Raw genomic sequence first — 57,671 nt, 5'->3', positions numbered from 1 at the left:
CCGGGGAAGTCCTTGGCGAGGGCGAGGATCAGGCCGAGGACGTACTCGGCGGTCGGCCGGTCGTAGACGCCGCGGGCGTTGGTGAGAACGACGCCCGGATCGTCCACCAGGGCGGGGAAGAGCAGGGAGTCCACGCCCGCGGAGGACGCGTGCACCCAGCGCGGTGCCTTCTCGGGGTTGTCGGGCCAGGCGTCGCGGATGGCCGGGGTGATGGTGACCCAGGCCAGCAGGGCGTCGGCGCCGGGGAGGAGGTAGGGCAGCTCCTCCTCGGTGGCGTAGACGGTGTCCGCGAGGCGTTCGATGAGACCGGTGGCGGGTGGCCGGTTGCCCCGGTAGAGGACGACGAGTCGGTCGGGCATGTCAGGCTCCGACAGGGACTGCGATGTACTTGTACTCCAGGAACTCGTCGATGCCGACGCGTCCGCCTTCGCGGCCCAGGCCGGACTGCTTGACGCCACCGAAGGGGGCGGCGGGGTTGGAGACGAGCCCGGTGTTGAGGCCGATCATGCCGCTCTCCAGACGCTCGCTGACGCGCAGGGCGCGGTCGAGGTTCTGGGTGAACAGGTAGGAGGCGAGACCGAATTCGGTGTCGTTGGCGGCGGTGACGGCCTCGTCCTCGTCGTCGAAGGTGAGGATGGCCGCGACCGGCCCGAAGACCTCGGTGTCGATGATGGCGGAGTCGGCGGAGACGTCGGTGAGCACGGTGGGCGGGTAGAAGCAGCCGGGCCCTTCGGGGAGTTCGCCGCCGGTGAGGATCGTGGCTCCGCGCTTGACCGCGTCGCGGACGACGTCGTGGGCCTTGCTGCGGCCGGCGATGTCGATGAGGGGGCCGACATCGATGCCGGGTTCGGTGCCGGGGCCGACCTTCAGGGCCCCCATGCGGGCGGCGAGGCGGGTGGCGAACTCCTCGGCGACGGAGGTGTGGACGTAGATGCGGTTGGCGGCGCAGCAGGACTCGCCCATGTTGCGCATCTTGGCGACCATGGTGCCTTCGACCGCAACGTCGAGGTCGGCGTCGTCGAAGACGATGAGGGGGGCGTTGCCTCCCAGCTCCATGGAGGTGCGGATGACGGTGTCGGCGCACTGGGCCAGCAGGATCCGGCCGACCTGGGTGGAGCCGGTGAAGGAGAGCTTGCGGATCTGCCCGCCGCGCAGCAGGGGTTCGACGACTCCGGCCGCGTCCGAGGTGACGACGATGTTCAGCACGCCCTCGGGCAAACCGGCTTCGGTGAGGATGCCGGCCAGGGCGAGGGAGGACAGGGGGGTCTGGGGGGCGGGCTTGAGGACCATGGTGCAGCCGGCGGCGATGGCCGGGCCGATCTTGCGGGTGCCCATGGCCAGGGGGAAGTTCCACGGGGTGATGAGCAGGCAGGGGCCCACGGGCTGGCGGGTGACCAGGAGGCGGTTCCTGCCGTCCGGGGCGGTGGTCATCCCGCCGTCGATGCGCACGGCTTCCTCGGAGAACCAGCGGAAGAACTCTGCTGCGTAGGCGACTTCGGCACGCGCCTCGGTCAGGGGCTTGCCCATCTCCAGCGTCATCAGCAGCGCCAGGTCCTCGGTGCGCGCGATGATGATGTCGTAGGCGCGGCGCAGGATCTCGCTGCGGACACGGGGCGAAGTGGCGGCCCAGGCCGCCTGCGCGGCGACCGCCGCCTCGACGGCACACCGGCCGTCGGCCGGGGAGGCGTCGGCGACCCGGCACAGCTCCTCACCGGTGGCCGGGTTGTCGACGGAAAGGGTCCGGCCGGACTCCGCGTCCTGCCAACCGCCGCCGATGAAAAGCTGCTTGGGAACGTCGTGGACGACAGTCATCTCGAGGTCTCCTTGTATGCGTAGAGGTGCGCTGCCGCACGGTCAGCGGATGCGGTCCAGCGTCTTGTAGTAGGCGCCCGCGAAGGGCAGGAACCAGGCGGTGCCGTTGTAGAGGGGGATGCGGGGCGGGGCCAGGTCGCGAACCGGGCTGACCTCGGGGTGGCCGTCCATCACCTCGGACATGACCTGCCCCATGTGCGTGGCCATCTGCACGCCGTGGCCCGCGTATCCCATGGAGTAGTACACGCCGTCCTCGGTCTGCCCGGCGTGCACGATGCGGTCCATCGCGAAGCCGACGGAGCCGCCCCACACGTACTCGACCTTCGTCCGGGCGAGTTGGGGGAAGATCTCGCACATCTCACGGAACAGGACCTGTCCGCTCTTCTTGTCCGAGGTGGGGTCGGACGGTGCGAAGCGGGCACGGCCGCCGAACAGCAGACGGTTGTCCGGGGTGAGCCGGAAATAGTGGCAGACCTGGTTGGAGTCGACGATGAGGCGGGCCTTGGGGATGATGTCCCGGGCGAGCTGCTCGCCGAGCGGCTCGGTCACGATGATGAAGCTGCCCAGACAGACCTGCTGGCGGCGCAGCCACGGGAAGTTCTTGTCGGTGTAGGCGTCGGTGGCCATCATGACCTGCCCGGCGCGGATCACACCGCGCTCGGTGCTGACCTCGAAACGGCCTTCGGCGGTACGCCGCACGCCGATGGCCGCGTTGCGCTCGTGGATCTCGACACCGGTGCGCTCGCACGCCTCGGCCATGCCGCGCACGAAGCGGCCCACGTGCAGTGCGGCGCTGAGCGGGTCCAGCAGGCCGCCGTGGTAGGCGTCGGATCCGATCTCGGAACGCAGCTCGGACTTGCCGATCAGTACGGTCTGGTGGCCGAAGTACTTGGCCAGGTCGCGCTGTTGGGCCTTCTTGCTCTCGAAGTGCGCTGGGCGGGAGGCCACGCCCAGGCGTCCGACGCGACGGAACTGACAGTCGATGGACTCCTCGTCCACGAGCCTCTCGACGGTGTCCACGGCCTCGCCGTAGGAATTGTAGATCTCGCGGGCCCGCTCGAGTCCGTATCGGCGGATGGCCTGGCTCACGCCGATCGTGAAGCCCAGGTTCGCCATGCCGCCGTTGCGCGCTGAGGCCCCGGAACCGATCTGGCCCTTCTCGACGAGGGTGACCCGGGCGCCCTTGCGGGCGGAGTGCAGGGCGGTGGACAGACCCGTCAGGCCGGCGCCGACGACCACCAGGTCGGTGTCCTCGGTCAGGGGCTTGCCGGACCGGTCGGGGAACGCCCCAGCGGTTTCTATCCAGTAGGGAATCGTCTTCATTTCGGTTCCTCTGCGGGGAGTTTCGAAGTGGGGCGCGGCCGGGCACCACCAGGGGCCCGGCCGACGGCGCTGTCAGCGGTAGGGGGCCCGTGCGGGCGCAAGGCTCAGGTGAGGGGTTCGACGGAGAGGACGTTCTGACCGTTGCGCTGGCTGCCGTCCGCGTCCTCGACGTACGGGCCCTCACCACGCCGGACGACGAGAAGGTCCTCGCCCTCGGGGCCGAGCGAACCGTTGGCGGTCATGTGCAGCAGCGGGTGCCGCTGAGCGGTGGCGGCGGTCATACGGCCTCGCCTCCCGGGGTGGCGATCCCTGCCGTGTTCTCGACGGACAGCAGGGAGTTCTGCCGCCCGGAACCGAGCCAGCGCACCAGGGCCACCAGGACGAGGGCGAGGACCGCGAAGGCGATGAGGATCGCGCTGATGGCGGTCACGCTGGGGTCGATGTCGAAGGTCAGGGAGTTGTAGACCTGCACCGGCAGGGTGACGGTGTCGACCGAGGACAGGAACTGGGAGATGTAGAACTCGTCGAAGCTGGTGATGAAGGAGAAGATCGCCGCCGCGATCATTCCCGGCGCGGCGAGGGGGAAGGTGATCCGCCGGGCGATCGTCAGACGGCCCGCGCCCATGCTGGCGGCGGCGTCCTCCAGCCGTTCGTCGATTCCACGCAGGGTCGCGATCAGGATGAGCACCGCGATCGGCGAGGCCAGCACGGTGTGGCCGAGAGCGATGGCGATCGGGCTGCCCAGCATCGCGGCGGGCTCGAACAGCAGGAACAGGCCCAGCGCGGTGACAATCTGCGGAATGACCAGCGGCCCGAGGACCAGGGCGTAGACCGCGGAGCGCAGCGGGAGTTCGCTTCTGGTCAGGGCGGTCGCCGCGGTCACACCGATGATCAGCGAGAACACGGTGCTCAGACAGGCCACCAGCGCGCTCAGCGACAGGGCGGCCGGCCACTTGCTGCCGTCGGCGAACAGCGCCTTGTACCAGCCCAGCGTCCACGCCTCGGGCGGGAACGCCGCGAAGGCGTTGTTGCTGAAGGAGGTGACGAGGATGACGACGATCGGCAGGGCCAGGAACAGCAGGATCACGGTGGCGATGGCGGTCAGGGCGATCCGCCCGGCGAGGGTCTTGCGCAGCTCCATCATGACCCACTCCTCTTCTTACGGCTGGCGCCCAGGGAGCTGACGACCTTGACCAGCAGCAGTCCGGCGAAGGTGAGCAGCAGCAGGATGACTCCCTGAGCGGCCGCCCCGTTCCACTGGTTTTCCTTGGTCACCTGCTGGTTGATGAGGGTGGCGATCATCGTCTGGTTGGGTCCGCCCATCAGGGCCGGGGTGATGTAGTAGCCCAGCGACAGGATGAAGCTGAGCAGTCCGGCACTGGCCAGACCGGGGGCGACCAGGGGCAGGTAGACCCGGCGGAAGATCGTCACACGTCCCGCGCCCATGCTGGACGCCGCCGCCAGCAAGCGGCGGTCCACGCCGCGCATCACGCCGTACAGCAGCAGCACCGTGTACGGGAGCATCATGGAGGTGGTGCCGATGACCACGCCCAGCTCGTTGTAGAGCAGCTGGAACGGCGCCCCCGGCACCGACAGGCCGGCCAGGGTCTCGTTCACCAGACCCTTGTCGCCGAGCAGGATGATCCAGCCGTAGGTGCGCACCAGGGCGCTGATGAAGTGCGGGACGACGACGATCAGCATCGCCAGTGCCGCCCACAGGGGCTTCAGCCGCGAGATCGCGTTCGCCAGAATGAACCCGAAGAGGAGGCTCAACAGCGCCGTCTCCGCGGAGATCCTCAGCGTGGTGAACAGCACCGACAGGTTGACGCCCGTCAGCGCCTCGACATACCAGTGCAGGGTGAGCGATCCGTCGGCGTTCTTCAGGCTGAGGAACAGCGTGGTGAAGATCGGGTAGACGAACAGCACCAGGAGGTAGACGACGACGGGCAGCGCGTAGAGGATGCCGACGCGGGTCTTGCGCGAGGTCAGGAGCTTGCGCGGACGGGCGGGGGCGGTGGTGGTGAGGGCGGCCATGGCTCACCCTCCCTGTTCGGTGGGGAAGAGGTTGACATCGTCCGGGTCGGCGGTGATCCCGACGCGCTCGCCGGTGACGGGGCCGCGGCCGGCCGGTACTTCCAGGCGCAGCAGCGGCGCGTCACCGCCGTCGATCCGCACGCCGGCGCGGACCAGGGTGCCGACGTAGGTGGCGGTCTCGACGGTGCCGGTACAGAACCCGTCGTCGGGGGCGCAGGCCCGCAGCCGGCCCGGCTGGACGGCGGCCTTGACCGGCGTGCCGGAGGCCAGCTGGTGGCGCCGTGCCTTCAGCAGGCCGCCGGACTGGTCGAGGCGGACCAGGGTGTGCTCGTCGGTGTTCTGCTCGATGCGGCCGGGCAGGAAGTTGGCCGCGCCGAGGAAGTCCGCGACGAACGGGGTCCTCGGGCGTTCGAAGAGCTCCCGGGGGGTGTCGAACTGCTCGATCAGGCCGTTGCGCATCACCGCGATACGGTCCGACATGACCAGCGCCTCTTCCTGATCATGCGTCACATAGATGACGGTCAGGCCGAGTTCCTGCTGGATGGCCTTGATCTCGACCTGGAGCTGGTCACGGAGCTTCTTGTCCAGCGCGCCCAGCGGCTCGTCCATGAGGATGACCGGCGGGCGGTAGACGAGCGCGCGGCACAGGGCGACGCGCTGCTGCTGCCCGCCGGACAGCTCGCGCGGCTTGCGGCCGCCGAACCCGGACAGGCCCGCGATCTCCAGGGTCTCCCCCACTCGCCTGCGGATCTCGTCCTTCGGCACTCCGCGCAGCGTGAGCGGGAAGGCGACGTTCTCGCTCACGGTCATGTGCGGGAACAACAGGTACTGCTGGAACACGAAGCCGAGGTTGCGCTTCTGCGGGGCGAGCCTGGTGACGTCGTGGCCCCCGACGGTGATGGTGCCGGAGTCGGGTTCGCAGAAACCGGCGATCATCATCAGGGTCGTGGTCTTGCCCGACCCGGAGGCGCCGAGGAAGGTGACGAACTCCCCGGCCGCGATCTCCATGGACGCCTCGTCGACAGCGACGACGTCCCCGTACGTCTTGCGCAGGGCCACCACCGACAGCGCTTTGCCCGTCGCGGTGGGCATCTTGGCGCCGGCCACCTTCACGGACGGTGTGGCGATACCGAATTCAGCCACGAGCCCACTCCAACCAACGCTGCGTGACGGCGGTTTCGTTCTTCAGCCACCAGTCGATGTCGGTGTCGAAGCCCTTGTCGTAGTACTTCGGCGCACCCGCGAGTGCGTTGCGCTCGTCCTCGGTGAGCTTGGCGTAGGCCACCGGGGAAGACGGGTTCGAGGGGAAGGCCTTGGCCAGGGCGGCCTGGCTCTCGGCACGCAGCGAGAAGTCCATGAGCTGGTAGGCGCCGTCCACGTTGGCAGCGCCCTTGGCGATGGCATAGCCCGAGAACTGGCGGCGCATGCCGGCCAGCTGTCGCGCGACCGGGACGCCCTGCTTCTGCAGATCGGCGATCCGGCCGTCCCAGACGGTGGACATCGTCACCTCCTGGCGGCTGAGCAGCACACCGGGCAGCGGGCCGCTGTCCCAGAACTTCTTGATGTCGGACCGCAGCCGCGTCATCACCTTGAAGGCCCGGTCCACATCGAGCGGGTACAGCTTGTCCATCGGGACACCGTCGGCCAGCAGCGCGAACTCCAGTTCGGGCAGGTCGCCGTCCGGGCTGACCATCGCGCGGCCGCCCTGGAACGCCTTGGTGTCCCAGAAGTCCGCCCACGACTCCGGCTTGCGGCCGCCGAAGGCATCCGTGCGATACGCGATGCACTGGCCGTAGAAGCTGTGGCCGATGGCGTGCTCGGTGATCTGGTTCTCCGGGATCTTCGCGCTCTTCACGCTCTTGATCCGGTCCAGGTCCAGCGCCTCCAGGGCGGCCTGCTTCACGTACTTGTGGTGAGACATCATCGAGTTGTTGATGAGGTCGCACTGCGGGCGCCCCTGCTTGATCTGGGCCAGCAGCGGGGCGTCGTCCAGGTTGAGCACCTTGACGCCGATCCCGGTCTCCTGCGTGAACGGCGTGTAGATCGCCTTCTGCAGGGCCGCGCCGTAGGAACCGCCGCTGTCTCGGACGACCACCGTCTTGCCGCCCTTCCCACCGGTACCGGTGGAAGCGCTGCGGCTGGTGCCGGTGCCGCAGGCGCTCAGGGCGGTCGCGGCGGCGAGACCCGCCGTGGCTCCGCCGACGCCGCGCAGGAAGAGCCTGCGATCTATACGGGCGTCTCTCATGGTATGCCTCCTGGGGGTGGTGCTAAGGGGAAAGAGGGACGGCTGGGATGGGGGTCTAAGGGTGGGGGTCCGCCTCGTCGGATCCGAGGCCGCGCCGGGGTCGGGAGGGTGCCGATTCGCGTGGCCGTGTCGGGGCCCACGGGACGGCCAGGGCGGCCAGTTCCGCGCCGGGGACGACGGTGAGGCCGTGCATGCCGTAGAAGATCCGCCCGTCGGCCGGGGCGTGGACCGTGTGCTCCCCGCCGTAGGCCGGGTCGATGACGCGGCCGAGGACGTCGCCCCCTCGGCCCGGTACTTCGAGTTCTACGCGGGCGTCGCCGACAAGCTCGGCGGGGGTTCTCCGGGGCTGTCCGTGCGGGACGATGTGCGTCGCGAGTCAGATGCCGAGCATGTGGTTGAGCTCGTCCAGGGACTTCACCGGCAGGTAGTCGTAGCCGTGGGTCACCGGGTCGTAGCCGCGGTCCAGCAGGATCAGGTTGCGGAAGCCCATGTCGTGCATCGGCATCAGGTCGTAGCGGGTGTGCGAGGAGACGTGCACGAAGTCCTCGGGGGACGCGTCGAGCTGGTCGAGCATGTACTCGAACGCGGCGTAGCGGGGCTTGTAGTAGCCGGCCTGCTCCGCGGTGTAGACCGCGTGGAAGTCCGCGCCGAGCCGGGGCACGCTCTCCTCCAGGAAGGAGTCGTCCGCGTTGGAGAGGATCACCAGCTTGTAGTTCTCGCCCATCTTCTTCAGCGGCTCCGGCACGTCGGCGTGGGGGCCCCAGCTGCGGACGCCGTCGGCGAACCGCTTGCCCGCGTCCGGGGCCGCCTTGAGGCCCCACTTGCGGCAGACCCGCTCGAAGGAGTCCTGCAGCACCTGCTCGTAGGAGTAGTACTGGCCGCGGACCTGGTCGTAGCGGTAGCCGCGGAACTCCCGGACGAACTGGTCCCACTGCTCGGCGGGGACCTGGTCGCCGACGAGTTCCCGGGTGATGGGGGTGATCGGGTACTCGATCAACGTGCCGTAACAGTCGAACGAGACGTACTTCGGCCGGAACGAGGGTTCAGTCATGGCAGTGCTCTCTTATCTCCAGGGAACTGAATAGGCTTCAGTTCCGCATTTATCAGAACTTTTCGGGCACGTCTGGGACGGACTTGCCGGAGAGGGGGAGGCTGCCGTGGATCAGGCGGCGCCCACTCCGGCCGGGGCGAGGAAGCCGACGGGATGGTCCGTGCTGCCGTCGAGTGCCAGGTCGGCGGCGATCTCGCCCATGGCGGGCGAGAGTTTGAAGCCGCTGCCGGAGAATCCGGCCATGACGATGATGTCGTCCTCGCCGGGGAGATGACCCACGAGCGGGTTTCCGGACGCGGTGTAGCCCTCCATGTAGACCGACAGCCTGATGGGGTCGGGGTTCAGATCGGGCATCAGCTCGCCGATGAGCTCGTGGAAGGTGGCGAGTTCCTCCGGGCGGACCGTGCGGTCGAGCCGTTCGGGGTCGGGTACCGGCAGATAACGGGCGAGGGACAGGCCCAGCTTGACGGAGATGCCGTCGGGCGACGGGAGCCCGTAGCAGTCATGGGGTGCGCTGCGTACGAAGGCGGGGGCGCCGCCCGCGAACCAGTCGTGGCGGGTGGGCAGATGCCAGGAGCTGATCAGCCGGCGGATGTCGACGGACCGCGGCAGGTCCGGGAGCAGGGTGTTGATCCAGGGGCCCACGGTCACCACGGCGGTGTCGACGTGGTCCGTGCCTCGGTCGGTGACGATGTGCACCCCGCCGCCCGCCGCGGGGGTGATCTCCCGCACCGGGGTGTAGCGGTGCAGCCGGGCGCCGAGTTGCTCGGCGCGGGTGGCGGCGGCCTGGATCGACGCCTCGGGCCTGAGGATGGCGCCCATCCGGTCGAGGACGGCGGTGTGCCCGTCCGGGAGGCGGTGCTGGGGGTAGCGGCGGGCGAGTTCCTCCCGGTCCAGTACCTCGTGGTCCAGCCGGTGGGTGGAGCTGGCGGAGAGGAGAAGACGCATCGACGGCGAGGCGGTCTCGCCCATCACCAGGCATCCGCTGCGGCGTCGCAGTGAGGAGCCGGTTTCGCGCTGGAGCCGGTCCCACATCCGGTCGGCGAGCCGCAGCAGCGGGATGTACCCGGGGTCACCGAGGTGCACGGCGCGGAAGATGCGGGTCTCGCCCCCGGCGGCGCCACGGTCGTGACCCGGCGCGTACCGGTCGTAGCCGATGACCTCGGCTCCACGGGCGGCAAGCCGCCACATCACCTGGCTGCCCATGCTGCCGGCACCGATCACGGCGACGCGCTTCGGGATGCGCATGAGGTCGTTCCTTTCGCCGGGTGCGGCCTGGGTGTCAGTGGTGCCCCGGCACGGTGCGGACACCGTGCGGACCCTTCCGATTCGGGCCCCTTGGGGATGGCGTTCACTCTCGACCCCGGCGAACACGCAGGTCAACCCACACTCTGTTCCGCCTCGGGACCTTATCGAGACGATGTGTCACGGCGAGCGGGCCGGCCACGGAAAGTGCCCTGCCCCTCTTGTCACGGTGATGTGCCGGTGCGAAGGTGACCCCCATCCTTCGGACGAAAGCACTCCACATGCCGCCCAGACGTCCCGCAACCGGGCACTTCCCGACCATCACGGAGGTTCTGCGCCTCCCCGTGCTGGCCGAGGGGATGCCGCGCGTGCTGGCCGGTGAGTCACAGCTGAACCGTGCCGTGCGCTGGGTGCACGTCACCGAGCTGCTCAACCCCGCCGATTTCCTGGAGGGCGGCGAGCTGGTCCTGACGACCGGCATGCCCTATCCCGAGGACCCCTCCGAGCTGCGTGACTACGTCGACCAGCTCGCCGACGTCGGCGCGGCCGGCCTGATCGTGGAGCTCGGCTACCGGTACCGGAAGGTGCCCGACGAGCTGGTGGCGGCTTGCCGTACCCGTGAGGTGCCGCTGGTCGAGCTGGCCCGCGGCGTCCGGTTCATCGACGTCACGCAGGCGGTGCACGCGCTCATCCTCGACGCCCAGGGGGCGCTGCTGCGCCGCGGGAGGGACATCCAGGACACCTTCACCGCCCTGACGCTGCGGGGCGCGGACCCCGAGGAACTGGTGCACACCACCGCGGAGCTCACCGGGGCCCCCGTGGTGCTGGAGGACCTCACCCACCGGGTCCTGATGTGCGAACTGCTCGGCCGGCCGTACGAGCCGGTGGTGTCGGCCTGGTCCCGGCGTTCCCGGGCTGCCCCGACCCCGGAGAAGATCACGCCGAGCGGCCCGGAGGGGTGGCTGATCGCGCCCGTACAGGACCACCACGGGCCGTGGGGGCGGCTGGTCCTGCTGGAGGGCAGGCTGAACGCGGAGCCCGACCCGGAACACGTCCTGGTCCTGGAGCGAGCGGCGGTCGCCCTGAGCATGGCGCGTCTGGCCGGGCCGGCCTGGTGGGAGCGCCGGGCCCACCGCTCGGTGCTGCGGGACCTGTACGAACGGCGATTCCGCTCCCCCGCCGACGCCCGTGCCCGCGCCGAGGCACTGGGGCTGCCGACCCTCGGGCACCGCCTCTTCGCCGTGGTCATCCGCCACACGCACACCGGCACCGGCGAGCACCTCGACGAACGGATCGCGAAGGCGATGGCGCAGACCGGCATCCGCGCCCTGGTCGGCGAGACGGCCCCGGGCCGGATCGGCGTGCTCCTCGCCCTGGCGCAGGCCAGCGCCTGGCAGCCGGTCGCCGAGCGGATCGGCCGTCTGTGCCGCGAGGAGCTCGGCCCTGAGGCCGTCGTCGCCGTCGGCCCCGGCGTGACCGACCTCTCCGGGATCGCCCGGTCGTGGCAGGAGGCCGAGCAGACGGCCGAGGCCATCACGCCCGCCTCACCCGACCGCTGGTTCTACGTCCCCGCCGACATCCAGCTGCCGGAACTCCTGGGCGTGCTGCGGGAGGACATCCGCCTCCAGCGGTACGCGGAACGGCAGCTCACGCGCCTCATCGAGCACGACGACCGCAACGGCGGCGACCTGCTCCCGGCACTGCGCGCCTATCTGACGGCAGCCGGGAACAAGTCGGTCGCGGCGAAACAGGCCGGCATGTCCCGGCAGGCCTACTACCAGCGCCTCCACACCATCGAACGGCTCCTCGGCTGCGATCTGGAGTCGGGCCTGCAGTGCACGTCCCTGCACGTCGCGGTGCTGGTGCTGGACGCGCGGGGAGCGACTCCGTAGTTTCTCCGCAGCGCTCCACTCCACCCTGGCCGGCATCACGGTCGACAGCGTGGACGAGGTGGTGCAGGGCCAACTGCCGCAGCTGCTCGGTTTCGCCGGCGGCGCGCTGGTGGTCTCGGCGGCTGGGACGGCGCTGGTCTCCCGGCGGTTGCGGCGGCAGACCCACGGCCTGGACCCGTCCGAGATGACCCGCATGTACGAGCACCACGACGCGGTGCTGCACGCGGTGCGGGAAGGCGTGGTGATCATCGGAGGTGACGGACGGCTCCTGCTGGCCAACGACGAGGCGCGGCGGCTGCTGGACCTGCCCGCGGCCGCCGAGGAACGCCGTGTCACCGACCTGGGCCTGGAAGCCGGCACCGCCCGGCTGCTGGGATCGGGCCGGGTGGCCACCGACGAGGTGCACCTGGCCGGCGACCGGCTGTTGGCGCTCAACATGCGGCCGGTCGACCCCGACGGCGACCCGGCGGGCAGCGTGGTCACGCTGCGCGACACCACAGAGCTGCGGGCCGTGGCGGGCCGGGCGGAGGTGGCCCGGGAGCGGCTGCGACTGCTGTACGAGGCGGGGGTGCGGATCGGCACCACGCTGGATGTGACGAGCACCGCGCAGGAGCTGGCCGAGGTGGCGGTCCCCCGGTTCGCCGACGCCGCCACCGTCGACCTGCTGGACCCGGTCCTGCGGGGTGAGGAGCCGGCCGGGCCCGGCTCCGAGATGCGCCGCGCGGCGGTGCACGGCGTCGAGGGTGCCCGGACCCTCCACCCCGTAGGGAAGCTGATCCGCTTTGTTCCGACCTCGCCCATGGCCGTCGGCGCCGAGCGGGGCCGCGCCGTCCTGGAGGCCGACCTGCCCGCCGCCGGAGAGTGGATCGCCGTCCAGGACCCCGACCGCGCCCGGCGCGTGCCGGACCACGGTTTCCACTCCCTGATCACCGTGCCGCTCCAGGCCCGCGGCGTCGTGCTGGGCATGGCGAGCTTCTGGCGCTCGGAGAACCCGCCCTTCGAGGAGGAGGATCTGGCCTTCGCCGAGGAGCTGGCCGCCCGGGCCGCGGTGGCCGTCGACAACGCCCGCCGCTACACCCGCGAGCACGCCCTGGCCGAGACGCTCCAGCGCAGTCTGCTGCCCGGCTCCCTGCCCGACCACTCGGCCGTGGACGTCGCCCACCGCTACCTGCCCGCTCCGGACGGAGTCGGCGGCGACTGGTTCGACGTCATCCCCCTGCCCGGCGCCCGGGTCGCACTGGTGGTCGGCGACGTGGTCGGGCACGGCCTCCACGCCGCTGCCACCATGGGCCAGCCGCGCGCAGCGGTGCACACCTTCTCCGCCCTGGACCTGTCCCCGGACGAGCTCCTCGGCCACCTGGACGAGCTGGTCGCCCGGATCGACGGCGAGGAGAGCGCTGAGCGGGACGACAAGGGCGTCACGGGAGCCACCTGCCTCTACGCGGTCTACGACCCGTCCTCCGGGCAGTGCTCTCTGGCCCGGTCCGGGCATCCGGAGCCGGCCCTGGTGCACCCCGACGGCACCGTGGAGTACCTGCCGGTGCCGAGCGCCCCGCCGCTCGGGCTGGGCGGCGGGGAGCCCTTCGAAACCGCCGAGGTCACCCTGCCCGAGGGATCCAGGCTGGTCCTGTACACAGACGGCCTGATCGAGGGCCGGGAACGGGGCATCGACATCGGCCTGGAAGCGCTGCGCGATGCCCTGGCACGCCCGGGCCGGACCCCGGAGGAGACCCTGCCGGGACGTCTTCGACACCCTGCTTCCGGCCCGCCCGGGCGATGACATCGCCCTGCTCGTCGCCCAACCCACCTGCTCGATCCCTCCCAGGTCGCCGAATGGAACGTGCCGGGCGATCCCGCGGCCGTCGCGGGGATCCGGGCGGACGTCACCCGTCGGCTCGGAGCCTGGGGGCTGGACGGGATGGCCTTCACCACCGAGTTGGTGATCAGCGAGTTGGTCACCAACGCCATCCGCTACGGCACCGGGCCGATTCGGCTGCGGATGCTGCACGACCGCGACAGCCTGACTGCGAGGTCGCCGACGGCAGCAGCACCTCGCCGCACCTGCGTCGGGCGGCGCCGACCGACGAGGGCGGACGAGGGCTGTTCCTCGTCGCTCAGTTCTCCCGGCGGTGGGGCACCCGCTTACACGGCCCGCGGCAAGGTGATCTGGACGGAGCAATCGCTCCACGGCCCGGCTTCCGACGCCGACGCAGGTACGGCCGACGCCCTGCTGGACCAGTGGGACGAGGCCTGGCCGGCGTCAGGACGAGGTTCAGTGGCCGGCGACGACACCGGACAGTTCGTTGGTGCTCTTCGGCAGGGTCACGGACGTGACCTTCCTGCCCGTTTCGATGTCGATGGCGTGCAGCTTGCGCTTGCCCGGCTCGGAGACGTACGCGATGTTGTCGCGGACGAAGAGGGTGGGCCGGGGCTGCTGCCAGTCCAGCGGCTCCTGCCACTCGCCCACGACGGGGATCTTCTTGTCCACCTTGCCCGTTTCCGGATCGATGACGTGGAGGGTGCCGTTCGTGCCCAGGAGGAGTGCCTCGCCCCGGGGCCCGCGGCCGAGCGAGCGGAAGGAGTAGCTGGTGCCCAGGTCGACCAACCGCAGTTTCCCGGTCTCGGTGTCGATGAGGGAGATGCGGGTCGGCCGCTCCAGTTCGGCCTCCGGGTCGGTCTTGTAGTCGCCCAGGAGGATGGGCGACGCGTCGCTGCCACTCTGGTTGCCGATGCGGCCGTAGTCGTCGGGGGCGTCGACCTTGGTGAACTTGCCGTCCTTGTAGATCAGGACGCCGTCCTCGCAGCCGACGGCGACGGCCTCGCCCTTGGCCGCGGCCTCGCCGTGGACGCCGGGGCAGTTCTCGTTGCGCTTGATCTCCTTGTGGTTCTTGTCCAGGACGAGGGCGCCGGTGCGCTTCTCCTCGGTGCCGAGGGTGCTGAGGAGTTCGCCGTTGCCGAGCTCGATGGCGACGCCGTGGTGCGGCTCGGCGGAGGTGTAGCTGCGGCCTTGCGGCTTCTTGCCGCCCGCGAGGTCGTCGGGGTCGAAGACCTCGACCTCGCCGGTGCCGTCGGTGAACAGGACCGTCTTGCCGGCGTGCCGTACGACGTGTCCGGGCTTGGCGCCCTTGTACTCGACGCCGGTGAAGGCCTGTTCGGCGGCGTTCAGGACGCGGAAACCGGAATCGGTGGAGACGATGACATGGTCGTCGTCGCCGGCTGGGTTGAGGCGGTTGAAGCCCGGCAGTTCGATCGTGTTGGCCAGCTTCAGGCTCTGGCCGTCCAGGACGTACAGCCCGCCGTCGAACGTGGCGACCAGCGGGTCCTTGACCGCAACGGCCTTGGTGCCCGAGGCGTTCTTGGCCTTCGTGTCGGTGGAAGAGCTGTCCTCTCCTGCGCAGGCGGTCAGGACGGCGGAGGCCGCCAGGGCGAGGGCCGTGCCCGTGAAGGCTCTGTTGCGTATCGACTTGTTCACCGGGGTGTTCCTTTCCGGCCGCGCGGGCGCGGCGTCGGGTGCGGGTGCTGCTGATGGATGGCCGGTCAGCCGGGGGTAGGTGCAGGGGGTGGTTTCAGGCGCCGGTCAGGCCGTCGGTCATGGCGGTGGTGTTGGCGCGCATCATCTGCAGGTAGGTGCCGGCTCCCTTGCCCTTCTCGGTCAGGGATTCGGAGTAGAGCTCGACGACACGCGTCCGGCCGCCCATCTCCGTGCGCAGGACCTCGGCCAGCCGCTTGGGCTGGGAGGAGTCGGCGAAGACCGTACGTACGCCTGCCGTGCGCATGGCCTCGGTGAGCGAGCGCAGGTCGGAGGAGCTGGGCGAGGCCAGCGTCGTACCGCTCGGGAGCACCGCGCCGACCACCCGGAAGCCGAAGCGTTCGGCGAGGTAGCCGAAGACGTGGTGGTTGGTCACCAACGCGCGCCGCGGTTCGGGGATGCGGCCGAAGGATTTCTCCATCCAGGTGGTGAGGTCGGCGAGTTGGCCGTCGTAGCGGTCGGCGTTGTCGCGGATGGCCTTCTCGTCGACGCCGTCCACGTGCTCGACCACCTGGTCGGCAATCAGGCCGACGGCCTTGCGAACGCGGTCCGGGTCGGTCCAGAAGTGCGGGTCGGGCTGCCCGGCCTCCTCGGGCCCTCCGTCGTCATGCGCCTGGAAGGTGAGGGGGTCCACCGCCTTGCCGGCCTCGAAGGTGGCCACCCCGGACTCGCGGGCGGCCTCCACGTGCCGCAGTACGTTCTCCTCCAGGCCCAGCCCGTTGAACACCACGAGGTCCGCACGCTCCAGTTCGGCGGCCTGCACGGCCGACAGGCCGAAGGAGTGCGGGTCGGCGTTCGGCTTCATCAGCACGGTGACGCCGGCCTCGTCGCCGACGATCTCCCGGGTGATGTCGCCCAGGATGTTGGTCGTCACCACGACCCGGGGCTGATCGTCGCCGCTCGTGCAGGCAGTCGCCGCACCGGCCAGGAAAAGGGTGAGCAGGGCCGGCAGCAAGGTGCGCGGCCGCCGTGCTCCTGGTGTTCTTCTCGTCATCGTCCGGTCTCCACCATCAGGGCCGGCTCGATGTCCAGGTCGAAGGTGCGCGCGACGCGCAGGTTGTCGTTGTAGTCGATCTCGTACACGCGTTTGCCCTTGGGATCGTTGAGGTAGGCGCGGCTGCGGTCGACCTCGATGACCGGTCCCGTGGTCCCGTCGGTACCGGCGGCGGAGGCGCCCGTCAGAAGCGGCTTCGTCCGGGAGACCTGCTTGCCGGTGGCGATGTCGTAGCCGTGGAGCGAACCGTCGGTCCCGAGGACGATCAGGGCCGAACCCTCGCCCGCGGTGTTGGCCGAGATCACGGGACCGGTCCTCACCCGTGTCCACGTGCGCTCGGTGACGTCCAGGACCCACACGGCCCGGTCACCGGCCGGCGCCGTGAGCGTGTCGCTGCCCGGCCGGTGCCGGAAGGCCCTCGCCCGTTCCTTGTCGGGTACGTCGTCGCCGTAGGGGATCTTCCTGGCCGTGAACGCGCCGTCGGCCTCACGGACGAGCAGGGCACCGTCGGCGCAGCCCAGGACGACCCCGCGCCGGGTGACGGCGTCGCCCCGCGGGGCCTCGCACGCCGCGTCCGGCGACGCGACGCGCTTGCCCTCGCGGTCGTACACCGCGAGCTCCTGTCCGTTGTCCGTGAGGCTGAGCAGGTGCTCCGCGTACGGCACGACAACTCCCGCGTGTGTCCCGGGAAGCGCGCGCGGCGAGCCTGCCTTGCCCTTCTCCGGTTCGGCCCGACGGTGGATCCTGGCGCGGCCGTCCTCGTCGGTCACCGCGATCACGGCGGCGTCGCTGCGTACGCGGGTACCGGGACCGCCGGGCAGCCGGCCCACGTCGCGTATCGCCGCACGGTAGTAGTGGACGTGGTCGCCGTGGTCCACCGTCCAGGCGCCGCCGTCGAGGACGTGCGTGCCGCCTGCGGTGTGGAAGTAGCCGAACCGGCCGTCCGTGGTGAGTCCGGTGGTGCCCGTCGTCCGGGACGCCTCGTGCACCTTGCCGGTGATCAGGTCGAGGACCCGGGTGTCTCCGGTCCCCGGGTCGTTGAGCAGCAGCCGCGACTGCTGCTCGGCCTTCTCCTGTGCCCCTTTGACGTATCCGTGGGGAGCGGAGGCCGAGGCGGTGGTCTTCGGGGCGGACACGTCGTCGTTCTGCCCGGCGCAGCTTGTGGTGAGCAGGGAGACGGCCACGAGCGCGGCAGGTGTCCAGGGCATGACGTTTCTTCGGACGAGCAAAGGGATCGCCTCAGGTTCTTTCAGTCGGTTGCCGTGGCGTGCACGCCGACGAGGCGCTCACGGCGGTGATGGCGGAGACCGGATGCCAGGTGGGAGAGGAAGAACAGGCTCACGGCGAGGGCCGAGACGGTCGCGCCGGCCGCGGTGCTCAGGTGCCAGGACAGCAGCAGGCCGCAGAAGGTGGCGGTGATGCCGAGCAGCGCCGCGAGGGCCATGACACCTCGCACACTGCGCGCCCAGGGCAGCGCGGCGGCCGGCGGGGCGATGAGCAGGCCCAGGACCAGCAGCGTCCCCACAATGTGGAAGGAGGAGACGATGGCCAGCGCCAGCAGGCCTAGCAGCACGGCGTGAGCGAGACGGGGACGCAGGCCGAGCGTTTGGGCCTTGCGCGGGTCGAAGGCCAGGGCGAGGAAGGCCCGGTGGCCGAGGACCGAGACGGCCAGTGCCAGCAGCAGTGCCCCGCCCAGCAGCACCAGGTCCTGCTCACGGACGGCGAGGACGTCACCGAAGAGGAACCCGGTCAGGTCGACCGCGAAGGACTGCGAGCGCGACACGATGATGACGCCGAGCGACAGCATCCCCACGAACAGCAGCCCGATGCCGGTGTCCTGGGACAACCTCGGGGTGCGGCCGAGGGCGGTGACACCGGCGGTCATGACGGCCGCGCTCAGCACCGCACCGACCAGCAGGTTGCCACCGAGCAGCGCGGCGAGCGCGACTCCGGGCAGCAGCCCGTGGGACATGGCGTCACCCAGGAAGGCCATCCCCCTGAGCACCACCCAGGTGCCGGCCAGTGCACAGATCGCCGACACCAGCATTCCGCCCCACAGGGCCCGTTGCACAAAGGTCACCTCGAAGGGACCCGTCACCCACTCCATGCGGTGCACATTACAATGAAAATCATGTTCAAAGAATCCCCCTCTTTCGCCCAAGCCGAGGACAGGACGTCCCGCGTCCGCTTCACCGAGCTCTCCGCCGGTTACCCGGGCCGTCCCGTCCTCCATCAACTGGCCGCGGAAATACCGGCGTTGGCCACCACCGCGCTCGTCGGCCCGAACGGAAGCGGGAAGTCAACCCTGCTCGGAGTCCTGGCCGGAGTACTCCGACCCACGTCAGGCGAACTCCACCACGCCGGCGACCGGCCGCCGGCGTTCGTCCCGCAGCGCGGCGCCGTCGGTGACGCACTGCCGCTGACGGTCAGACAGACGGTGGAGATGGGGCGCTGGGGCGAACGCGGACCGTGGCGCCGGCTGACCCGGCAGGACCGCGCCACCGTGGACCAGGCCATGGAGCGGCTCGGCATCACCGGCCTCGCCACCCGCCAGCTCGGGGAGCTCTCCGGCGGGCAGCGGCAGCGCGCCCTGATCGCCCAAGGGCTCGCCCAGGAGTCGGACCTGTTGCTGCTGGACGAACCGACCACGGGACTCGACCCCGAGGCAAGGGAACGGATCGGGGTGCTGCTGACGGAGCTGGTCGCCGACGGAGTGACCGTCGTCCAGGCCACGCACGACCTGGATGCCGCACGCTCGGCGGACGCCTGCCTCCTGCTCCGCGACGGTCACCTGGCAGGACATGGGCACCCCGAGCAGTTGCTCACCACCGCGACGCTCGCCCGGATCTGGCAACCGGCGTGATGCGACCGCCCTCTTGGCTCCTGGACAGTGCGCCGACTCACGGGGATGTGGGCCCGTTGGCGCTACGCCATCATGGTCATCAGCCGCTGGTACCGGGCCGGGCCGACGTGCCGTGGGCAGGTCGAGGAGGAGTCGTTGACGCCGAACTGGATGAACAGGTAGTCACCTGCCTTCATCCCGGTGCTCGCGTTCAGCATCGCCTGCCAGCGTGACGAGTACGTTCTGGACGTGAGGCGGCACTCGCCGTCCGGCCCCTTCGTGCCGCTCACGTCGGACACGACCGGGTCGAAAAGCTCACTCGGGCACAACCCGTGGTGCCCGAGCCAAGGGGCTGCGCAGGGTCGCGTGCTCCGACAGGCCGGACATGGTGGCACTGCCGAGCCTGGACGCGGTAGAGGCCGCGGCGCACGAGGCCGAACTGGGCGGCGGGGAGCTGCGGTTGGTACCCGCCTTCGGATGGCCGTCGCTGCATGTGCCACCCGGCGGGCCGCCGCGGAACCCCGCTGCGGCAGGGTGCGGGAACTGCTGGACGGCACACTGGCCGCGGCCGAGCGCCGGGCTCGCGACGTGGCACCACGCGTGGAGATCGCCCGCGACGCCACCGTGGGCGAGCCCGTGACGGCACTGGAGACCGCCTCGCGCACGGCCTCGCTGGAGGTGGTCGGCAGCCGTGGTCTGAGCGCCTTCGGCAGCCTGCTGCTCGGCTCGACGTCCGCGCACCTCGCCGCACACGGCCGCTGTCCCGTGCTCGTGGTCCGCGGCCGGCGGGCCCCGGACGGCTTCGCCCTGCTGGCGGTCGACAACGCGCCCGCCTCCGAAGAAGCCGTCCGCTTCGCCTTCGCCGAGGTGTCCCTGCGCGGCGGGGAACTCGTGGCGCTGCATGCGTGCCGGTCCGGCAGCCCGGACTCCTGCGACAGGCCGATCCACCCTTCGTGACCTACGACGAGACCCACCTGCGCGCGCAAGCCGAGCAGGTCCTCGACGAAGCGGGGCGGCCGTACCGCACCACGCGCAGTGCCCTGTCGCCGTGGTCCGTCACGGCGCGGCGTGACGCCTCGCGGCATCGTGCGGCGGCGTTCGTCGACAGCGGCGGGCCCGTTCGTCAAGGCGAGCGACGTCGCCGAAACGGTCTGGCCAGCCGTGCATGACACGACCGGCCAACCGGGTTTCCCGGCAGGCCCGGACGAGGTTCCGGTTCGCCCGGGCGAAGTACTCGCTGAGCCTCCAAAAGCCGTCAAGCTGCAGCCATGGCCATGGGCTACTTCAGTCCTGTGGTGGCGATTCCCTTGACGAGATAGCGCTGGCCGACGAGGAAGACGATGAAGACCGGAATCAGCGTGACCACGGACATCGCGAACAGCGACCCCCATGAAGCTCCGCTGGTGGCGTCGACGTAGTTGCGCAGGGCCACAGGTGCGGTCTGCAGCTCGGGCTTGGTCAGGTAGATCAACTGGCCCAGGAAGTCGTTCCACGTCCAGATGAAGGTGAAGATCGCGGTGGTGGCGAGGGCAGGCAACGAGATCGGCAGCAGGATGCGGAAGTAGATACGCCAGTACCCGGCTCCGTCGATCTTGGCCGCCTCGTCCAGCTCGGTGGGCAGGCTCCGGAAGAACTGGATCATCAGGAAGATGAAGAAGGCGTCCGTGGCCAGGAACTTGGGGACGATCAGCGGGAGGAAGGTGTTGACCCATTCGATCTTCGAGAACATCACGTACTGCGGAATGATGAGTACGTAGATCGGCACCATGAGGGTCAGCAGCATCATGCCGAAGAGGAACGCTCGTCCGCGGAACTGCAGCCGGGCGAAGGCATAGGCCGCCATGGAGCAGCTGAGCAGGTTGCCGAGCAGTGCCCCCAGGACGACGATCGCCGAGTTCGCCAGGTACACCCCGAAGGGGTGGGCCAGCGCGTTCCAGCCATCGGCGTAGTGGCCGAAGTCGGTCTCCGTGGGCAGCAGTGAGGGCTCACGGAAGATCAGGGCCTCGGGTTTGATCGAGCTGGCGATCATCCATAGCAGCGGGTAGACCATCACCAGGCCGGCGGTGATCAGGAAGGCGTGCTTGATGAGCGCGCGCACTTGAGGCACGCGCGTGCGACGCCGTGGAGCGGGAGCAGGCGAAGGAGTGTCTTCTACCTTCAGGCGTGTCATCTCACTTACCGTCACCGTAGAACACCCATCTCTTGCTGAAGTAGAAGTTGATTGCGGTCAGGAGGCCGACGATCACCACGAGGAGCCACGCCATGGCCGAGGCGTATCCCATGTGGAGCCGGCCGAAGCCCTCCTGGTACAGGTACAGCGAGTAGAAGAGGGTCGAGTCCGAGGGACCTCCCGTCCCTCCGCTGACGACGAAGGCCTGGGTGAACGACTGGAAGGAGTTGATGACCTGCAGAACGAGGTTGAAGAAGATGATCGGAGTGAGCAGGGGCACGGTGACGTGCCAGAACTGGTGCCAGCGGCCGGCGCCGTCGAGGGCGGCGGCCTCGTAGTACTGCTCGGGGATCTGCCGCAGGCCGGCCAGGAAGATCACCATCGAGGAGCCGAAGGTCCACACGTGCAGGACGATGATGCTGTACAGCGCGGTCTCGGGGTTGGAGATCCAGCCGGGCCCGTCGATCCCGAACAGTCCGAGGAACTTGTTCACCAGACCATCGGTGCCGAAGACCTGTCGCCACAGGATGCCCACCGCGACGGAGGCACCGAGCAGCGACGGCAGGTAGTAGACGGACCGGTAGATCGCCAGCCCTTTGATGCCCCGGTTGAGGACCATCGCCAGGGCGAGGGCGACGGCCAGCAACAACGGCACGCTGACGGCGACGTAGACGAAGGTCACGCTCAGGGATTTGCGCAACCGGGGGTCGTCCAGCATGTGGCTGTAGTTCTCCAGACCCACCCACTCCGGAGAGCTCAGCAGGTTGTAGTCCGTCATCGAGAAGTACAGCGAGGCGATCATCGGGCCGAGCGTGACGCCGGCCATGCCGATGAACCACGGCAGAAGGAAGACCCAGGCGGCACGTTCTTCTTTTCTGGCCGCCTGGCTCACGGGTCTGCGGAGCACAGTCATCGTCCTCAGGTTCTTGGATCGGGTGCGGGGGTCAGTTGCCGCTCGGCGACGGCTCGGCGTGCTGTGACGTGGCCCGGGGACTGCGCACGACGGCGACGTCCGCCGCGTCGAGGACGAGCGTCTCCCCCGCCTCCATGTGGCGTCCCGTGATCAGGTCGGTGCCGGAGCGGTCGAGGGTGACGGTCGTCTTGTCCTGCCGGTGGTTCAGCAGGAACAAGTACGCGCTGGTTTCCGTCCGTCGCTCGGTGACCTCGACGCCGCGCGGTGCGGCGTGCACCGGTCGCACTCCGGCACCGTCCAGCACCTGCCGCACCAGTGCCTCGAGGGCGTCGTCGTCCAGACGCGTGCCGAGGTACACGGCACGGCCCTGGCCGAGTGCGTGCTCGGCCACCGCGGCTTTGCCGGCGAGATGGCCCGTGCGGTAGACGGCGAGCGGGCGGGCGGTCTCCGTTTCGAGGTCGTCCTGCCACCCGGAGGCGGTCGCGAAGAAACCGTTCAGCGCGGTGTGTCCGGCTGCCGCCTGGACCGGAACGGTGGCCTCGGCGGGCAGCGGGGAGAACTCCTGGACGTGCGCTCCGATGACCTCGCGCAGGGCACCGGGATATCCGCCTTCGACGATCCGGTCGTCCTCGTCGACGATCCCGGAGAAGTACGAGACGAGGAGATGGCCGCCGTCCTCGACGAACCTCCGCACGGCCGAACTGTGCTGACGTGTCATCAGGTACTGGTTGGGGATGACCAGCACGCGGTAGGGCGACAGGTCGTCGTCGAGGGTGACGACGTCGACGGCGACCTGACTGCTCCACAGGGCCCGGTAGTGCCGGGCCACGGTGTCCCGGTAGTCGAAGGTGTTGTCCGGGTGGGCGCAGCCCTCCACGGCCCACCAGTTCTGCCAGTCCCACACGATCGCGACCTGGGCGCTGGTTCGCGCCGTGGCGATCTCGTCGATGGTCCGCAGCTCGTTGCCGAGCGCCTTGACCTCCTGCCACGTCCGGGTCTTCTCACCACCGTGCGGGAGCATCGCCGAGTGGAACTTCTCCTGCCCCTGGCGTGAGGCGCGCCACTGGAAGAACATCACCGCGTCGGCGCCGTGCGCGACGGCCTGGTAGGAGCCCAGGCGCATCCGGCCTGGCTGTTTGACCTGGTTGGTCCTCCACTGGCTGACCGCGCCGGCCGCCTGTTCCATCAGCATCCAGGGCTGCCCGCCGCGCAGGGAGCGCATCAGGTCGTACTGGAAGGCGGCGGTGACGAGCGAGTGGGGCTTGCCGGGGTCGGGGTAGCAGTCGAAGGCGACGACGTCGAGCTCCTTCGCCCACCGGTGGCTGTCGGTCAGCCGGCACTGGAAGAAGTTGGTGGTCGCCGGCACGTCCGGGGTGATCCCGTGGAGCAGGTCGCGCTCCTGCGTGACCAGGTCCAGCAGGATGTCGGAGGTGAAGCGGGAGAAGTCCAGCTCACGGGAGGGGTTGTCCCAGCCGCGCACAGGCCCGGGCAGGTGCACCTGGGACCAGTCGCTGTAGCGCTGGCTCCAGAACGCCGTGCCCCACCGGTCATTGAGTTCGTCCAGCGTGCCGTACCGCTGCCGCAGCCACTCGCGGAAGCGGTCGTCACACGTTTCGCAGAAACAGTCGGAGTGGTACTCGTTGCCGATGTGCCACATGGCCAGGCCGGGATGCTGCCCGTACCGCTCGGCCAGCTTGGTGGCGATACGCCGGCTGCGGTCGCGGTAGACCGGGGAGGAGGGGCAGAAGTGGCCTCGGCTGCCGATACCGAATCGCACTCCCTGCCGGTCCACCGACAGCGTTTCGGGAAAGTCCGTGGCGAGCCACGGGGGTGGTGCGGCGTTCGGCGTCGCGAGGTTGACATGGATGCCGTTGGACCACAGCAGGTCCATGATCTCGTCGAGCCATGAGAAGTCGAACCGGCCGTCGGCCGGCTCCAGCATGGCCCAGGAGAAGACGCCCAGGCTCACGAGCCGCACGCCTGCGGCTCGCATGAGCCGGACGTCCTCCTGCCACACCTCCCTCGGCCACTGCTCCGGGTTGTAGTCCCCGCCGTAGACGACTCCAGGCAGTCGACGGCGAAAAAGAGTCATGCGCGGATCGGACACAGCGGGGAATTCCTCTCGGAAGCGCTACTACAAGAGGTTGCTCAGAGCTGGGACTTGATTTCGGAGATGAGCTTCTTGGCTGCCGCCTTCGGTGACAGACGGTCGAACAGCACGTCCTCGTTGAGACGCTGGAAGATCTCGGGGACCGCAGGACCGGCCTTCGGGTTGGCCTTGTGCACCGGGGTCGGCTTCAGGGCGTTGGCACGGGCCAGGTAGTCGGCGATCCGCTTCTCCGCAGGAGACAACTCGGGCGTTATCGCCTTGAGCACGTCGGGGTTGACGGGAACACCACGGTCGAACTTCCCGATCTTGGCCGCCTCGGGCGAGTTGACCAGGAAGTCGAGCAGCTGCGCGGCCTCCTTGGGGTGTTCGGTCCGCGCGGAGGCGCCGTAGAAGACACCGGGCTTGGTGTAGGCGCCGACCTGGGCGGCCCCGTCCTCACCGGGGAAGAGGAGCAGCTTGGTCCCGCGCCCGCTGGCGGTCTCGAGCGCGCCGAGCTGGGTGACGGACATCTCGGTCATGGCCGCCTTGTGCTGGGCGACCAGGTTCTGCTCGATACCGGCACCCGACGCCAGGGCCTCGACCGCGGCCTCCGGGCTGGTCGTGCCACCGCTGTCACGCAGCTTGAGGACCCATTCCCAGTAGCCGGCCATGTTCTTCTCGGTGAAACCGATCTCGCTGCCGTCCTCGGTCCACCAGTCCTCACCGTGCTGCCGCAGCCAGGGGCCCACCATGTTGGGGTAGAGAGGCAGCACACTGCCGACCAGTTTCGTCTTCGACTTGGCGATGGCCTTGGCGGTCTTCACGTAGTCGTCCCACGACCACTTGGTGTCGTCCGGAATGGGCACACCGGCCTTCTTGAACGCCGCGGGATCCACGGCGACGCCGAACGCGCTGTCGCCGGCCGGGACGCCGTAGAGGCCGTCCTTCACGGTCGTCGCCGCCATCGAGTTCGGGGGCAGCTTGTCGGTGTTCAGGGTGTCCTTGACCTTCTTCAGGTCCATCAGCTGCCCGTTGTCGATGTAGGAGTACATGAACGGGTCGGTGATCTGCAGGACGTCGGGCATGTCACCGGCGGCGGCGCTGGTCGACAGCTTGTTCCAGTAGTCGTCCCAGTTGGAGTACTGGGGCTCGACGTCGATGTTCGGGTGCTCCTTCTCGAACAGCGCGATCATCTGCTTGGTCTGCTCGTGCCGGACGTCCGACCCCCACCAGTTGAACCGGATGACGGTCTTACCGTTGCTCCCGGAGGAGGAGTCTCCGGCGCAGCCCGCGGACAGAACAAGGGCGAAGACCGAACAGGTCAGCCCTGCGGCACGCAGTCGGGTGCGTCTGGTCAGGCGGGAAGGGTTGTTCATGATGAGGGCTCCTCTGCTGAAACGCCCGGGCTGTACGCCGGGCTGGGATACGTCGTGTCCGCAGAGCCGGCTCCCGGCTCCGGCCGTCTCGCCGTGCGGCGGGGCTGCGCGGCTCGGGTGCTTGCCGGCCCACGAAGACAGGTCTTCCTGGGGTCCGTGCGGATGGGTGGCCGCCCCGGTTTGCCGAACTCTCGGGCGGATTACGGCGGCTCTGACCAGAGTGGTTGTGAACGTGCGCTTGAACCTTGTCATCGGCATACCGGGCTGCTGCGCTGGGTTGACCGCGAGCACCGCACCGGGTTGAGGTCCGTGACGTCAGTAATAGTGAACGTTCACGCGGCGAGCGTAATGACGGACCACATTCCGGTCAAGGCTCTGTACGACAACACTTGCGCCCCCGGTGTGACTTCATCGGTTCGCCGCGTTCCGGAAGGGCAGCGGGGGCATGGAAACCTGCCGGGACGGCCGCGTCCTGGCTGGTGGAGGAGACGTAGGGGGCCATGCAACGAGCACCCCTGGGAGTTGGGTGAGGGAGCGATGGAGCTCTACCGGAGGATGTCTGAGGTCCTTGCCGGGCCCGTCGACTCGCGCAGCACGAGGTGTGAGTTCAGGTCCAGGTGGAGTTCCGGCTCCGCCTCCTGGCGGATGCGGGCGAGCAAAGCCTTCATGGCCTTGCGGCCCATGGCCTGGCGATCGAGTTCCACTGTTGAGATGGAGGGATTGAAGTACGCGGTGAACTCCTGGTTGTCCCAGCCGAAGACGCTCACGTCCTGCGGGACGCGCCATCCGCGGTCCTGGAACCCGCGTATGACGCCCATGGCGACGTCGTCGTTCGCGGCGAGCACCGCGGTGACGCCGGAATCCGCCGACAGGCTCTGGGCCGCGTCGTATCCGGACCTCACCGACCAGTCACCGTCGACGACGGCGTAGTTCTCCAGGCCGCGCTCCGCGATCGTCCGCAGATAGACCTCGCGTCGCTTGCGTGCCGACATCCAGTCCGTGCTGCCGGCGACATGGATGAAGCGTCGATGGCCTATGGAGGCGAGGTAGTCGATGATTTTGGCGGCCGGCTCGCCGTCCGCCGTGATGCCGTGGGACCGCATCTGGTCGTCGTACTCACCGACGACCACGGTCGGGGTGTGCTCGAGTCCGAGCTGTTCGATGTCGCCGATGGGCGTGAAGGTCAGCACTCCATCCGCCTGACCGGAGTCCAGCAGAGCACGGACACGGTCTCCCCGGGCCCTTTCGTCGCCTTCCAAGCCGACGATGTCCAGCATGTATCCGGCTGCCTGTGCCTCCGCCGACGCTCCCCGCAGGATCTGCGAGGGCACGAAGGTGATCATGGTCGGCAGGACCACCGTGATGCGGTTCGACTTGCGGGTACGCATCGACCGCGCCACCAGGTTGGGCCGGTAGTCCAGGTCGGCCACGGCCTGTTCGATGCGCGCCACCGTCTGCGGCTTCAGACCTCCGTTCCCCCGCAGGAAGCGGGAGACGGTCTGATGGGACACTCCCGCGTGCGCCGCGACGTCGAGGATGGTGGGCCGTTTCTTGCGCGGAGGCTTCGGCCGTTTCTTGTCCTGCTCCGATTGCTCCGCACTCGTGTCTGCGTCCATAGTTCCGCCCCCGCCGCCTCTCTCCGCCTCTGATGGCCGTCGGTACTCTACTGCCGGGCCCACCGCGGCTACCTTCGTCATGAACTCTCGCCATCTTGTTGCCTTCGCGACCGGTTCCAACTGCCGGCGGCGGTCGGCCGAATGGCAGCACGGGCTGCGACCCGGAACGGACCGCGGCCTGTGCTGCCGGGCCTGCTGCGGGCGGTCGGCCTCCTGGACTTCCCGCCCCACCACCATCCATGCCTCTCCTGTGCCGGCCACGCCGAGGCGCGGCAGCCGTGAAGGCGGTCCGAGCCCGGCCGAGGGCCGGCTCGAAGCACCGCTTACTGGCCGAGGCACACAGCGTTCAACTGCGGGTGTGCCTGACCGGCGGCATGCAACGACCTGTTCGGTGACTGTCGTCGGCCGAACTGCCTGCCGCCGGTACGACGCTTCAGAGCGCCAGGCTCCACTGCTGGTTCTCGCCGCCCGAGCAGTCGAACTGCTGCAGACGGGCCCCGTCCGCGGTCGAAGCCGAGGTCACGCCCAGGCACTTCCCGGAGTGGCGGGCGACGAGTTCGACGTTGCCGCTGCCGGCATCCTGCAGCTGCCACTGCTGGTTGGTGCTGCCCTTGCAGGTCCACTGGATGACCGCAGCTCCATTGGCCGTCGAGGCCGAGGACACGTCCAGGCACTTCCCGGAGTGCTGGGCGACGATCTGGTAGTAGCCCTCACCGACGCTGCGCAACCGCCACTGCTGGTTGTCGCCGCCCTGGCAGCTCAACTGCTGTACCGCGGCCCCGTCGGCGGTCGAGGAGCCGGCCACGTCGGCGCACTTGCCCGAGTGGCGCGCCTTCATCGTCGTCGGGATGAGTTGGGACAGCTGGGCGGTCAGCTCCGGCACGTAGAAGTCGGTGATGCCGGAGATGTTCGGGTGGGTGCCGCTGCCACCACTGCCCGGGAAGCCGTTGACGAGGCCGTCGAAGGTGTACGCCACTCGTTGGGCGTCGACACGGGTGTCGAGCGTCGTGCTCCCGAAGACGTCGGCGACCGCAACGCCCCACTTCAGGGCGGCCTGCAGGTTGATCTGGCGCAGGGCGAGCTGGGTGTCCCAGTCACGCGAGCCCATCTTGTGGGCGGCCACGTACACGAGTTGGGCGGCCGGCCACTTCTGCCGCATCGTGTAGATGGTGTTCTCCAGCGCACCGGCGTAGGTGCCCGTGTTGAACGTGGCGGGATCCTTGGAGCCGCTGATGGTGCCGATCGCGTACGTCAGATTGTCGTGGATCTCGATGGCGTCGTTCGTGCCACCGTCGAAGACGACGAAATCGGGCGCCTGTGAGCTGGCCGACCGCACCTGAGTGATGATCTGCCCACCGCTGGCGTTGGGCGCCGGACCCACGGTCGCGCCGTTCCTGGCGTACTTCGTCAGCGTCATTCCCTCACGTTCGGCGACGAAGTTCAGGAAGCTGCGCGAGTACTGGTGCCCGAAGACGATGCTGTCGCCGAAGGCGTAGACGGATTTGCCGGCGAGGGATCCATAGGCGGAGTTCGCGGGCCGGACCAGCCGGAAGTTGTCGATCGACTGCTTGCCGGTTCCGTAGTAGTTGCAGGCGACGAGCTTGGAGAGGTTCTTGCCCGTGATGCCCCCCGTCCCGGAGGCCATCACTCTCGGCGCGGCCTCCTTGCTGATGATCGCGTACTGGACCTTGCCGAGGGTGAAGTCCATGTGCAGATCGACCGTGTACCACTTGGTCCGGTCGAAAGCGATCTTGGTCCAGGTGGGGTTGAGCGAGTCCGGGGCGGAGGTGGAGTCCGAGTCGGGCCCGGTCACGGCGTAGCGGAGTTCGGCGGCGGTCGCGGCGATCCCGAAGACGAGCCGTCCGCTGTCGTCGCGAAGTTCCATACCGGTCTTCATCGCGGTGCTGGCGATGTCCGTCTTCCAGTCGAAGCGCAGATCCAGCGTCTTCTCCTGCAGGGTCGACGACGCGAACGGTCGCACGGAAGTCGTGTAGTTGCCCATGTTCTGCGTGACGCTCAGAACGCCGTTGCTGATCCCGGCTCCGACCGGGAATCCGAAGTTCGCGGGATCGGTCTGAGCCTCGAAAGCCTCGTTGATCAGCGTCGCGCCGGGGGTTTCCGCGGCCGAGGCGGCGGAAGGAGTGAGGAGGGCCGAGAGGAGCAGGGCTCCGGCGACGAGGGGGCCGGCCAACTTTCGGTGCCAGGAGCCCGGTCTGCCTATGACGGTGTGCACGTTGATCTCCCTTGATCTGCGGTGATGTCGACCGGTGCCCGGTGAGGAGAAGGAGTCCTGACCATGGCGCCAGCGGAAGGCGGGTGGTCCGCCTCGGATCCGCGGCTCGCTGGAACTGAGCCGACTCGGCACTCGCCAGGCTCGGATCGTGCGGAGCCGAGCAGGGCGCCGAGCCGGACAGGTCTCCGCCACCCGGACTCAGGCCACACCTAACAGCGCGGACGCGACGCCCACCGCCCGAAAGTCTCGCCGCTCAGCGCGGCACAGGCGGACGCACCACAGTGACAGCCCTGCCAAGACGGCCTCCTCGTAACAGCGGTGCGACCGTGTGCCGGCATTGCTGTGCGGTCACGTCACCGACGCGTCGAGTGCCCCACGACGATGCTCGCCGGTGGTACCTGCTCAGTGGTAAGAATCACCGGGGAGGATGTGGAGCCCGACAACTGCAGAGGCAAGATAGTGATCGATCACCTTGAGGGTCAAGATGTCTGCGCGTGATCGTTCACCTTTGCTGGGGCCATCAACCTCGTAGAACGAGGCGATCCGGCCCCGCTGCGGCCACCGCAGGGCCGCCGCCGGTCCCCAACTGCGGTGCACTAACCTCGTTCACCCCATTGACACACAAGCATTTCCGCCAGTCTGATGTGCGGCATCGTTGGTTTCAGCCAGCTTTTGATCGCTTGTGTTCTGCCGTGTTGCCTTCGTGTGGCGACCGGCACCCCGAAAGTGGAGGCACATTCCATGCGCCGCGCTTGGTTCCTGGCCCTCACCCTGTTCATCGCCCTGCTGCCGCAGACGTTTCTGACCGGCAGCGCACACGCGGCGACTGTCACTATCGCAAACGCCACCCAGTTCACCGACACCACGGGTGCGGTGGTGCACGCCCACGGTGGTGGCGTGATCAAGGTCGGCTCGTACTACTACTGGTTCGGTGAGAACCGCAACGAGGACAACACCTTCCGGTGCGTCTCCGTGTACCGCTCGACCGACCTGAAGAGGTGGGAGTTCAGACGCCACGTCCTGACCCAGGCGACCGACCCCGAGCTGGCCGTCGCCAACATCGAGCGGCCCAAGGTGATCTTCAACAGCACCACCAGCAAGTTCGTGATGTGGATGCACAAGGAGAACGGCAGCGACTACAACCAGGCCCGCGCGGCCGTCTCAACGCTTCCAAGTACGTCTGGCTGCCGCTGGAGTTCCCCACCGACACCACCATGACCATGGACTGGTTCCCGCAGCTCTCCAGCGACACCGCCACCGGCAAGGTCGACGGCGTCGGCGGACCGTGGGAGACCCTCGCCGCCCGCCACAGCGGCAAGTGCGTCGACGTACCGAGCAGGTCCGTGGACAACGGGATCCAGCTCACCCAGTACACCTGCAACGGCGGTATGAACCAGGCCTGGTGGTTCAAGGACCTCGGCAGCGGATACGTCCAGCTCATGGCCAAGCACAGCGGCAAGTGCATGGACGTGGCCGACAACTCCACCGCCGACGGCAACAAGATCATCCAGTGGCCCTGCTCCAGCGGCTCCAACCAGCAGTGGCAGCTCCAGGACGCCGGCGACGGCTACGTCCGCCTGGTCTCCCGGCTCAGCGGCAAGTGCCTGGAGGTCAGCGCCGCGTCCACCACCAACGGCGCCAAGCTGGTCCAGTTCACCTGCGGCACCGGCACCCACCAGCAGTTCAAGCGCGGGGCCTTACCCACCCGCCCGCCTTTCTGAGCGGAACCCTCCCAGGGCTCTCCCCCCGGGAGTCCGCGCGCCAACGCATGACTGACGACACCAGCAGTTTCATCATTCGGCGGCTGATCGCCGTAACACGGAGGTAGTCCCATGAAGTCGAACCGCGATCTGTGGTCCCGCCGCAGATTCCTCACCACAACCGGGGCAGTGACCCTGGGAGGTGCCGCCCTCAATCTCGTCGGAAACCTCCCGCAGGCCCATGCTGCCAGCGTGGTGTCCTACGTCGACACCTCGAAGTCCACGTACGACAAGCTCGTACTGATGGTTGACGACAAGCCCTTCTACCACAGTGGGGTCCAGTTCCGGTACGAGAAGCACAAGTACACGTTCGGCTGGACGGACGCCCAGCTGAAGCCCGTGCTCCAGATGATCCGCGACGACGGATTCACCGTGGTGAACATCCCGATCTGGTGGTCGAAGGTGGAGACCTCGAAGGACGTTTTCGACTTCACCGACATCGACCGGTACCTGGCTTGGTGCGGGGAGTTCGGCCTCAAGCTGGAACTCCTGTGGTTCGGCCACGAATCGACCGGTTCGTCCCTGGCGGCCCGGATGCCGGCCTACGTGATGAACGACTACCAGGCCGTGGTGAGGTCCGACGGCACCAAGCTGACCCTGAACGGCAACCCTCTCCTTGACAAGACCGATCCGAACCTGCTCGCCAGGGAGAAGTTCGTACTCGGCCGGCTCATGACCCACCTCGCGTCCGCCGACACCGCTCACACCGTCGTCGGCATCCAGGTGCTGAACGAACCGAACGTGTCGAAGCAGCAAGGCGGCCAGTCCATCGACCGGAGCTACAGCACCTACAGCACCGACCTCTGGAACAGCGGCGGATACACCGACGCGACGAAGTTCCGCAAGGACGTGCTGCTGAACTACCTGACCCAGCTGGGACAGGTGATCAAGCAGTCGGACTACTCGGTGTACACCCGGACCAATATCGCCGGCAGCGGGGACACGGTGCCGGTCGCCGAGAACGAGGTCCTCAGGGCCCAGGGGACGGCGACCATCGACTTCTTCGGGAAGGACCCGTACACCACGGGCCTCGACACGCTCTACAACTACGGGAGGGACGCCGTCTGGGCCCAGGGGAAGAACTTCCCCATGATCATGGAGAACTTCGGAGGAACCCCGGCAGCGGACGTCGAGAAGTTCAACGCCATCGCCGGCAACACCGCCTTCAATCTGTACGCCGCCCTGGACCCGGACTCCAGCACGGGCAGCAGCAACCACGGCCTGTACGACTTCAACCCCACCACCAAGGTGGTCACCCGCAAGGCCGTCTCGGACAAGGTCGCCCGGCTCAACCACGTGCTGAACAAGATCCACCGGGACCTCGCCAGCAAGCGTCCGGTGGAACGCGGCGGAACCGACCTGCAGACGTTCAACCGGAGCGCGACCGCCAGCACCACCACCACCAAGCCCGTGGGCGGCGTCAACATCACGTTTACGACATCGAGCGGTGCGCAGGCACTCGGCGTCAGGCGCGGTGCGGCCGAGTTCGCTTTCACCACCACGACCCAGGCCACGTTCACGCTGCCGGGCACCACCGGCGTCGTCCGGTCCGTCGAGGCCGGACGCTACGACGGAAACGACAACTGGGTGAAGGACAGCACCAAGACGTACAGCACGGTATCGGGGAACATCGCCATCGACCTGGCGGCCGGCGAATGCGTGCGGGTCCTCTACCTGGTCAGCGGCGCGACCTACAAGCTCAGGCACTCCTCCTCGGGCCTGTACCTCGACACCGACCTCAACGGTGCGGTCCTGCTGGCGGCCAAGACCACCTACGACGACCAGGACTGGATCGTCGCCCAGGACTCGTCCGGATCCTGGACCATCAAGAACGCCAGGACGGGGCGCAACTACCTGGAAACCGTGTCCAGCAACAACGGCGTCATCTGGAATTCCGGCACCATCTCGGCCAGCTCACTGTGGACCCTGGAAGGGGTTGCGGCAGGCGGGCTCCGCGTGAACAACAACCAGACCGGAAGGGCGTACCTGTACAGGACCTCGGCGGGTGAGGTGAAGTGGAACACCGGAACGCAGGACACGAGCACGGTCTGGGTGTTTGAAGCGAAGTAGGCGGTACCCCCGCGTCGCGGGGCCGTCTGATCAGCGGGGTGTCCGGTTCGCCGGCCGTGACGGCCGGCGAACCGGACACCGTCGTCTCGGGCACCCGTCTGTATACGGTGCATGGCGGCCTCGATCACCGAGGGTGTCCCTCCTCGCGAAATATTCGTGCGTACGCCTGTGTAATGATTGCTGAATGGGGCAGGCTGATGTGCTGAAGGCGCTGGAGGACAGGGCCGCCGACCAGTGGGGCCTGGTGACCACCGCCCAGGCGAAGCTGGACGGCGTGCAGGGAGTGCAGCTCCTGAGGCTGGAACGCGCCGGGCTCCTGGAGAGCGTCGGCCACGGGGTGTACCGCATGGTCGCGTCGCCCCCGCCGGAGCACCTCAGGATCAAGGTCGCGTGGCTGCGGCTGGATCCGAGGACTCCGGTGCGGCAGCGCGGTGCCGAGGGCCCCAAGTCGGGCGTCGTCTCGCACGCCTCCGCGTGCGCGGTGCACCGGCTGGGCGAGTGGCCTGCCGATCGCGTGGAGCTGACCGTTCCGGTACGCCGTACCACCCGTGACGAGAGTGTGGTGCTGCACTGCGCGCGGACGGATGCCGACGACATCACCGTCGTCGACGGCCTGCCCGTCACCACGGTGCGGCGGACCGTCGTCGACCTGCTGCGCGTCCGTGCCGACGCCGCCGGTATCGGCGCGGTCGTCGCCGAAGCCGATTCCCTTGGCCTGGTGGATGTCGACGACTTGGCGGCGCGGGTCGGGTCTTTCGCCGGTGCCTACGGCCTGCCCGCCAAGGCGTCCGGTGCGCAGTTGCTGGAATCCCTGTGCGAGCGGGCGGGACGTCCCTTGCGAGTGAGGAAGACCGAGCGAGCGGCCGGGGAAGGAAACGGACCGGAGAAGAAGCGGGCCACCATCTGGGAGGTGGCCCGGAGGGCCGGGGTGTCGCACCAGACCGTCTCCCGGTACCTCAAGAACGACGGCGGCATGAGGCCGGCGACGCGGGCGAGGATCGAGCGTGCCGTGGCCGAGCTGAAGTACCGGCCCAACCTCATAGCGCGGTCCATGCGCACCCAGCGGTCCAACCGGATCACCATCGTGCTGCCCGAACTGAGCAGCTTCGTTCCGATTCCCTTGTTGAGGGGTGCGTCGGCCGCCGCGCACGAGGCCGGCTACCTGACGGACGTCATCGGCCTGGAGGGCGGGGAGTCGCGGCGAGCGCAGAGCGTGATGTCCCTGCTGGAGGCCCAGCAGGCGGACGGCGTGCTGTCTCTGGTGCCGCTGGCGGACATGCCCGCCGGCGCCGGCTCCGGGCAACGGCCTGTCGTGGTGCTGGGCGAGTACGACGACAATCTGCACTCCCGGGGACGGCTGGCCGACGGGCGGCCCGCCGAGCAGATCATGCGTCACCTCGCGGACCAGGGGCACCGCCGGTTCCTCCACGTCGCCGGCTCGCAGGAGTGGGCCTCGGCGCGCAACCGGCGTGCGGTGTACGTGCAGGCGATCGAGCGACTGGGCCTGGAGTCCTACGGCGTCGTCGACGGCGACTGGTCGATGCGCTCCGGATACGACACCGCTCGGGACCTGCCGTCCGATTCCGGCGTGACGGCTGTGCTGGCCGCCAACGACTACGTCGCCATGGGTGTGATCCGCGGCTTCCAGGACCGTGGATGGCGCGTCCCGGAGGACGTCAGCGTGTTCGGCTGGGACGACGAGGAGTTCACCCAGTACTTCTCGCCGACCATCTCGACGGTGCACATCAACAGGGCAGAGGTCGGCCGCCAGGCGATGCTGTCGCTGCTCGCCCTCCTGCGCGGCGAGCCCGCGCCCGTGACTGACGTCGACGACCTGTTCCGCATCGTTCCGCGTGATTCGAGCGGCCCAGCCCCCCGGTAGGGCTCGGCCCCGTCGGGCATCCGGCGTGGCCTTCACCTTCAAGGCGCACCGCCCCTGACCTGGCGGAGTCAGACTCTCACAGCAAAATGTGAACGATCACTGCGTAACTCTTGACCTCAAAGGTGACCGATCACTACGTTCTTGCTGCTGCCACGTCACGTCGGCGAGCGCCGGCTTCATCCGCGCGATGTCGTTCTGTTCGACCGCGCCCCCGTGAACGCCCCTGGTGGCACATCGACGTGTCGGAGAGGAAGACATGGCACGCCGAGGCCAGGACCCGGTGCCGCGCCCATCGCAGCACCCGAGCTTCTACGAGAGAGCCACATGACTGAGGACAGACAGCCTGTGAGGGTGGCGATTGTCGGCGCCGGAAACATTGCCGGTGGCTGCCACATGCCCGCCGTCCAGGCCCAGAACGGCGAAGCCACCGTCATCGCGGTCGTCGATGTCGACCAGGAACGCGCCAAGGCCTTCGCCGCCCAGTGGGACATCCCCGCCGCCCATGACGACCTCCGGCAGATGCTCCGGGAGGAGCGCCCCGACCTCGTCATCGTCTGCACTCCCCCGGTCGCCCACCGCGAGGCCGTCACCACCTGCCTGGACGCCGGTGCGTGGGTGTGGTGCGAGAAGCCCCCCACCCTTTCGGTCGCCGAGTACGACGCCGTCAGCGCCCACGAACGGGAGGGCGGCCCGTACGCCTCCTACGTCTTCCAGCATCGGTTCGGGTCAGCCGCCAGGGCTCTGCGGGAGCGCATCCGCACCGGCAGCCTCGGCGCTCCCCTGGTCGGTGTCTGCCACACCCTGTGGTACCGGGACGACGCCTACTTCGACGTCCCGTGGCGCGGCAAGTGGGAGACCGAGGGCGGCGGTCCCACCATGGGCCACGGCATCCACCAGATGGACCTCATGCTGTCCTTGATGGGGGAATGGACCGAGGTCCGCGCCGCCGTAGGCACATTGGCTCGCGATGTGGAGACCGAGGATGTCTCCATGGCGATGGTCCGCTTCGCCGGCGGCGCCATGGTGTCCATGGTCAACAGCCTGCTCTCCCCCCGCGAGACCAGTTACCTGCGCTTCGACTTCCCGGAGGCCACGGTCGAGCTGTCCCACCTCTACGGCTACGACAACTCCCACTGGACGTGGACCCCCGCACCCCACCGGGCCGACGCCACGGCCGCAGAGCTGGGAGCACCGCTCGACGACGAGGCCAGTTCGCATGCCGCGCAACTGCGCGTACTGCTGGGGTCGCTGCGCGCCGGAGAACGCCCGGAGACCAGTGGTGACGACGGTCGCCGCGTCCTCGCCTTCATCGCCGCCCTGTACGAGTCGGCGACGACCGGGCGCGCCGTCACCCCGGACATGATCACCACGGCCAACCCCTTCTACCACTCCATGAGCGGTCGCCTCGCCGCCGCCCAGGACAACGACGCCAAGGAGAAGACCGGTGTCTGACGCCCACTTCAGGATCCAGCACGACGACGCCGGGACCGAGTTCGTGGTGTCGGCCGCGGGGACGGACCTCGCCACGTACGTCTACCGGCCGGACAGTCCTCTCGAGGAATCCCCCAAGCCGTATCTCTACCCGTTGAAGACCCTCTCCGGTGCGCCCGTGGGTGTCTACCGGCCCTGGGACCACCGCTGGCACAAGGGCCTGCAGATGACCTGGTCGCACCTGTCCGGCGACAACTTCTGGGGCGGGCCCACCTTCGAACAGGGCGCGCCCGGCCATGGCTACGTCTGGCGGGAGAACCACGGCCAGCAGGTGCACCGCGCCTTCGACCGGCAGGACGACAGCGGCAACGAGGTGTCGGTCGTCCAGGCCCTGGACTGGTTCGCCTCCAGCGACGAGGTGTGGATCGACGAGGCCCGCACCCTTCGCTTCCACAGCGCCGACACCGACGACGGTGTCTGGGCGCTGGACTTCACCACCGCCCTGACCAACGTTCACCACGAGCCCCTGGCACTGGGCAGCCCCACCACACACGGCCGCCCCAACGCCGGCTACACAGGACTGTTCTGGCGCGGGCCCCGGGCCTGGACCGGCGCGGACGTCATCGCCGACGGGGGCCATGAGGGCGACGCCGTCATGGGCACCCAGGGCGCCTGGGCGGCCATCACCGGCGAGCACGACGAGATCGACGGCGGTGCCACGGTCCTCGCCTACGCCGGCACCACCAGCGCCGCCGTCCCGCTGAAGTGGTTCGCCCGCAGCAGTGCCTTCGCCTGCCTCAACCCGTCGCCCGCCTTCGACACCGAGATCAAGCTCGAACCCGGTGAGACCCTTCGCCTGAGCCACCGCTTCGTGTTCATCGACCGCACGGTGGGCCGCCGTGAACTCGAGCCGATCGCCCAGAGGTTCGCGCCATGACCGCCCTCCCCGACTTCCCCGGAGCCGTGGGGCTGAGCCAGCTCGACGTGTACCCCTGGCCCACGGCTGACGACGAACACGGCGGCTCCCCCCACATGCACCTCGTCTGCGCGGAGTGCTACGTCGTGGTCAGTGGCCGCGGTCGACTGGAGACCCTCAACTACAAGGGCCACACGACGACCGAGCTGCGTCCCGGAGACACGGTCTGGTTCACCCCGGGCACGATCCACCGCGCCATCAACGACGAAGACCTGCGGGTGGTCGTCGTCATGCAGAACAGCGGCCTTCCCGAGGCGGGTGATGCGGTCATGACCTTCCCGCCCGTGCACCTCTCCCCCGAGACCTACCCGGACGCGGCCTCGCTCCTCGACTCCGACGGCAACCCCGCCCCCGAGCGCGCCCGGGAACGCAGGGACCTGGCCGTCGAGGGGTTCAGGGAGCTGACGCGGCAGTGGCGGCGCGGCAACCGCTCGGCGTACGAGGACTTCTGCGCGGCAGCCGTGCGACTCGTCCAGCCACGCCTGGACGCCTGGGAGAAGACGGTCGACGAGGGTGCGCTGGCCGCCGCACAGGCGGCGCTGCGGCAGATCGGTTCGCTACGCAACGGCGACCTCAACCACCTGTACAAGGCGACCGTCTCGCGTATCGCCCAACCGCCCCGGCAGACCCTGGGCATGTGCGGTTTCCTGCGCGCCTACGACCCGGTCCGCCGGGCCGGGCCATCGGCAGAGCCTCAGTGACGCCTCACTCCCCGAACGTGTCCGAACGGGTTCCGCTCTGCCTGGGTTCGAACGAAGGAAAGTGTTCCGCATGACTTCGACGCTGCCGGAGGGCGGTGGGAGCGCCGACGCGGCGACCGCCCCGATCTTGTCCGGGATGTACCCCGACCCATCGGTGTGCCGGGTCGGCGACGACTACTTCCTGGCCAATTCGTCGTTCGAGTACAGCCCCGGCGTCCCGATCTGGCATTCCCGGGACCTGGTGTCCTGGCGTCAGATCGGCAACGCCCTGACGAGGGACGATCAGTTCCCCGCGGGCCGGTCGCCGTCGAGCCGCGGCGTCTACGCCCCGACGCTGCGCCACCACGAGGGACGGTTCTGGCTGATCACCACGAACATCGACGACGCTCGGGGTGGTCATCAGATCTACCACGCGACCGACCCGGCCGGGCCGTGGTCCGCGCCGGTGTGCCTGACCGGACTCGACGGCATCGACCCGGACCTGGCCTGGGACGAGGAGGGAACGTGCCTGGTCACCTACTGCTCGTGGTCGGAGACCGAGATCGGCATCAGGCAGGCCGCGGTCGATCCGGAGCAGGGCGTCGTCCTCGAGCAGCCTCGGTGGATCTGGCACGGCACCGGTCTGGCCCATTCCGAGGGGCCGCACCTGTACCGGCGCGGCGACTGGTGGTACCTGGTCATCGCCGAAGGCGGCACCGACCGGGGCCATGTGGTGTCGGTCGCGCGCTCACGCAGCCCCCGAGGGCCGTTCGAGGCCGCCCCGAACAATCCGGTCTTCAGCCACCGCAGCACGGCTCATCCCGTCCAGAACGTCGGTCATGCCGATCTGGTCGAGCGTCCCGACGGGACCTGGGCTGCGGTGTATCTCGGCACACGGCCGCGAGGCCGTAGTCCGCGCTTCCACGTCAACGGGCGTGAGACGTTCCTCGCCGACGTCTCCTGGGTGGCGGACTGGCCGCGGTTCGAGCCGGCGAGCCTGCGCGTCCCCACCGGGCAGCGGGACTTCGAGGACGACTTCTCCGCGCCCGGACTGCATCTGAGGTGGGTCTCGCCGGGAGAGCGTCCCGACCGGTTCGTCCACAGCGTGCCGGAAGGGGTGGTCGTGGGGCACGCACCGAGCGAGACCGGTGAGCCCTCGGGCCTGTTCACCCGCGTCGGCGGAGACCACTGGGAGGCCGACTTCCTCGTCGAGCCGGGAGAGGGTGCGTTCACCGTCGCGCTACGGCTCGATGGTGCCCATTGGTACGGGCTGCGCGTCGCCGACGGCGAAGTCACGGCCGTCGCACGGATCGGGCAGGTCCGAGCAGTTCTCGGATCCCGCCCGCTGCCCGGCTCCCCTGTCCTCCTCCGCATCCGATCCACGGAGCCGACCTGGAACGGACCGGACGACATCGAGCTGGGCATCGGTGCCGGAACCGGTACCGATGTCCTCGCCCGCCTGGACGGACGCTATCTGTCCACCGAAGTGGCGGGCGGGTTCACCGGGCGCCTGGTCGGTGTGTGGACCGAGTCGCGGGAGATCCTCGTCCGCCGGGTCCGGTTCGCCGAACAGCGGGCGTGACACGAACTTCCTCGCCGCTTGTCGTCGCTACGGCAGTCAGGCGGGCGTCTCGGCGGTGCCGGTCAGGACCGCGCGGGCGAGGATGCACCCCCGCCATGGTGAAGCCGAAGCAGGCGGGGGTGTAGTCGGCCGGGAGGCCGATGTGGTCCCCGTCGTCAGCGTGTACCACGACGAAGTAGCGGTGTGGACGCTGTCCGGACGGCGCCGACGAAGCGGGCGAGACGGGCGTCGTCGGGCGGTTGGGAGGGCCCCTTGGGCAGGCCTGAGCCGGTGTCGTCGCCGGCGCCCTCGGCAGTTCGGTGACGGTGGCAGGGATACCGCGGGCAGTTGTACGACGGGCGTCACGCGCGCGAGTCCGTCGATGCCAAGGGGCCCGGTTCGGCGCGGTCGACGCCCTCGGCCCCCTGGCGACCCGGGGTGTCCGGATCGACATGCCCGCCGTGCTCGGCCGCGACTGGCTGGAGCCCGGCACGGCCGTGCACGCCGAGGACGTCCTGGCGGCCGAGAAGGTCCTCGGTGTGACCATCGGCGAGGGTGACGCCGTCCTGCTGCGCTCGGGTCACTTTCGTCGCCGCCGGGAGCTCGGTGCCTGGAAATCGCCCTGCTGGGCGGTGTCGGCGACAGCGACGTGCGGCCCTCTCCGGTCGAGGGCGTGTCCTCCCCCGTGCACGCCCTGGCCATCACCGCCATGGGGGTACCGCTGCTGGACAACCTCGACCTGGAGGCACTCTCCGCCGCCTGCGCCGCAGCGACGTCCTCGGCCGACAGCTCACCCGTTACGCGCGGGAGGTAGTGCCTGTCGACCCCTGCCCGGACGAGTTCGGACAGGCCGATGTCGCCCCAGACGTTACGCCCGTACCGCGTTCGGAGGGCCGTCGTGACCGCCCGGCCGGAGGCGGACGGGACACGGGCCGCCGTGGGCTTCCTGGGGCTGGGTGCCATGGGCCTGCCCATGGCCGGGAACCCGGCGGGAGCCGGCTTCGACGTCATCGCCTGGAACCGCAACCCCGCCCCGCTCCGGGCGACCCGCGACGCCGGTGCCCGCACGGCCGCCAGTCCGGCCGAGTGGCGGCCACCACCCGGGGCGTCGTCACGATGCTGCCCGATCTTCCGCAGGTCACCGCCGTGCTGGAGGGCCCAGACGGTCCGCTTTCCCCGGCCGTGCGGGTGATGGACATCCTGATCGTGATGGGGACCGTCTCCCCCATCGGGGTCCGGGCCCTGGCAGCGGACCTTGCCCCGCGCGGGGTACGGTCCTCGACGCGGCCGTCAGCGGCGGGGTGGCGGGGGCGGAGAAGGGCACGCTGTCGATCATGGTCGGCGTCGCGATTCGTCGTCGTCGGCGGCGCCGGCAGCCTCAAGACCCCGTCGGGCGCGGACCGGGTCGACACCCCCGACTTTCCGGCGATCTACAAGGCGGAGTCGCTCGCCCAGCGCGAGGTCCTGCGGCTGCTGCGTGCCGAGGTGACCGACCTGGACTGGACGTACATCTCCCCGGCCGACGAGATCGCCCCCGGCGACCGCACCGCCAAGTTCCAGCTCGGCGGCGACGAACTCCTCTTCGACGCGAACGGCCGCAGCTTCATCAGTGCCGAAGACTATGCCGTCGCTCTGGTCGACCAGTTGGAGAAGAAGGAGGCCATCCGCCGCCGCATCACCGTCGCCTACTGACCTGTTCCCGGGACTGCCGCCGGCCCCGTCGCGGACGTGGACAGGCCGGCCGGCGCCGATCGCCGTGAACAGAGCGGCCCCACAGGCACAGGAGGAAGGCGTGCTTCCAGTGCCTCTGTCCGTGCTGTCAGGCCTGTGCACCGTAGAGCGCGGCGAGTTCGGCGGTCACGACGGGGAGTTCGGCGCGGGCCTCCTGCGCTCCGCCCAGACCATCGACCACCCCCTCACTCGCACGAGCCGCTAAACCGTTCCAGCTGGGGCAACGGCGCGCGCACGCGACGGCGTCCGCACCGGCCAGGCCCCGGGCCTGTGTCACGTCACTCAGGCCGCCCGCGCGTCACGTCCTGGCTGATGAGGCCGTCGGCAGCACCGCCGTGACCTCCCAGCCCTGGCCGGTGGCACGGGGGCCGGTGCGCAGTTCGCCGCCGAGGGCGGTGACGCGTTCGGTGAGGCCGACGAGACCGAAGCCGCCGCCCCGCGCGGCCTGCGGGATCCGGGTGCCGCCGCGGCCGTCGTCGCGCACGGCCACCGTCAGCGCGCGGCCGTCGTGGACCAGGTCCACGGTGACCTCGTCGGCGTCGGCGGCGTGGCGGCGGACGTTGGTCAGGGTCTCCTGGACGATGCGGTAGGCGGCTGCCTGTACCTCGGGAGGGAGATCGTCGGGTACGGCGGGATCACGGTGCACGACGACCTTGGGGCCGACGGACCCGCTTTGGAAGCCCTCGACCAGGCTCGGGAGCGCCGCCAGATCGCCGAGCGGACGGTTCGTGCCGTCGGCTGCGGCGGTGTAGGCCGGGGCCTCGCGCAGCAGGCCGACGGTGCGCCGCATGGAGGCCAGGGCCTCGGTGGCGGATGTTTCGATGTTCCGCAGCACGGGACGCAGCTGGTCCGGGTCGCTGGCCATCATCTGGGCCATCTGCGTCTGGACCAGGATCCCCGTGACGTGGTGGGCGACGAAGTCGTGCAGGTCGGCGGCCATCGCGAGGCGTTCACTCCGGCGGGTCCTGTTGACCATCGCGCGGCGGCGGTGATCGAGGAAGCGCAGGTAGCCGCCCAGTCCGGCGGTCACCGTGACCGGAAACAGGAGCCCCAGCCCGATTCCTCCGGCTCCGGTGGAGTCCGTGGAAAGCCTGGCGGGCAGGATGACGACGGCCACGCCGAACAGCCCCACGAACGCCGTCGCCCACCACCCGGGGCAGGAACGGACGGCGACCAGCAACAGGTACAGCAGGGACGCCACTTCCCCCAGGCCGAACGCCATCGGCCAGTCGGTCAGGACAGCGACCACCGTCAACGCCACCGAGGCCCCGGCGGGTACGGCGATGCGCAGGGCGGGGCTGACCCACGCAGGCCGTCTGGCCGTGGGCCAGAGCACCGCGGCCAGGCACAGCGGTAGCACGGTGGCGGGCTGCAGCCACGGCGTCACGCTGTACTCGTCATGCGGTCCCAGTGCCGCCATGAGGCCCGCTTCCAGCAGATCCGTGCCGGCCGCCAAAATCATCACGACCACACAGACCGCGTACAGCCTTCTGCGCCGACGAACGCCTGGGGCGGTCGGCCCGGCGATCACGTGCCAAGAGTTCACGGCGCCAGAGTAAACATCCCGTGACCCGGCCGGATCAGCCGAACGGCCACCGCCGCCCGAGCGTGGGGCGTCGTAACAGTGTCCGAACGACCGAGGCGTTCGCGGAGTTATGCGAGGTAGGTGGGCGATGTCTCGCAGCGGTGGACGGTGCGGCTGCTCAGGCCGGTCCTGACCGCATCAGCCGCGCTCACTCCCGCAAATCGTTACCGGGGCGAACTTACGTGGACGCTACAGACTTTAACTACCGGTGCTAGTTTTTCGCGCACCCTGCAACGAAGCAGCGCGAGGAGTGCACTGTGAGCCGCTACAGAACCCGTCCGCGTTCCACGTTCAACCGCCTGACCGCCGCCGCGATCGCCACTGTGGCCTGCGTCTGTGTCAGCGCGACCCCGGTCGACGCCGCCACCGGGACCGACGCCGAACCTGTCGTGTCCCGGGGAGTCGCCATCCCGGCCTTCTACACCCCGCCCGCCCAACTACCCGCCTCCAACGGCACGTTGATCCGGCAAGAGCCCCTCCCCCTCGGGCTCTCGCTGCCCGGCCTCGACGGGCGCCCCCTGCCGGGCAAAGCCACCCGCCTGATGTACAAGTCCACCGACTCGAGCGGCCAGGCCGTCGCGGTGACCGGCGCCTACATCGAGCCGTCGGCGCAGTGGGAGGGCGACGGGCCCCGGCCCCTGGTGGCGGTGGCCTCCGGGACCATGGGCCAGGGCGACCAGTGCGCGCCCTCGTTCGCCCTGCAACACCCGCTCACCGTCAGCGGAGAGACCCTGTCCATCGCCTACGACAACCTGGCGATCTACCGTCTCCTCGCCACCGGAGCGGCCGTCGTCGTCACCGACTACGTCGGCCTGGGCGCCACCGATCGTCTGCACACCTACGTCAACCGCCTGGACGAGGCACACGCGGTGCTGGATGCCGTCCGTGCGGCGCGCGCCCTCCCCGGCACGTCCCTCACCTCCGGCTCCCGCGTCGGCCTGTACGGCTACAGCGAAGGCGGCGGCGCCAGCGCGTCGGCGGCCGAACTTCAGCCCACCTACGCGCCCGACGTCCAACTGGCCGGCACCTACTCGGGTGCGCCGCCCGCCAACCTGACCGCGACCATGAAGGGGATCGACGGGAGCGCTCTGGTCAGTGCCCTGGGCTGGTCGATCAACGGCTTCGCCCAGGCCTACCCCGAGGTGCGCACCCTCATCGAGGCGAACCTCAACGACGCCGGACGCAAGGCCCTCGCCGACACGTCGACCATGTGCGTCGGCGACGCGATCCTCCGCTACGGCTTCGCCCGGAGCACCGCGTGGACGACCAGCGGCAAATCCATCGCCGACATCATCGCCGCCGAACCCCGCGCCCAGGCCGTCCTCGACGATCAGCGCATCGGGACGCTCAAGCCGGCCGGTCCGGTCCGTGTGGCCACCGGCATCCACGACGACGTCGTTCCGCACGGCCAGGCCCGCCAACTGGCCGTGGACTGGTGCCGCAAGGGCGGCAACGTTACGTACGAGGCCGTCGACCTGCCCAACCTCGGCGACAGGATTCTCACCAACCACCTCGCCCCCCTCATCACCGACCAGGGAGCGGCGATCTCCTGGCTCACCGACCGCCTGGAGGGGAAACCGACCGCGTCCAACTGCTGGACGATGCCCTTCCAGCGCTGACCGAGTCATCCGGCGGCCCGCCCACCGCGGCGGCCGCCGGCCGAGCCGCAGCGGATGTCAAGGCATCCTCTCTTCGAAAGGCCCGTCCAATGTGGTCGCGAAGGGTTGTCGGCGCCATGTCGGGGTACCGCCCGCCCTCTTGCCCGAGCGGTGCCCCGACAGGTCCCGGGTCAGACGCGGCGGCGGGTGAAGCGCTGGTTGGGGTTGCCGGTGTAGGTCCACTGGGAGATGCGGGCGCCGTCGGCGGTCGAGTACTCCCAGACATCCATGGCCAGGCCGGACTCCCGGTTGACGAGGCTGATCACGTCACCGCCGTGATCGACCACGCGCCACTGCTGGCCGGTGGCGCCGCTGCCGGCCTGTTGGACGACGTCCGCGCCGGTCGCGGTGCCCGTGGGCTGGAGGAACAGGCCACTGTGCCGGGCCTTGACGCGGACGTGGCCGTCGCCGGCGTCCACAAATTCGAACTGCTGGTTGGAGCGACTGTTGGTGGCCCACTGGACGAGCCGGGCGCCGGCGGCGGTGGAGGCCTCGTGGATGTCGGCGGCCTTGCCGCTGTGCTGGGCCACCAGGGTGTAGGCGGCCGGGCCGCCGGGTGTGTCACCCAGCCGGGCTTCCCACCTGGTGTTGGATCCGGCCGCGTCAGCCGGGAGGCGGTCCCGTGCGGCGGTGTCGCCGTACATCGTCCAGCGGGCCCAGTCGACGACGGTCCTCGGGAAGCGCTGGTCGCTCCAGAAGCTGGTGTGGCTGCCGCCGACGAAGGTGAGGAACGCCTTCGGCCAGGTCATCTCCGAGTACGCCTGCCGGGCCGAGGAGTACGACGTGGTCGAGTCCCGGTCGCCGTGCACGAACAGGACCTTGGCCGAGACCGAGCTGGACGGGTTGCCCATGTCCACGCAGGACTGGGGGTTGGCGGAGATGATCCGGCTGTCGGGCCAGGAGGTCAGCAGACCGTGGGTGACCATGCCGCCCAGGGAGTGGCCCGAGACGCCGACGCCGATGCCGGTGTTGATGTGCCCGGCCAGCGGTCCGCTCGCGTTGAGCGCGAGGGTGTTGGTGATGATCTGCGAGACGTCCTTGGAGGTGTTGCCGTTGTTGACGTCGTTGAAGTTGTGGTTGAAGTGCGGGGCGGGGACGATGAAGCCCGCCGAGGCCAGGGCCCGGATGATGAACAGCGAGTTCTGCGGGCTGCTTCCGTAGCCGTGGGTCATGTTGTACACGGGGAAGACCCCGCCTGCGACCGGGGCGTCCGTCACCGGGTTGCCGCCGGCGGTGCCGGTGGCCGGGTAGTAGACGTAGGTGGTGCACGGGCGGCTGCCGCGGGTCCAGTTGTACCGGCGCACGCCTACCGCGAACGGCGTGGTAGGCGCCGTGGCCAGCGGCCCGGCGGCGGCCGGTGCCTGTCCTGCGCCGAGCAGGGACAGGCCCACGCCCGTCGCTCCGGCCGCGCTCATGCTGAGGAATGTCCGTCGTCGCATGGTCATGCGATGGCTCCTTGGGTGGGGGATGGGTGGAGCGTTCGGCGTTCCCAGTCGTTGCCTCGGACCGCGTGCCAGGTGGAGAGCGGAACACCACCCGCAGCGCCGGCGCGACCGGGAGGCGATGGAAGCTATGAGGTGGTCGAGTCGTGTTCGCCGCGTTTGGGAACGACGTCGATGACCGCCGTGACCGGTCCTGTGCGGGTCGTCCCGGTGACTGTCACCTCACCCGGCCTGTCGGTCGCGCCGGGCGGCAACGGCTGCCAGCGGACGGGGACACTGGTGATCCTGTTGTCGGCGGTCGTGAGCATGCGGATGGAGGAGGGCAGCCTCGGGGCGGCACCCACCACGGTGGCGGTGTAGAAGGTGTCCTGGAGGATGTGCTTGGCGCGGCTGGCGTTGAAGACGTTGATGGACGCGTGCGGCTCCCACGTGTTCGCCAGTCCGGGCACGGCCCGGAACATCGGCTGGTAGCCGGCCGGCTCCCAGACCAGCACACCTGAACCCCGGTTGTCGACCACGTCGTTGGCGGCCTGGAAGACTCTCCGGACAGCGTCCGCCTGCCCCTGAATCGTTCGCGGGTAAGGTGAGTTGGGGACCGGCGAGCCCTCACCGCCCGAGGCGGGGTAGGCGGTTTCGGCGATGTCGATCTCGTAGCCGGGATGGGTGGTGGCCATAGCGTTCAGGTTGCGATCCAGCGCCTCGGGCGTACCGTGCCACTCCGGGTAGTACGAGATGGCCAGCACATCGGGGTTCTGGCCCTTCGCCTTCACCCGGGTGAGGAACTGGTGCCAGAACTCCATGGTCTTGGCGAGCTTGTCCTTGTCGACGATCACATGTATCTCGACCTTGGATTTCGGTGACGCGTCGCGGACGGCCTTCATCCCGGCTGCGGCCAGCGTGGTGAACCGGTCCCACGCCTGGTCGTAGAGTTTCTGCTCCACCGGGTCGGTTGACCGCCAGTACTTCCACAGCAGGCCACCGCCGGGCTTGGACTGGTAGACATCCGCCTGGTCGACGAAGTACGGCGGACTCGTCGTGCCGATGTGGGCCGCCTCGCTGCCGTACATGAAGCCATTGATGATCTCGTTGCCGACGGCCACCTTCTCCGGCGTGGTGCCCTGCTGCTTCAACCGCTTCAGGTAGTCGGCGGTGTAGTCGTACACGGCCTGGGACAGGTCCGCGAACTCCAGCTCGGCCCAGGCGCGTGGCTTTGGTTGCTTGCTCGGGTCCGCCCATGAGTCCGCGTAGTGGAAGTCGATCCCCAGGCCCATGCCCCGCTGCTTGATCCGCTTGGCTGAGACCAGTGAGCGATCCGGACCCTGGCGCGGTATCGGCGTCGGTTGACCGGTGCTCTCGCTGCGCGGCTCGTTGAATATCCGCAGCCGGGTGTGCTGCATGCCGCGATCCTTGGCCACGTCGAGCAGGTGGGGCCCGGCGCCGCGGTCCTGGGCCAGGGGGTCGACCCAGTACTGCTGGTCCTGGACGTCGTCCATCCAGGACAGATCGGCGCCCAGGGTGAGGTCGTCGCGCAGGTAGTTGAAGACCTGGAGCTCGCTGACACCAGCCCGGGCACGGTCCTGCCCACCTGTGAACACCAGCCGGACGAAGCGCGTTCCCGGCCGGGTGAACAGGTGCACCTCCCCCCGCGACACGGCTCGGTTACGGGACCTGTCGGCGATGGTCTTCCACCGGCGACCGTCGGATGAGGCCTCGACGACGTACCGGTGGGCCACGCCGCGGTCCGGGAACATCACCTTGACCTTACGCAGGTTGTCGTAGGAGCCACCGAGGTCGACGGTGAGCCACTGCCGCGCGCCGGCACGACCGGGCTGCCAGGACGTCGTCGGGTCTCCGTCGATGGCCAGTCCGGCGTTCGACGAGCCGTCGCCGGCTGTCGCCGAGGCCCAGTCCTTGGCAGCGATATTGCTTTCGATCGGCTTGATGTCCGCGGTTCCGAAGGTCGCATGGGCCGGCGTGGGCACCATGAGTAACGTCGCGGACACCATGGTGACCAACGTCGTCGTGCCCGCGATGACGCGGGGCAGCCGCTTGCTGCTCATGTCCTTCTCCTGACGATGTGACGTACCTGCGCCACGTGCTGTTCCGCACGCGGTCGGCTGTCGTTCTCATGTGGCATTGCTCGGAGCGCAGCCCACCCGTGGTCACGCCGGTGCCGTGGTCTCAAGGACGCGACCCCGCACGCTCTGCCGGTCGAAGAGACCGGCAGAGCGCGGGATGTCAGCCGGTCGCGGCACCGACATCGAGGTAGTCGACGTTGGGCAGTCCGGCTGCCGTGGTCGGATCCAACCGGATGGTGTTGCTGCCGGCGTTCAGCGGGACGGTCACGGTCTTGGTCGACCACGTCGTCCACGCACCGGTGGACTCGAACGAAACCGTCCCCACCGTGGATCCGTTGACGACCAGGTTCGCCGGCCTCGCACCGCTGGTGGAACCATTGGCGAAGCGGACCGCCACCGTCGCCGTACCGGCGGTCGCCGGGGTCACCGTGAACTGCGCGAAGGCCCCCGCGGCGGCAGTGCCGTCGCAGAACCCGCTACCGGAATAGCCCGCGTGATTCGAGTCGATCGTGCCCTGGCACTGGGCCGGCGCGGTCTCTGCCTCGTAGCGTTGCCCCACCGGTGATGGCGTGTCGGCAGAGGTCTTGACCAGTGAGAGTTGGTCGACGGTGACGCCGCCCGAACCCGACGCCCGCACGGTGACGGTGGCGGCCCCGCTGGGCAGCGCGATGCCGGTGAGCTCGCGCTTGGCCCAGCCGCTCGACGACGGGATGCCGAGGGTGCGTTGGCTGCCGTTGGCGCCGGTGATCACGACCTGTCCGGCGCTGCCCCGAGCGTGCAGGGACAGGGTGTAGGTGCCTGCGGGCACCGACGCGATCCGCTGCTCGACGCCGCCGCTGTTGCTCACCTGGAGGGCGAAGCGAGACCCGTTCACACCACCGTTGACGTTGGTCACCGAACCGCCGAGGTTCCGCCATCCGCGCACACTGGAGACGATGATGCGGTCGGCCTGGATGTCCGGGTTGAGGATGTAGTTGTTCGCCGGCCCGACACGCCACTCGCCGGTCGTGGCGTTGAACTGCCACTGGCTCACCGAGTGGAACTGCGGCCTCGCGCCGGACTTGGTGATCGGCACCCACTGGTTGTACCCGATGCCGTTCCAGGCGAAGTCGGCCCAGCGGTCGCCGGCGTAGATCACCGTGTTCTGCTTGGTGCCCTTGACCGTCACGAAGAACCCGGTCTGGGTCACGTGGCTGTAGTCCATCTCGGTGCCGGCAAGGACGTACTCGCTGCTGTACGAGCCCTGAACGTTGCTGCTGGTCGACTCATTGACGTAGTTGACCGAGGTGTTCCAGCCGTGCAGGTCCGACGCCGCGTGGTAGTACTTGCCGTCGAGCTTGAACATGGCGTTGCCCTCGCGACCGGCGCCGCGGCGGATCTCCACGCCTGGCTCGATCCGCAGCGAGTCGGACTCCCGGAACTTGGCCACGAAGCCGCGCGACCGTCCTTCGCGGTTGGAGAAGATCAGGTAGTCCTTGCCGTTGTCGTCGGTGAAGACGGTCTGATCCCCGGTGCCGGTCGTGGGCGAGTTGGTGATCTGGGTCTGGAAGTAGCCGTAGTCGAAGGTGTCGGTGGGTGAGTCGCCCTGCAGCAGCAGAACGCCGTGCCCGCCCCTGCCCGTGTGCCACATCTGCACGGCGAGCACGTACTTGCCGGTGTTCTCGTTGTACGAGACGCCGAGCCGCCCGACCCAGCCCGCACCACCCAGGTTGGCGCCGCTGCCCACGCCGGTGGAGCGCGTCGCGACCCGGTTCTCGAACTTCCAGTTCACCAGGTCCTTGGACGAGTACACGGGGATCGAGACGAAGCTGACGTTGCCGTCGTACTTCCTCGTCGGATTGGCCCGGTAGAGCTCGGCGCCGGTGTAGTGCACGCCGTACCAGTAGTAGGTGTCGCCGAACTTGAAGACCCCACCGCCCTGCGAATAGATGGGGTTGCCGCTGGTGTCGTTCCAGAAGGTGTTGTTCGTGATGGTCTGGAACGTGCCCTCGTCGGCGGCCTTCAGATCGGCGGCGGCGGTCATCAGTGCCGTCTTCGCGTCGGCGACCTCCGACGTGGTGGCCGACGTGTCGTCGGCGACATCGGCCGCGGTGGTCAACGCCTTGGCGAAGGGTTTCCAGGAGTCAGCCGTGTACTTCGACGGAGTGCGGGTCTGGTAGTCGGACACCAGGTACTCGAGGCCGCGCTCCTTCACCGGTTCTGCAGCAGCACCCTGGCCCTGGGGCACCGTCGCCGGTGTCCGCGTTGCCTGCGTCTGTGTTGCCTGTGTCCGCGTTGCAGGTGTCTCCGCCACCGCGGTGCTCTGCGAGAGCGGTGCCGCTAACGCCAGGGACAACAACGCCGCGGCGGCCAACTTCCAGTACTTCGAAACGACACGCGGTCTTTGCCTCAAGATGTCACCTTCCATCGTTCTCAAAGGCGCCGAGGTCCGGCGCACTTCCGCTGAAGGGCAGTCCCACGTCGGTGCCCTTGTCGATCAGGGCACTGTTCGCCGCGGGACGGAGGTGGGGCAGCACGGGCAGGCTCCCGTCGGTCTGACGGGGCGCGTCCCAGCCGGACGTCGACACACTCCGGAACTGGGAGTCCGACAGGGGGACGCCGAGGTTCCAGGAGTTGTACGCGGCGTTCGTGCCGGTCATGTACGACGTCGGCGTTCCGGTGTAGGCGATGTTGTTGCGCAGGTTGCCCCGGCCGACGGCGGCGCCGCTCGAGGTGACGCCACGCATGTTGAAGTTGGGGTGGTTTCCGTAGCCGGTGTTGTTGAAGAAGTCGTTGGCGACCGGGTGGTGGTTGGCGTAGAAACCGGCCGCCTTGTTGAGGAACGCCACCGAGAAGCGGACGGTGTGCTTCGGCGCGTTGGCTTCGTAGTCGCCCCCGTAGCCGCCCGACTTGAAGCCGGCTCCGTTGCCGGAGGGGGTCGTCGTCCCCGGCACGTACCCGTTGCGCCAGGCCCACGAGTTCTCGATGAGCACGGGCGAGTAGGTGGAGATGAGGTCGAACCCGTCATCGGCGTTCCACCACGCGCGGCAACCCCGGAACACGTTCGCGGCGCGGCCGGCCGGCGTGTAATGCGCACCGAACCCGTCGGCGTTCTCGCCGGGCCCGTCATTGCTGCGCAGGTCGTAGTTGTCGTGCGAGTCCGAGTTGAGGACGAGGTTGCCGCCCCCGCCGTTGATGAACAGGCCGGTGCCCATGTGATGGTGGCTGTTGATCTGCTCGAAGACGCCGTTGCTGCCGGAGATCCAGATGCCCCAGGACTCGGCGTTCCGGTTGTTGTTCTGCGGAACGCCCTTGACTTCCAGTCCTTTGAGGTGGATCCAGCTGCCGGTGACGTTGAAGCCCTTGATACGGCAGTTGTCCGTCATCCGCGAGAAGTCGAAGACCGGTTTCTCGCCCGGGTGGGCCCAGTACCGGATCGGGTTGCCCGAGCTTCCGCTCTTGTTCAGTGTGATCGCGTCGACTCTGGCGGACTGGCTGGAGCAGGCGCTGTTCGCTCGGGTGTAGGTGTAGGTGCCGCCCCGGAGGTAGACCGTGTCACCCGCCTTGGCGACGGACTGCGCACGGGCGATCGATGCCCACGGAGCGGCCTGCGTACCCGCTGCGCCGTCATTCCCGTTCGGGGCGACGTAGTAGGTGTTTCCGGCCGCCGCACCGCTCGCGGACGCCGAGCCGGGGACGATCGCGATGGAACTCGCCGTGACCACCGAGAGCAGGAGGGCAGGGGTGACGAACTTCGCGGTTCTCACAGCGTCAGCTCCCGGAGTAGGTGATGTTCGGCCGGAGTGGCCGGGTCATGCCGGCACCGAGGAAGTAGTCGACGTGGTGGGACTGCATGTATCCCTTGAACGTCATGGCGTTGCGGTAGGCGGGGTTGTGCGCGAGCGTGTACAGCCGTGTGCTCGTCGGGCGATCGGTGGTGAAGATGATCAGCTGGTTGTGGCTCGCGTTGGTGTACACGGCTTCCTCACGCCAGTCGCCGAGGATGTCGCCGTAGAAGGTGGGCTGGACGTCCTGGCTCGCGTCGACCGCTCCGTAGTTCGAGGTGGTGAGCAGCCGTGTCAGGCTGTTGCTGGGCTTGGGGTTGTTCGGGTCCCACTTCTCGAACTTGCCGTCGTTGAGCAGCTCCATCGTGAGGTCGCCGTCCCACCACAGGCCCAACTGCGGCCAGGGACGCAGCGAGGTGTTCGGTTCGGTGAGGCGGTTGGCGGGTGCGTTGTAGAGGCCTGAGAAGGACCAGACCTCCATGCCGGGGAACCGCGGGTCGATGTCGCCGGCCATGCCGCGTCCCACGTCGGCGGTGCCCGAGGCGGTGTGCCGCCAGATGATGGAGCCGTTGGCGGCGTCGTAGTAGTACTCGCGCAGACCGCTGGGGTTGTCCTGCTGGACTCCATAGCCCTGCAGGCCCGGGCGGTTGGGGTCCATCTTGGCGATGTGGAAGCGGTCGCCGTGGATGACGCCCGCCGGGCCCAGGGAGTACCGCAGGGTGCCGTCGCCGTTGAGCACGAACCCGATCTCGGCGACCTCGTCGGTCCCGTCGCCGTCGACGTCGATGGCGCGGGTGTTGTGCCCGTCGGGTGTGTTCTGGTTGCCGCGCAGCCACTTCCACTGCTGGGTCAGGGACTGGCCGGTGAACTGCCAGGCGCCCATCATGAGGTTGAATGCCCCGTTGCCCCTGCGGTTCTTCATGAAGGCGACCAGACTGGGCCGGGAACCGTCGAGGTAGCCCACACCGAACCGGGCGTACATCGGGCCGTCCGCCAGGTAGTCCGTCGGCACGGGAGCGGTCGCGCGGGGCGCCCCGGTCATGCCGTCGAGGATCGCGATGAACTGGCGGTTGTTGTCGCTGTGGGTGAAGGTGGTGCCGTTGCCGAAGCGGACGCCGTTGGCGATCCGCACGGCGACCTCTGCGCGGCCGTCGCTGTCGAAGTCGTAGACGGTCACGCCGTCGTTGTGTCCGACGTCGATGGTGGACGATCCGCCTTCGATGTTGTTCTGGTTGGTGCTGTTCGGGCCCATGTTGACCGACCAGAGGAGCTGACCGTCGCGCCGGTATGCCTCGAGCGTCTGCGGCGATGTCTGGCGATCCAGGACGAAGTCGTACTCACCGTCGCCGTCGAGGTCGCCGACCCAGACGAACTTCACCGGGCCACCGGCGCGCAGTGGTATGCGAAGGGCCGGCTCGACGGCGTGGTTGGCCGTCAGGGTGAAGGCGCCGCTCGGTGGCTGCTCCACGCCGTTGATCACGGGCCGTACCCGGTAGCTGTTCGACCGGGTCAAGTCGGCCGTGGAGTCGGTGAAGTTGGTGCCTTGGGTCAGGACCGCGGAGTTGAGCTTGACCTCCTGGCCTCCGGCAGTGGACCGGTAGACGTTGAACCCGATGCCGTCCGGATCGAGTCCCAGCAGCCGCCAGGAGACGAGAACACTGGTGTTGCTCGACCGCACGGCCACGACACCCCGGCCGAGGTTCTCCATCGGTCTGGCGGCCGCCGCCGCGACGCCGTCCGTCGGCGTCGCGGCACCCGCGTCGACCGCGAGCGTCGTAGCCGCGACGGACAGGAGTAGGGCTGTTGTTCCGGCTAACGAGACCTTGATGGAACGTTTCATGGATCCTCCCGGGCAGGGCAGGGGCAGGGCTCGTGCCTGCCTGAAGAACTCGATGCAGGTGCGGAGACTGCTTTTCGAAAGGGGCCGACCATGCGCGTGCCTCTTCAGAACTTCATGGCGCCGGCGGCCAGGTTGGCGATGAAGTGGCGCGAGCCGATCAGGAAGACCCCGATCAGCGGGATCACCGACATGAGCGCTCCGGCGATGACCATCGACTGGTCGGTGGTGTAGACGCCGTTCAGCTGCTGCACGGCCACCTGTAGCGTCACCTTGCCCGGGTCGGTCATCACGATCAGTGGCCACAGGTAGTCGTTCCAGACGTGGAAGAAGGTGAAGATCCCCAGGAACGCCAGCCCCGGGCGAAGCACCGGCAGCCCCACCGTCCACCACTGGCGGAAGAACCCGGCCCCGTCGACCCTCGACGCCTGGATCAGCTCGTCGGCGATCGCCCCCTGCGCGTACTGGCGCATCCAGAAGATCCCGAACGCGTTGGCCGCACCGGGGATGATCAGCGCCTTGAGCGAACCGACCCAGCCGAGCCAGGCCAGGGTGACGAACTGCGGCACCAGCGCCAGCTGCATCGGGATCATGAAGGTGGCCAGCACGATCCAGAACAGCACCCTGCGCCCGGGGAAGTCGTACTTGGCGAAGGCGAAGGCGGCCAGTGAGTCGAAGAGCAGCACCAGGAACGTCGCGGCTGTGGCGGCCACGACGGTGACGCCCATCGACCCCCAGAAGTCGATCCCGTCGAACACCTTGTTCATGTTCTCCCACAGGTGGGAGCCGGGGATCAGCTTGGGCGGGTAGGCGAAGATGTCCCCGGTGGTGTTCGAGGCCATCACGAACATCCAGTAGAACGGGAAGATCGTGATCAGCACGCCGAACATCAGCATGACGTGGCCCAGGATCGTCCGGACTCGGGCGGCCGTTTCAGCGCGCACGGGACCTCCCCTTCCCCTTCTTCTTCCCCTTGCCGGTGCCGGTCGCGTCCTCGCTGCGGCCGGCGACCAGCCGCCAGTTGATGATGGAGAACGCCGCGATCAGGATGAACAGCGCCCAGCCGATGGCCGCGCCGTAGCCGAACCGGTTGAAGATGAACGCCTGCTGGTAGAGGTAGAGCACGATGGTGGTGGCCTCGCCGCCGGGCCCGCCGATGTTCCCGCTGTCGTCCGGGAACATCACCTGCGGTTCGGTGAACAACTGCAGCCCGCCGATGGTGGAGGTGATGACGACGAAGAGGATCACCGGGCGGAGCATCGGGATGGTGATCCGGAAGAACGTCTGGCGGTTGCTGGCGCCGTCGACCCTGGCCGCCTCGTACACGTCGCTGGAGATGGCCTGCAGGCCGGCCAGGCAGATGATGGTGTTGTAGCCGAGCCACCGCCAGATGGTGATCGCGGCGACGGAGACCTTCATCGCCCACGGGTCGGACAGCCAGCCGACCTCGCCGGCGTTGATCGCCCGCAGCATGCTGTTGAGCAGCCCGGAGCTGTCGCTGAAGACCGAGCCGAGCACGATGGTCATCGCCACGATCGAGGTGACGTTCGGGACGAAGTAGGCCATCCGGTAGAACGCCTTGAACCGCACGGTGGTGTGCAGCGCGTAGGCGATGACCAGCGCCAGGAAGACCATCGGGACGGTGGCCAGGACCCAGATGATCAGGGTGTTGGCGATCGACTGCCAGAAGTCGGGGTCGGTGACCAGGTACTCGTAGTTCTCCCAGCCGATCGACTTCATGTCTCCGATGCCGTCCCAGGACATGAACGACAGGTAGATGGAGAAGGCGACCGGGAAGACGCCGAAGACGGCGAAGAGGAGGAAGAACGGGGACACCGCGGCGTACATCGGCCAGTAGCGGCGCCAGCCGGGCTGCGGCCTGGATCCGTCCGGCGGCGGCTTGACGGCGTTCCCGCGCAGCTTGCCGGCGCTCCCGCGCAGGGTCTCGGTGAAGCTCATGTCAGAGCACCCCTTCGCGGGTCAGCTCGCGCTCGATGGCGTCCTGGGCGTCCTTCCAGGCCGCCTCGACGCTCTTGCCGGCGTCTATGTTGGCCATCTCGTCGAACATGACGGGGTCGATCACCCGGTCGTACGGGCTCCGGTAGACGGTCTTGACCTGCCGGGCCGACTCGCCGAACACCTCGATGGTGCGCTGCCCGCCGTAGAAGGGCCGCGGCTCGCGCATCGCCGGCATGGCGAAGGAGCGCGGAGAGGACGGGAAGAGCGACATCTCCGTGAACGCCTTGACCTGGTTCTCCGGGGACTGCAACCAGGTGATGAACGCGTAGGCCGCCTCTGGATCCTTGGAGTACTTCGTGATCGCCAGGAAGGAGCCGCCCTGATTGCCGGCGCCGCCGGGCGGGTCGGTGACCCGCCACTTGCCCTCGGTGTCCGGCGCGGCCGCCTCCGGAAAGGCGAGGCCCCACCACGCTGCGCCGATGGCGACCGCCTGGCGGCCGCTGGTGACCACGCCCTCCACGTCGTTGGAGCCGTCCAGGGCACCGGCCGACAGGCCCTCCTTGGACACCCGGTAGCCCAGTTCGAAGATCTCGCGGATCTCGTCGCGGTCCCCGATGTACCGGCCGTCCTCGGTCAGGTACCTGCTGCCCAGCTGGCCGATCCGGACGTCCCAGATCTGCCTGAGGTGGGGGCAGATCACCGCCCGCTCCTGCGACTTCTGCAGCTCCTTGCCCAGGGCAATGAAGCCGTCCCAGTCCGGGGCCCGGGCGGCCAGCTCCTCCGGGTCGGTAGTGATCCCGGCCTCCTTGAGCACGTCGGTGCGGTAGAACAGCGCGGTGGGGCCGGTGTCCATGGGGAACGCGATCATCCGGCCCTCGGGCGTGATGCACTGGTTCCACTTCCAGTCCAGGTACCGGCTCTTCAGCTCGGCCGCGCCGAAGTCGTTCAGGTCGACGAACACGTCCTGGTTGGGGAAGAAGGTGGCCACGTCGGAGTTGATGCCAATGATGTCCGGCACCATGGACTTGCCGGCGAGCGTGGTGCGCACCTTGGTGTTGTAGTTGCCGCCGATTTTCGTGCGGCTGACCCGGAAGCCCTCGGCCCCGGGAATGCCCTTGGTCTCGGCCCGGGCGACCAGCTCGTCGCTGACCGACCGGTCCCAGGTCCAGAACGTGATCTCATCAGAGCCGCCGAGCGAGCGCTGCGACCCGCAGCCGGCCAGCCCGAACCCTCCGGCGGCCGCTCCGGCCCCCAGCGCAAGAAGCCGCCTTCGTGACACTGCCATGGGCGCGTGCACCACCTTCCGAGCGAGCGGCCCACCCTCTGATCGCTCCAGTGGTGACCGAACAGACATCGCGAACGGCTGCTCTGGTTGAACAGGGGTCGGCGTTCTTGAGGATGCTCAGCGTTGCCGCCGACGGACGAAGTGGCCGCGCAGCTCCGTGTCCGTCAGGCCGGGGCGGCCGACCTCCGGTATGCCCCGGCCATAGCGGGCGTCCTGCGCGTGCCCGGGCTGCGTTGGCCATCCGTAACTCACGCATGGAGATGCCTCCTGTCGCCACTGATGCGGAGGTACAAAGGCCCGAGGCGTAGAGGAGCGATGCATGCGATCTGCTCTGTGCGCGCCTCACTGACTGTGAACGCTCCCACACCGCTTCGAATGACAGAAGAGTCGCGATCGGACCCTCATCTGTCAATCACTGCGACCCAAATCCCTTTGAACTCAGGGTCGGACCGCCGGGCGTCAGCCGTGGCTGTGACCGATACCAGCGCTCATGCCGGCGATCGTATGGGCACTGATGTCCAGGTGCGGACCGTCCGCGGACCGGGCCGCCACCGAACGGACATGCTCCTGAGCCGGGTGGGCCAGACCGTCGTACACCGCGACGCACA

General features: G+C 68.8%; 42 protein-coding genes and 7 pseudogenes (1 of these 49 running past the window's edge). 16 read left to right on the top strand and 33 right to left on the bottom strand.

The genetic code is table 11. From position 1 onward, the window contains the following. The 10 genes from ACIBNA_RS25040 to solA form a co-directional block, all read right to left on the bottom strand. Positions 1 to 359 carry the 5' portion of a D-2-hydroxyacid dehydrogenase gene (locus tag ACIBNA_RS25040; protein ID WP_399167360.1) on the bottom strand. Its footprint begins 625 nt before the window's first position, so the window shows 359 of its 984 coding nt (coding positions 1-359); the start codon lies at positions 357 to 359; its stop codon lies off the left edge, out of view. Between the two features lies 1 nt (position 360). Then, the gene (locus ACIBNA_RS25035; RefSeq protein ID WP_399167359.1) at positions 361 to 1,812 is read right to left on the bottom strand and encodes an NAD-dependent succinate-semialdehyde dehydrogenase; all 1,452 of its coding nucleotides are present in this window, start codon (positions 1,810 to 1,812) and stop codon (positions 361 to 363) included. A 42-nt stretch (positions 1,813 to 1,854) separates the two neighbouring features. Then, positions 1,855 to 3,135, bottom strand: coding sequence for an NAD(P)/FAD-dependent oxidoreductase (locus tag ACIBNA_RS25030; RefSeq protein ID WP_399167358.1), 1,281 nt, complete (start codon positions 3,133 to 3,135; stop codon positions 1,855 to 1,857). A gap of 104 nt (positions 3,136 to 3,239) precedes the next feature. Further along, positions 3,240 to 3,416 (bottom strand): hypothetical protein, encoded by a 177-nt coding sequence (locus ACIBNA_RS25025; RefSeq protein WP_399167357.1) that lies wholly within the window; start codon positions 3,414 to 3,416, stop codon positions 3,240 to 3,242. Continuing rightward, the gene (locus tag ACIBNA_RS25020; RefSeq protein WP_399167356.1) at positions 3,413 to 4,279 is read right to left on the bottom strand and encodes an ABC transporter permease; all 867 of its coding nucleotides are present in this window, start codon (positions 4,277 to 4,279) and stop codon (positions 3,413 to 3,415) included. Before ACIBNA_RS25020 ends, ACIBNA_RS25025 begins: the two co-directional genes overlap by 4 nt. After that, complete coding sequence (locus ACIBNA_RS25015) at positions 4,276 to 5,169, bottom strand: ABC transporter permease (RefSeq protein ID WP_399167355.1); 894 nt, start codon at positions 5,167 to 5,169, stop codon at positions 4,276 to 4,278. Before ACIBNA_RS25015 ends, ACIBNA_RS25020 begins: the two co-directional genes overlap by 4 nt. A 3-nt stretch (positions 5,170 to 5,172) precedes the next feature. Then, positions 5,173 to 6,312, bottom strand: a complete 1,140-nt coding sequence (locus ACIBNA_RS25010) for an ABC transporter ATP-binding protein (RefSeq protein WP_399167354.1) — start codon at positions 6,310 to 6,312, stop codon at positions 5,173 to 5,175. Next, positions 6,305 to 7,414 carry an ABC transporter substrate-binding protein gene (locus ACIBNA_RS25005; protein WP_399167353.1) on the bottom strand — a complete coding sequence of 370 codons (1,110 nt, stop codon included), beginning with the start codon at positions 7,412 to 7,414 and terminating at the stop codon, positions 6,305 to 6,307. Before ACIBNA_RS25005 ends, ACIBNA_RS25010 begins: the two co-directional genes overlap by 8 nt. A gap of 376 nt (positions 7,415 to 7,790) precedes the next feature. Continuing rightward, complete coding sequence (locus ACIBNA_RS25000) at positions 7,791 to 8,465, bottom strand: haloacid dehalogenase type II (protein WP_399167352.1); 675 nt, start codon at positions 8,463 to 8,465, stop codon at positions 7,791 to 7,793. Between the two features lie 111 nt (positions 8,466 to 8,576). Next, on the bottom strand, positions 8,577 to 9,713 hold the full coding sequence (solA, locus tag ACIBNA_RS24995) for an N-methyl-L-tryptophan oxidase (RefSeq protein WP_399167351.1): 1,137 nt from the start codon (positions 9,711 to 9,713) through the stop codon (positions 8,577 to 8,579). Between the two features lie 278 nt (positions 9,714 to 9,991). Between solA and ACIBNA_RS24990 the strand changes: the two genes are divergently transcribed. Further along, on the top strand, positions 9,992 to 11,602 hold the full coding sequence (locus ACIBNA_RS24990; protein WP_399167350.1) for a PucR family transcriptional regulator: 1,611 nt from the start codon (positions 9,992 to 9,994) through the stop codon (positions 11,600 to 11,602). A 28-nt stretch (positions 11,603 to 11,630) separates the two neighbouring features. Then, a pseudogene (locus ACIBNA_RS24985) lies at positions 11,631 to 13,850 on the top strand (SpoIIE family protein phosphatase); the annotation flags it as partial. 24 nt (positions 13,851 to 13,874) lie between these two features. Here ACIBNA_RS24985 and aztD read toward each other — a convergent pair. The 4 genes from aztD to aztB form a co-directional block, all read right to left on the bottom strand. Further along, a complete protein-coding gene (aztD, locus tag ACIBNA_RS24980; protein ID WP_399167349.1) occupies positions 13,875 to 15,074 on the bottom strand; it encodes a zinc metallochaperone AztD in 1,200 nt (399 codons plus the stop codon). Between the two features lie 94 nt (positions 15,075 to 15,168). Beyond that, the gene (aztC, locus tag ACIBNA_RS24975; RefSeq protein WP_399167348.1) at positions 15,169 to 16,125 is read right to left on the bottom strand and encodes a zinc ABC transporter substrate-binding protein AztC; all 957 of its coding nucleotides are present in this window, start codon (positions 16,123 to 16,125) and stop codon (positions 15,169 to 15,171) included. Beyond that, a complete protein-coding gene (locus tag ACIBNA_RS24970) occupies positions 16,122 to 17,333 on the bottom strand; it encodes a hypothetical protein (protein ID WP_399167347.1) in 1,212 nt (403 codons plus the stop codon). Before ACIBNA_RS24970 ends, aztC begins: the two co-directional genes overlap by 4 nt. A gap of 41 nt (positions 17,334 to 17,374) precedes the next feature. Continuing rightward, entirely contained in the window at positions 17,375 to 18,232 is an 858-nt protein-coding gene (gene aztB, locus ACIBNA_RS24965) for a zinc ABC transporter permease AztB (RefSeq protein ID WP_399167346.1), read from the bottom strand. 15 nt (positions 18,233 to 18,247) lie between these two features. Here aztB and aztA point away from each other — a divergent pair, with 15 nt between their 5' ends. Continuing rightward, positions 18,248 to 18,988 (top strand): zinc ABC transporter ATP-binding protein AztA, encoded by a 741-nt coding sequence (gene aztA, locus ACIBNA_RS24960; protein WP_399167345.1) that lies wholly within the window; start codon positions 18,248 to 18,250, stop codon positions 18,986 to 18,988. 62 nt (positions 18,989 to 19,050) lie between these two features. Here the strand turns inward: aztA and ACIBNA_RS24955 are convergent, their stop codons facing one another. Continuing rightward, positions 19,051 to 19,185: a hypothetical protein gene (locus tag ACIBNA_RS24955; protein WP_399167344.1), complete on the bottom strand. Its 135-nt coding sequence runs from the start codon at positions 19,183 to 19,185 to the stop codon at positions 19,051 to 19,053. 259 nt (positions 19,186 to 19,444) lie between these two features. On the opposite strand from ACIBNA_RS24955, the gene ACIBNA_RS24950 reads away from it, so the two are divergent. Continuing rightward, on the top strand, positions 19,445 to 19,924 hold the full coding sequence (locus ACIBNA_RS24950; protein ID WP_399167343.1) for a universal stress protein: 480 nt from the start codon (positions 19,445 to 19,447) through the stop codon (positions 19,922 to 19,924). Beyond that, complete coding sequence (locus tag ACIBNA_RS24945; protein ID WP_399167342.1) at positions 19,921 to 20,136, top strand: hypothetical protein; 216 nt, start codon at positions 19,921 to 19,923, stop codon at positions 20,134 to 20,136. The genes ACIBNA_RS24950 and ACIBNA_RS24945 overlap by 4 nt, the downstream gene beginning before the upstream one ends. A 110-nt stretch (positions 20,137 to 20,246) precedes the next feature. On the opposite strand, the gene ACIBNA_RS24940 is transcribed toward ACIBNA_RS24945, so the two are convergent. From ACIBNA_RS24940 to ACIBNA_RS24915, 6 genes are all read right to left on the bottom strand, one after another. Further along, on the bottom strand, positions 20,247 to 21,065 hold the full coding sequence (locus tag ACIBNA_RS24940) for a carbohydrate ABC transporter permease (RefSeq protein WP_399167341.1): 819 nt from the start codon (positions 21,063 to 21,065) through the stop codon (positions 20,247 to 20,249). A gap of 73 nt (positions 21,066 to 21,138) precedes the next feature. After that, positions 21,139 to 22,050 carry a carbohydrate ABC transporter permease gene (locus ACIBNA_RS24935; RefSeq protein WP_399167340.1) on the bottom strand — a complete coding sequence of 304 codons (912 nt, stop codon included), beginning with the start codon at positions 22,048 to 22,050 and terminating at the stop codon, positions 21,139 to 21,141. 31 nt (positions 22,051 to 22,081) lie between these two features. Next, entirely contained in the window at positions 22,082 to 24,142 is a 2,061-nt protein-coding gene (locus ACIBNA_RS24930; protein ID WP_399167339.1) for a beta-galactosidase, read from the bottom strand. A gap of 56 nt (positions 24,143 to 24,198) precedes the next feature. Then, complete coding sequence (locus ACIBNA_RS24925) at positions 24,199 to 25,515, bottom strand: ABC transporter substrate-binding protein (RefSeq protein WP_399167338.1); 1,317 nt, start codon at positions 25,513 to 25,515, stop codon at positions 24,199 to 24,201. A gap of 545 nt (positions 25,516 to 26,060) precedes the next feature. Next, positions 26,061 to 27,131 carry a LacI family DNA-binding transcriptional regulator gene (locus tag ACIBNA_RS24920; protein WP_399167337.1) on the bottom strand — a complete coding sequence of 357 codons (1,071 nt, stop codon included), beginning with the start codon at positions 27,129 to 27,131 and terminating at the stop codon, positions 26,061 to 26,063. Positions 27,132 to 27,564: 433 nt separating this feature from the next. After that, on the bottom strand, positions 27,565 to 29,364 hold the full coding sequence (locus ACIBNA_RS24915) for an RICIN domain-containing protein (protein ID WP_399167336.1): 1,800 nt from the start codon (positions 29,362 to 29,364) through the stop codon (positions 27,565 to 27,567). 741 nt (positions 29,365 to 30,105) lie between these two features. Between ACIBNA_RS24915 and ACIBNA_RS24910 the strand changes: the two are divergent. The 7 genes and pseudogenes from ACIBNA_RS24910 (at position 30,106) to ACIBNA_RS24880 (ending at position 39,745) form a co-directional block, all read left to right on the top strand. Continuing rightward, positions 30,106 to 31,085: pseudogene (locus ACIBNA_RS24910) on the top strand (RICIN domain-containing protein). A gap of 111 nt (positions 31,086 to 31,196) precedes the next feature. Then, positions 31,197 to 33,194, top strand: coding sequence for a DUF4978 domain-containing protein (locus tag ACIBNA_RS24905; protein WP_399167335.1), 1,998 nt, complete (start codon positions 31,197 to 31,199; stop codon positions 33,192 to 33,194). Between the two features lie 184 nt (positions 33,195 to 33,378). Further along, on the top strand, positions 33,379 to 35,076 hold the full coding sequence (locus ACIBNA_RS24900; RefSeq protein WP_399167334.1) for a substrate-binding domain-containing protein: 1,698 nt from the start codon (positions 33,379 to 33,381) through the stop codon (positions 35,074 to 35,076). Between the two features lie 324 nt (positions 35,077 to 35,400). After that, positions 35,401 to 36,528, top strand: coding sequence for a Gfo/Idh/MocA family protein (locus ACIBNA_RS24895; RefSeq protein WP_399167333.1), 1,128 nt, complete (start codon positions 35,401 to 35,403; stop codon positions 36,526 to 36,528). Continuing rightward, positions 36,521 to 37,444 (top strand): PmoA family protein, encoded by a 924-nt coding sequence (locus ACIBNA_RS24890; protein ID WP_399167332.1) that lies wholly within the window; start codon positions 36,521 to 36,523, stop codon positions 37,442 to 37,444. Before ACIBNA_RS24895 ends, ACIBNA_RS24890 begins: the two co-directional genes overlap by 8 nt. After that, on the top strand, positions 37,441 to 38,184 hold the full coding sequence (locus tag ACIBNA_RS24885; RefSeq protein WP_399167331.1) for a cupin domain-containing protein: 744 nt from the start codon (positions 37,441 to 37,443) through the stop codon (positions 38,182 to 38,184). Before ACIBNA_RS24890 ends, ACIBNA_RS24885 begins: the two co-directional genes overlap by 4 nt. Positions 38,185 to 38,254: 70 nt before the next feature. Further along, complete coding sequence (locus ACIBNA_RS24880; protein ID WP_399167330.1) at positions 38,255 to 39,745, top strand: family 43 glycosylhydrolase; 1,491 nt, start codon at positions 38,255 to 38,257, stop codon at positions 39,743 to 39,745. 36 nt (positions 39,746 to 39,781) lie between these two features. On the opposite strand, the pseudogene ACIBNA_RS24875 reads toward ACIBNA_RS24880, so the two are convergent. Next, positions 39,782 to 40,061, bottom strand: a pseudogene (locus tag ACIBNA_RS24875) (YbhB/YbcL family Raf kinase inhibitor-like protein); the annotation flags it as partial. Here ACIBNA_RS24875 and ACIBNA_RS24870 point away from each other — a divergent pair. From ACIBNA_RS24870 to ACIBNA_RS24860, 3 genes and pseudogenes are all read left to right on the top strand, one after another. Continuing rightward, positions 40,061 to 40,496: pseudogene (locus tag ACIBNA_RS24870) on the top strand (cyclase family protein); the annotation flags it as partial. The pseudogenes ACIBNA_RS24875 and ACIBNA_RS24870 overlap by 1 nt on opposite strands. A gap of 81 nt (positions 40,497 to 40,577) precedes the next feature. Next, a pseudogene (locus tag ACIBNA_RS24865) lies at positions 40,578 to 41,484 on the top strand (NAD(P)-dependent oxidoreductase). 32 nt (positions 41,485 to 41,516) lie between these two features. Continuing rightward, positions 41,517 to 41,660 (top strand): hypothetical protein, encoded by a 144-nt coding sequence (locus ACIBNA_RS24860; protein ID WP_399167329.1) that lies wholly within the window; start codon positions 41,517 to 41,519, stop codon positions 41,658 to 41,660. A gap of 93 nt (positions 41,661 to 41,753) precedes the next feature. Here the strand turns inward: ACIBNA_RS24860 and ACIBNA_RS24855 are convergent, their stop codons facing one another. Next, complete coding sequence (locus tag ACIBNA_RS24855) at positions 41,754 to 43,001, bottom strand: histidine kinase (RefSeq protein ID WP_399167328.1); 1,248 nt, start codon at positions 42,999 to 43,001, stop codon at positions 41,754 to 41,756. A gap of 296 nt (positions 43,002 to 43,297) precedes the next feature. Here ACIBNA_RS24855 and ACIBNA_RS24850 point away from each other — a divergent pair, with 296 nt between their 5' ends. Further along, on the top strand, positions 43,298 to 44,659 hold the full coding sequence (locus tag ACIBNA_RS24850; protein WP_399167327.1) for a lipase family protein: 1,362 nt from the start codon (positions 43,298 to 43,300) through the stop codon (positions 44,657 to 44,659). 170 nt (positions 44,660 to 44,829) lie between these two features. Here the strand turns inward: ACIBNA_RS24850 and ACIBNA_RS24845 are convergent, their stop codons facing one another. From ACIBNA_RS24845 to ACIBNA_RS24800, 10 genes and pseudogenes are all read right to left on the bottom strand, one after another. Then, positions 44,830 to 46,143, bottom strand: a complete 1,314-nt coding sequence (locus tag ACIBNA_RS24845; RefSeq protein WP_399167326.1) for an RICIN domain-containing protein — start codon at positions 46,141 to 46,143, stop codon at positions 44,830 to 44,832. A 125-nt stretch (positions 46,144 to 46,268) separates the two neighbouring features. After that, positions 46,269 to 48,200 (bottom strand): glycosyl hydrolase 53 family protein, encoded by a 1,932-nt coding sequence (locus ACIBNA_RS24840; protein WP_399167325.1) that lies wholly within the window; start codon positions 48,198 to 48,200, stop codon positions 46,269 to 46,271. A 187-nt stretch (positions 48,201 to 48,387) separates the two neighbouring features. Next, a pseudogene (locus ACIBNA_RS24835) lies at positions 48,388 to 48,810 on the bottom strand (carbohydrate-binding protein); the annotation flags it as partial. Between the two features lie 639 nt (positions 48,811 to 49,449). Beyond that, positions 49,450 to 50,241, bottom strand: a pseudogene (locus tag ACIBNA_RS24830) (family 43 glycosylhydrolase); the annotation flags it as partial. A 373-nt stretch (positions 50,242 to 50,614) separates the two neighbouring features. Further along, complete coding sequence (locus tag ACIBNA_RS24825; protein WP_399167324.1) at positions 50,615 to 51,964, bottom strand: right-handed parallel beta-helix repeat-containing protein; 1,350 nt, start codon at positions 51,962 to 51,964, stop codon at positions 50,615 to 50,617. 4 nt (positions 51,965 to 51,968) lie between these two features. Next, positions 51,969 to 53,822 (bottom strand): hypothetical protein, encoded by a 1,854-nt coding sequence (locus ACIBNA_RS24820; RefSeq protein ID WP_399167323.1) that lies wholly within the window; start codon positions 53,820 to 53,822, stop codon positions 51,969 to 51,971. 104 nt (positions 53,823 to 53,926) lie between these two features. Continuing rightward, positions 53,927 to 54,715, bottom strand: coding sequence for a carbohydrate ABC transporter permease (locus ACIBNA_RS24815; protein ID WP_399167432.1), 789 nt, complete (start codon positions 54,713 to 54,715; stop codon positions 53,927 to 53,929). A gap of 37 nt (positions 54,716 to 54,752) precedes the next feature. Continuing rightward, positions 54,753 to 55,778 carry a carbohydrate ABC transporter permease gene (locus ACIBNA_RS24810; RefSeq protein ID WP_399167322.1) on the bottom strand — a complete coding sequence of 342 codons (1,026 nt, stop codon included), beginning with the start codon at positions 55,776 to 55,778 and terminating at the stop codon, positions 54,753 to 54,755. A 1-nt stretch (position 55,779) separates the two neighbouring features. Further along, complete coding sequence (locus ACIBNA_RS24805) at positions 55,780 to 57,063, bottom strand: ABC transporter substrate-binding protein (RefSeq protein WP_399167321.1); 1,284 nt, start codon at positions 57,061 to 57,063, stop codon at positions 55,780 to 55,782. A 117-nt stretch (positions 57,064 to 57,180) separates the two neighbouring features. Next, positions 57,181 to 57,315, bottom strand: coding sequence for a hypothetical protein (locus ACIBNA_RS24800; RefSeq protein WP_399167320.1), 135 nt, complete (start codon positions 57,313 to 57,315; stop codon positions 57,181 to 57,183). Positions 57,316 to 57,671 lie beyond the last annotated feature (356 nt).

It is taken from the genome of Streptomyces sp. NPDC050164, assembly GCF_044459945.1.
In the GTDB taxonomy this organism is placed as follows: Bacteria; Actinomycetota; Actinomycetes; order Streptomycetales; family Streptomycetaceae; genus Streptomyces; species Streptomyces coeruleorubidus_A.
Note: the sequence above shows the minus strand (reverse complement) of the source record. Positions and strands in the feature narration are given on the sequence as shown.

What these genes read in the sequence shown, in the direction of transcription:
- ACIBNA_RS25035 (WP_399167359.1), bottom strand. Translation starts at nt 1,812, where the DNA reads ATGACTGTCGTCCACGACGTTCCCAAGCAGCTTTTCATCGGCGGCGGT.
- ACIBNA_RS25030 (WP_399167358.1), bottom strand. Translation starts at nt 3,135, where the DNA reads ATGAAGACGATTCCCTACTGGATAGAAACCGCTGGGGCGTTCCCCGAC.
- ACIBNA_RS25025 (WP_399167357.1), bottom strand. Translation starts at nt 3,416, where the DNA reads ATGACCGCCGCCACCGCTCAGCGGCACCCGCTGCTGCACATGACCGCC.
- ACIBNA_RS25020 (WP_399167356.1), bottom strand. Translation starts at nt 4,279, where the DNA reads ATGATGGAGCTGCGCAAGACCCTCGCCGGGCGGATCGCCCTGACCGCC.
- ACIBNA_RS25015 (WP_399167355.1), bottom strand. Translation starts at nt 5,169, where the DNA reads ATGGCCGCCCTCACCACCACCGCCCCCGCCCGTCCGCGCAAGCTCCTG.
- ACIBNA_RS25005 (WP_399167353.1), bottom strand. Translation starts at nt 7,414, where the DNA reads ATGAGAGACGCCCGTATAGATCGCAGGCTCTTCCTGCGCGGCGTCGGC.
- ACIBNA_RS25000 (WP_399167352.1), bottom strand. Translation starts at nt 8,465, where the DNA reads ATGACTGAACCCTCGTTCCGGCCGAAGTACGTCTCGTTCGACTGTTAC.
- solA (WP_399167351.1), bottom strand. Translation starts at nt 9,713, where the DNA reads ATGCGCATCCCGAAGCGCGTCGCCGTGATCGGTGCCGGCAGCATGGGC.
- ACIBNA_RS24990 (WP_399167350.1), top strand. Translation starts at nt 9,992, where the DNA reads ATGCCGCCCAGACGTCCCGCAACCGGGCACTTCCCGACCATCACGGAG.
- aztC (WP_399167348.1), bottom strand. Translation starts at nt 16,125, where the DNA reads ATGACGAGAAGAACACCAGGAGCACGGCGGCCGCGCACCTTGCTGCCG.
- ACIBNA_RS24970 (WP_399167347.1), bottom strand. Translation starts at nt 17,333, where the DNA reads ATGCCCTGGACACCTGCCGCGCTCGTGGCCGTCTCCCTGCTCACCACA.
- aztB (WP_399167346.1), bottom strand. Translation starts at nt 18,232, where the DNA reads ATGGAGTGGGTGACGGGTCCCTTCGAGGTGACCTTTGTGCAACGGGCC.
- aztA (WP_399167345.1), top strand. Translation starts at nt 18,248, where the DNA reads ATGAAAATCATGTTCAAAGAATCCCCCTCTTTCGCCCAAGCCGAGGAC.
- ACIBNA_RS24955 (WP_399167344.1), bottom strand. Translation starts at nt 19,185, where the DNA reads ATGCTGAACGCGAGCACCGGGATGAAGGCAGGTGACTACCTGTTCATC.
- ACIBNA_RS24950 (WP_399167343.1), top strand. Translation starts at nt 19,445, where the DNA reads ATGGCCGTCGCTGCATGTGCCACCCGGCGGGCCGCCGCGGAACCCCGC.
- ACIBNA_RS24935 (WP_399167340.1), bottom strand. Translation starts at nt 22,050, where the DNA reads ATGACTGTGCTCCGCAGACCCGTGAGCCAGGCGGCCAGAAAAGAAGAA.
- ACIBNA_RS24930 (WP_399167339.1), bottom strand. Translation starts at nt 24,142, where the DNA reads ATGACTCTTTTTCGCCGTCGACTGCCTGGAGTCGTCTACGGCGGGGAC.
- ACIBNA_RS24925 (WP_399167338.1), bottom strand. Translation starts at nt 25,515, where the DNA reads ATGAACAACCCTTCCCGCCTGACCAGACGCACCCGACTGCGTGCCGCA.
- ACIBNA_RS24920 (WP_399167337.1), bottom strand. Translation starts at nt 27,131, where the DNA reads ATGGACGCAGACACGAGTGCGGAGCAATCGGAGCAGGACAAGAAACGG.
- ACIBNA_RS24905 (WP_399167335.1), top strand. Translation starts at nt 31,197, where the DNA reads ATGAAGTCGAACCGCGATCTGTGGTCCCGCCGCAGATTCCTCACCACA.
- ACIBNA_RS24900 (WP_399167334.1), top strand. Translation starts at nt 33,379, where the DNA reads ATGGGGCAGGCTGATGTGCTGAAGGCGCTGGAGGACAGGGCCGCCGAC.
- ACIBNA_RS24895 (WP_399167333.1), top strand. Translation starts at nt 35,401, where the DNA reads ATGACTGAGGACAGACAGCCTGTGAGGGTGGCGATTGTCGGCGCCGGA.
- ACIBNA_RS24885 (WP_399167331.1), top strand. Translation starts at nt 37,441, where the DNA reads ATGACCGCCCTCCCCGACTTCCCCGGAGCCGTGGGGCTGAGCCAGCTC.
- ACIBNA_RS24880 (WP_399167330.1), top strand. Translation starts at nt 38,255, where the DNA reads ATGACTTCGACGCTGCCGGAGGGCGGTGGGAGCGCCGACGCGGCGACC.
- ACIBNA_RS24845 (WP_399167326.1), bottom strand. Translation starts at nt 46,143, where the DNA reads ATGACCATGCGACGACGGACATTCCTCAGCATGAGCGCGGCCGGAGCG.
- ACIBNA_RS24840 (WP_399167325.1), bottom strand. Translation starts at nt 48,200, where the DNA reads ATGAGCAGCAAGCGGCTGCCCCGCGTCATCGCGGGCACGACGACGTTG.
- ACIBNA_RS24820 (WP_399167323.1), bottom strand. Translation starts at nt 53,822, where the DNA reads ATGAAACGTTCCATCAAGGTCTCGTTAGCCGGAACAACAGCCCTACTC.
- ACIBNA_RS24815 (WP_399167432.1), bottom strand. Translation starts at nt 54,715, where the DNA reads ATGCTGATGTTCGGCGTGCTGATCACGATCTTCCCGTTCTACTGGATG.
- ACIBNA_RS24810 (WP_399167322.1), bottom strand. Translation starts at nt 55,778, where the DNA reads ATGAGCTTCACCGAGACCCTGCGCGGGAGCGCCGGCAAGCTGCGCGGG.
- ACIBNA_RS24805 (WP_399167321.1), bottom strand. Translation starts at nt 57,063, where the DNA reads ATGGCAGTGTCACGAAGGCGGCTTCTTGCGCTGGGGGCCGGAGCGGCC.